This is a genomic window from Mesorhizobium captivum (assembly GCF_033977165.1).
Classification (GTDB): Bacteria; Pseudomonadota; Alphaproteobacteria; order Rhizobiales; family Rhizobiaceae; genus Mesorhizobium; species Mesorhizobium captivum.
This window is the reverse complement of sequence record NZ_JAVIJB010000011.1, coordinates 56,157-111,448: the sequence shown is the minus strand read 5'-3', so window position 1 is coordinate 111,448 and position 55,292 is coordinate 56,157. Positions and strand designations below refer to the sequence as shown.

Here is a 55,292-nt window from a genome sequence, read left to right as displayed (position 1 = left end):
ATGAAGGTGGCTTTCGTTGATGACGGCGAGCCTTTCCGGCGAAAATGCCGCCTTCAGCTTGTTTTCCATCGTCGACTGTATGGACATCGGGCCTTCCCTTCACCACATCTGCGGCACAGCCGCAAAATCTCAATTTTCGACCGCTTTTAAGCCGCGATTCAGCGGTTAGGGCGATCATCGGCGAAATGTCAATTCTTGTTTCGCACTAGCGAACAGCCCATAAATGGGTGAGATGAAAGCGTATCCCAAATATTTCGAGAAAATCCGCATCCGGCCGGAAAAGGACGCGGAACTCAAGTCGCGCGCCCCGATCTGCCAATGGGACGGTTGCAGCGAAGCCGGCACGCATCGCGCGCCGGTCGGACGCCTGAAGGAGGGCGAGTATTTCCGCTTCTGCTTCGAGCATGTGCGCGAATACAACAAGGGTTTCAACTATTTCTCGGGCGTGTCGGACAGCGAGATCGCCCGCTTCCAGAAGGAGGCGCTGACCGGCCATCGGCCGACCTGGCGCATGGGCGCCAATGGCGGCGGGATGCGTTCGGCGCCCGATTTCGCGCAGCAGCGTTCGGGGCGCGCCGGCTACTATAATCGCATGCGCGACCCCTTCAACCTGTTCGGCGGCGGAACGCGGGAGGTGCGCGAGCGCAAGGCAAAGCCGCTTGAGGCCAAGGCGCTGGAAACGCTTGGCCTTGATACAAAGGCGACTGGCAAGGATATCAAGGCGCGCTATAAGGAACTCGTCAAGCGCCACCATCCCGATGCGAATGGCGGCGACAGGGGTTCGGAAGACCGGTTCCGCGATGTGCTGCAGGCCTATCGCGTGCTCAAGCAAGCAGGATTGTGCTGAGCGGCCCTACGGTCCGTGTCGTTTTCCAACTTTCATACGGTTGGAAAAGGCTCTAAGACCGCCCCCGAACAAAATCGATTGCCGGCGAAACGCGGCGTTTCGCCCGTGGAGACGTTGATAGTGATGAACAAGGTCGATCGCGACATCGCCAACCTGCCCGACACGACGGTGTCGGTGAAGGAGAAATTCGGCTTCGATTCCAAGATGGTGGTTCCCGCCTATTCGGTCTCGACCGAGCATGTGCCCGACATCGACCCGGACTACCTCTTCGACAAGGCGACGACATTGGCGATCCTCGCCGGCTTCGCCTACAACCGCCGCGTCATGGTGTCGGGCTATCACGGCACCGGCAAGTCGACGCATATCGAGCAGGTCGCCGCGCGCCTCAACTGGCCCTGCGTGCGCGTCAACCTCGACAGCCATGTCAGCCGCATCGACCTCGTCGGCAAGGATGCCATCGTCGTCAAGGAAGGCCTGCAGATCACCGAATTCCGCGACGGCATCCTGCCCTGGGCCTATCAGCACAATGTGGCGCTCTGCTTCGACGAGTACGATGCCGGCCGCCCGGACGTGATGTTCGTCATCCAGCGCGTGCTGGAATCGTCGGGCCGCCTGACCCTGCTCGACCAGAGCCGGGTCATCCGCCCGCATCCGGCCTTCCGGCTGTTCGCCACCGCCAACACGGTCGGCCTCGGCGACACCACCGGCCTCTATCACGGCACGCAGCAGATCAACCAGGCGCAGATGGACCGCTGGTCGATCGTCACCACGCTCAACTACCTGCCGCATGACAACGAGGTCTCGATCGTGCTGGCCAAGGCCAAGCACTACCGCGACAGCAAGGGCAAGGAGATCGTCAACAAGATGGTGCGCGTCGCCGACATGACGCGCTCGGCCTTCATCAATGGCGACCTGTCTACCGTGATGAGCCCGCGCACCGTCATCACCTGGGCCGAGAACGCCGAGATCTTCGGCGACATCGGCATGGCGTTCCGGCTGACCTTCCTCAATAAATGCGACGAACTGGAGCGGTCTGTAGTCGCCGAATTCTACCAGCGCGCCTTCGGCGAGGATCTGCCGGAGAGCGCCGCCAACGTGGTGCTGGGGTAGCGCGTGCCGGAAGGCTTGGCCTTTCGGACCAAAACGCGCAGGGAATGATCGATGGCAGGTCCGGGCGACAACACGCGCAACAAGCCGAAGAACGGGTCTGAAGCCGACAGCTTCAAGCGCGCCGTCACCGTCTGCATGCGCGCGGTCGCCGGCGACAAGGACCTCGAGGTCGGCTTCGCCAAGGACCGGCCGGCGCTGGCCGGAAACCGCGCCCGCCTGCCCGAACTGCCGAAGAAGGCGTCCCGCTCCGACATCGCGATCACCCGCGGAATCGGCGATTCCATGGCGCTGAAGCGCGCCTGCCACGATCAGCGCATCCACACGAAGCTGGCGCCGGAAGGCAAGCTGGCGCGCGCCATCTACGACGCCGTCGAGCAGGCGCGGGTCGAGGCGATCGGCAGCCGCGCCATGCAAGGCGTGGCCGACAACATCGGCTCGATGCTGGAGGACAAATACGCCAAGGCAAACCTCGTCGACGTCAGGGATAAGGCCGATGCGCCACTCGAGGAGGCGGTGGCGCTGATGGTGCGCGAGAAGCTCACCGGCCGTGCCGTGCCGAGGAGCGGCGAGCGGCTGGTCGATCTGTGGCGCCCCTGGGTCGAGGAGAAGGCGAGCGCCGATCTCGACGGCTTGTCGTCCAAGCTCGATGATCAACAGGCTTTCGCCCGGATCGTGCGCGACATGCTCGTCTCCATGGAAATGGCCGAGGAGCTCGGCGACGACCAGGAGACCGAGGACACGGAAGACAACGAGGAGAACGAGCAGCAGGGCGAGGAGCAGAGCGAGGAGGGCGGCGAGGACGATTCCGGCTCCGAGCAGTCGCAGTCGGAGGATGCCGAGGCCTCCGCCGACGAGGAGGACTCTGCCGAGACGGAGGCGACCGACGCCACATCCGACGACCTCTCCGACGAGGACGATTCCGACGCCGAGACGCCGGGTGAGGCACGCCGCAACGACAATCCGTTCCTCAACCTGCCGAAGGAAATCGACTACAAGGTCTTCACCACCGCCTTCGACGAGACGGTCGGCGCAGAGGACCTTTGCGAGGAAGAGGAGCTCGACCGGCTGCGCGCCTTCCTCGACAAGCAGCTCGCCAATCTCTCGGGCGTCGTCGGCCGGCTCGCCAACCGGCTGCAGCGCCGCCTGATGGCGCAGCAGAACCGCTCCTGGGATTTCGACCTGGAGGAAGGCTATCTCGATCCGGCGCGGCTGGTGCGCGTCGTCATCGATCCGATGCAGCCGCTGTCCTTCAAGCAGGAGCGCGACACCAAGTTCCGCGACACGGTGGTGTCGCTGGTGCTCGACAATTCGGGCTCGATGCGCGGCCGGCCGATCACGGTGGCCGCGACCTGCGCCGACATCCTGGCGCGCACGCTGGAGCGCTGCGGCGTTTCGGTGGAAATCCTCGGCTTCACCACCCGCGCCTGGAAAGGCGGGCAGGCGCGCGAGAAATGGCTGAAGGACGGCAAGCCGCCGAATCCGGGCCGGCTCAACGACCTGCGCCACATCATCTACAAGTCTGCCGACCATCCGTGGCGGCGCGCGCGCCGCAATCTCGGCCTGATGATGCGCGAGGGCCTGCTCAAGGAGAACATCGACGGCGAGGCGCTGCTTTGGGCGCACAACCGGCTGATCGGAAGGCCGGAGCAGCGCAAGATCCTGATGATGATCTCGGACGGCGCGCCGGTCGACGATTCCACTCTGTCGGTCAATCCCGGCAACTACCTGGAGCGCCACCTGCGCGCGGTGATCGATCTCATCGAGACGCGCTCGCCGGTCGAATTGCTCGCCATCGGTATCGGCCACGACGTGACCCGCTACTATCGCCGCGCCGTCACCATCGTCGACGCCGAGGAGCTGGCGGGCGCCATGACCGAGCAATTGGCCTCGCTGTTCGACGAGGAGAGCGCGCGAGACGTGCGGCGCGGCGGCTTGCGGCGCGCCGGATGACCTTTTCGGGGGGCGGGATCCGGCGGACGGTCTTCGCTTGCGTGCTGGCCTGTGCCGTGGCTTCGCCGGCATTCGCCGAGGCGCGCGCCCCGGTCGAGGCGATCGAGGTTTCGGCGCGGCCGATCACTGAGTTTCAAGTCGGTCATGACCAAAAGCTCTTCGGGCCGCTGGAATTCGTCGGCGGGCTGGAGATGACCGCATCCTCCCGCGATTTCGGCGCGCTGTCGGCCTTTCGCTTTCTCAAGCCCGGCGGCGATTTCATCGGCGTCGCCGACACCGGTTTCTGGTTTTTCGGCACCATCACGCACGATGCCGACAAGCGTCCCTCGGGCGTGGCGAATTTCCGCATGCAGCAGATGGTCGACGCTTCGGGCCGGCCGATCAAGGAGAAGTGGGAGGTCGATGCGGAAGGCCTCGCGGTCAAGGACGGCATCGCCACCGTCGGTTTCGAGCGCGAGCAGCGCGTCGTCCAGTTCAAGATCGATTCGGACAATATAAAGGCGCCCTTCAAGACGCTCGACTATCTGGTGCCGGCCCGGGAGCTGCGCCAGAACCGCGGCTTCGAGACGGTCACTCATGCCAATCCCCATGGCCAGCACGAGGGCGGCCTGGTCGTGGTCTCGGAAAAGAGCCTCGACAAGGCTGGCAACATCTATGCCGCCATCATCGAAGGGCCGAGGAAGGGCGTCTTCACCGTCAAGCGCAACGGCGATTTCGACATCACCGACGGCGCCTTCCTGCCGGACGGCGACCTGCTTCTGCTCGAACGCAGCTTCTCGATGGCGCGCGGGGTGAAGATGCGGCTGCGGCGCATCTACGGCGAGAGCATCGAGAAGGGCGCGGTCGCCGACGGTCCGGTGCTGATGGAAGCCGATATGGGCTACCAGATCGACAATATGGAAGGACTGGACGTCTGGACCCGCGACGACGGCGCGCTGATGGTGTCGCTGGTGTCGGACGACAACCACTCGATCCTGCAGCGGAACCTTTATCTGGAATTCATCCTGCATCAGGACTGAGCAGGATATTTGCGATCCTCAGCGGACCTTGTAGATCTCGACCGGCTTGTTCGCCGTCGAGCTCACCAATTCCAGCCAGTCGGGCGCGTCTCGCTTCAGCAACCGCGCGGCCAGGCCTGTGGGAGCTTCGGCGCCGAGCGACATCTCTTCCGAATTGCCGCGGCATATGGCGACCAGCCCGACATGTTCGCGCTCGACGATGGCGCGGGCGGCGTCCGGCGTTCCCATGAAGGCGTCGAGCATGGCGAGGTTGCCGCCGACATTGCGATGGTAGGGGCCGGCCAACGCCCTGTGGCCGGTAAACATCACTATTGCCGAGCCGAGATTGGAAGATGCAAGCACCGTCGTCGCCGAAATGGCGGCCAGCTCGCTGAAGTCTGAGGCCTTGCTGCAGGTCAGCGCATAATCCGCATCGGAATTGATCTCTCCGGGCGCCTTGTGGACCACGGACTGTGCCGCCACCGCCACGCCGGCCCAGGTCGTGTTGAGCGACACCAGCCATGCCGCCGCGATGCGGGAGGAGACGCGCCATGACTGGGCGGCGCTCGCCTGCAGGCGAATCCCGGCGACCCAGGTCGAGAGCGGCAGCACCGCGAAGGCGACCGAGAAGGTCGAGCCGCGCACCTGCCAGAGGCTGACGACGAAAGCGGCGACCAGCAGCACGGCGGCAAGGGCTTCCTCGCGACGCAGGCGGCGGCTGGGCAGCTGAAGACCGATCAACAGGATAGCGATGAAGGGCGTCACATAGCGCGCCGCCATCAACTTCGGCTGATTCACGGCGACGCTGAGGAAGGGCTGCGCCTCGACGACGTCGTTCAGCCAATAGGTGCGAACGCGCTCGTCGATGCCGGCATAGGGCGCTGCCAGGCATTGCGGGAAGAACAGGATCGCGACGGCCGCGACCGCCACGGCCAATGCGGACATCGAGACGAGCCGCGCCTTGGCCGTCGATTGCCCGGGCAGGCCGGCAATCGCCGCCAGGCCCAAGCCGGACAGCGCCGCGATGACGAACTGAAAGGCCGAGAAGGCGTCGCACTGGGCTACGCCCCAGGCCGCCGGCGATATGGTGGCGACAAGGACCAACGAGGCTGTTGCGGCAAATCCGATGCCGAAGCCGCGCGCGGTCAGGCGCTCCTTTTCATCGAGGATGAAAAGCACGGCGGCACAGGCGCCAAGTGCGGCCACATAAGGAGCGGTCTCCATGCCGACGGCCAGCGTGAGGCCCGCGCACAGGCCGGACAGAAGGGCTGCGGGCCGCCAGAAGGGAGCCTCCATCAGAAGCCAGAGACTGGCCGCCGTCAAAAGGAGCTGGACATTGTGATGGTCGAGCGTGCCGGGGCTGAAAACGCCGAGAAAGAACAGCGCCGCGGTCGACAGCACCAGCGACGGCATCGCCACGTCCGCTCCGGCAAAACGCCGCGAGGCGCGCAAGGTGACGAATATGGTGAGCCCACAAAGAGAGAGCGGCCAGATGATCTGCGCGGCTCTTTCAGCGGCGGCGGCGCCGGCGCCCAGCGCGTGGAAGGCCAGGATGATCAGCGCGATCGGCGTGTCGACCAGCCGCGACCAGTGCATGACGAAGCCGCCGGTCAGGCCCATCCTATATTGGTGAAGATCGAACCAGCCCTGGCCAGCCAGCAGGTCGCGAACCTCGACCAGCCTCAGCATGCTGTCGTTGTCGGCGCCAAGGTCCGCGATCGTCGGGAAGCCGGAGACCGCATTGATCGCCAGCACGAGCAGCGTCGCGCAGAGCGCAAGCAGGAGATCATGTTTCCAACCGGTGCCCTGGATGGTCATGTGGTGGCGATATCCTGGATCGTTTTCGCGATCCTGCACCAATGGCCGTAACAAAGCGTAAAGTCGCCACAGTATTTTCAACCAGTTGGACCGTCAGGCGATGGCGGGCTGACCCAGGGGGGCGGTGGGCAGCCTGCAGAGGTCAGCGCCCGTTGGTTGCGATCCAGATGACATGGCGGGCGCCGCGCTTGCCGCGGGCGCGCGTGTTGATTTCCTCGACCACGAAACCTGCCTGTTTCAGGCGCCGCGTGAAGCCGCTGTCCGGTCCCTGTGACCAGACGGCCAACACGCCGCCGGGTTTCAATGCGGCACGCGCGGCTGCGAGGCCGGCCGTGCCGTAGAGCGCGTCATTGCCCTTGTAGACGATGCCTTCCGGGCCATTGTCGACGTCGAGCAGGATGGCGTCCCAAGCGCCCGCTTGCGCCTTTATCAGTTGACCGACATCAGCCTCGCGAATGGTGACTCGGGGGTCGTCGAGGCAACCGCCGAAGATCTCGGCCATCGGGCCGCGCGCCCAGGCGACGACTTCGGGGACCAACTCGGCGACGGTGACGGAAGCGTCTCCATCAAGCGCGGCCAGAGCGGCGCGCAGCGTGAAGCCCATGCCGAGCCCGCCGATCAGGGTTCTCGGCTGCTTGCGGCCAGCGATCCGCTCGCAGGAAAGCCTGGCCAGTGCCTCCTCGGAGCCGCTGAGGCGGCTGTTCATCAGCTCATTGGTGCCCAGCATGATCGAGAATTCAGCGCCGCGCCGCTTTAAGCGAAGTTCCTGAGCGCGGTCGGGCGTGCGGGCTGTATCAAGCTGAGTCCAGGGAATCACGAGCGAACTCTTTGTCTGACCATGATCTTTTCCGCAAACCGGATTCCACTTTGCGGGATCATGGTTTAGACCGCGACTGCCGGCTGGCTCCAGCGGGTGGCAAGCAGCCGGTAGGGGATCAGCGCCACCACCGCGATGATCAGCTTGACCGAGAGATCGCCCAACGCCCAGGACACCCAGCGCATCGTCTCGACAGGCAGCACGCCCATCAGCGGCGCCGTCTCCAGCGCGAAGCTGTCGTTCGGTCCGGCAAAGGCGAAGGCTGCGGAGAAGGCGACGCCGAAGAACACGACGGTGTCGAAGATGGAGCCGACCAGCGTGCCGACGATCGGCGCGCGCCACCAGCTTTGCCGGCGCAGCCGGTTGAACACAGTCACGTCGAGCAGTTGCGCGGTGAGGAAGGCGGCGCCGGAAGCAGCGGCGATGCGCACCAGCCGGTCGGCGGCAGTCTCGAATTCGATCAGGCCGTGGCGGAACAGGAAGGGCGGAACCAGGATCGAGCAGATCACCGCCGTCATGAAGCCGACGAACACCACCTTGCGCGCCACGGCCGGACCGTAGCGGCGATTGGCAAGGTCGGTGACCAGGAAGGAGAAGGGATAGGTGAAGGCGCCCCAAGTGAGCAGGTCGGCCAGCGACAGGCCGCCGATCTGACCCTGCATCGGGAACTGGACGAGGATGTTCGACGCCACGACGACAAGCGCCATGGCGGCCACGAAAGGCAAATACCGCGAAAGGAAGTTCATTTTTTTATCCTGGGTAATGGAACCAGCGGAATGTCATGCCGGATCTGCACGCCACTCCTCGGAAGGCGGTGCGTCCCCGCCTGAAGCGGTCTTAGGCGGCCGGCTGCTCAGCGAGCTTCTTGGCGATCTGCTTCTTGAGCAGGCGGGCGCGCTGCGACAGCTCCTTGGCGTCGGCCTTGGCCAGGAAGGCGTCGAGGCCGCCGCGATGCTCGACCGAACGCAGCGCGTTGGCCGAAATGCGCAGGCGCACGTTCTGGTTCAACACTTCGGAAATCAGCGTCACATTGACCAGGTTCGGCAGGAAGCGGCGCTTGGTCTTGTTGTTGGCATGGCTCACATTGTTGCCGGTCTGGACTGCCTTGGCAGTGAGCTCGCAGGTACGGGACATCTTGTCTAACCTTCAGTTCTAAACCTGCCAAACCATTCTGCCCGCGCCAGGCGGCGCGCGGTCTCGATCAGGCGGCCTTTGGAAAAGTTGGCGTTCCATAGTTGCATTTCGCCACTACGTCAAGCGCCGCCACCTGCGCAACGACCGAGCGCGCTCCATATAAAGGTCGGATTTCGCCCTATAAGCCCTTCGCGAAGGGATCGCCAGGCCGGAACCATTGCGTTCCGGCCCGTATCGAGGATTCGCCACCCGCCATGCTTCGCCCATCCCATGCCCTTGCCACCCTGCTCGCCGTCACTGTCCCGACAACGGGTTTTGCAGCAGCCTCGCCGCAGTCCTTCAAGGGCGAATATACAGTGTCTTTCCTTGGCCTTTCGGTCGCCAAGGCGACGTTTTCGAGCCGATACGAAGGCGATACCTACGCGATCAACGGCACCGTCTCCGCCGCCGGCCTTGCCAAGCTGTTCGACGACACGAAGGGCACGATCTCGTCGAAAGGCACGATTTCCGGCCAGCAGATGCGGCCGCAGGTCTTCCGGGCCGACTACACCTCCGGCAAGAAGGCCTCGACGGTGGACATACGCTTCGCCAATGGCGGCGTCGCCTCGACCGAGGTCGTTCCGGTGCCCAAGAAGCGTGACCCCAAGAGCTGGGTGCCGGTCGGCGACGGCGACTTGAAATCGGTGCTCGATCCGATGGCGGCGACCGTGATCCACGCCGACAGCCTGGACAAGGTCTGCGGGCGGACCGTCAAGTTCTATGATGGCGAGATGCGCGCCAACCTTACCCTGACCTATGCCTCGAAAGGCTCGATCTCGGTGCCCGGCTACAAGGGCGACACCGTCACCTGCAAGATGGGCTTCGAGCCGGTCGCGGGCTATCGCAAGGGGCGCAAGGCGCTTGAATTCCTCAAGAACAAGAGCCGCATGACGGTGACATTTGCGCCGCTTGGCCAATCCGGCGTATATGCGCCGATCCGCGCCACGGTCGGGACACAGATCGGTCCGCTGACCATAAGCGCGAGACGGTTCGAAGCAGTCGAGTAGTTAGGCGCCGCGGCGCGCCGCCGGGGACAGGTATGGGGCGCGCAACACTGATCGGCTTCTCGGCGGTCGCCATGTGGGCGCTGCTCGCACTGCTCACCGACGCCTCGGGGCAGGTGCCGCCATTCCTGCTGTCGGCAATCACCTTCGCCATCGGCACCTGCGTCGGGCTCGCCGCCAGGCTGGTGATGCCTTCTCCCGACAAGAGCCGGAAGGTACCGCCGCAGGTGTGGCTGATCGGAATTGCCGGCCTGTTCGGCTACCATTTCTTCTACTTCACCGCGCTGCGCAACGCGCCGGCCGTCGAGGCAAGCCTGATCGCCTATCTGTGGCCGCTCTTGATCGTGCTCGGCTCGGCGCTGATGCCTGGCGAGCGGCTTGCCTGGAACCATGTCGTCGGCGCGCTGCTCGGGCTCGCCGGCACTTTCCTCATCGTCACCAAGGGCGGTGGGCTCGCCTTCGACGCGCGTTACGCCTTCGGCTATACGATGGCGGTCGTCTGCGCGCTTTTGTGGTCGTCCTATTCGCTCTTGTCGCGGCGCTTCCCGTCGGTGCCGACCTCGATCGTCACATGGTTCTGTGCGGCGACGTCGGTGCTTTCGCTCGCCTGCCACTTGCTGCTCGAAAAAACCGTGCTGCCCGACGGCCCGGGCCAGTGGCTGGCGGTCGTCGGGCTCGGCCTGATGCCGGTGAGGGCCGCCTTCTATGCCTGGGACATCGGCGTCAAGCGCGGCAATATCCAGGTGCTGGGGGCGGCAAGCTATGCCGCGCCGCTGTTGTCGACGCTGGTGCTGATCGCAGCCGGCGTGGCCGAGCCGTCGCCGCGTATCCTCGCGGCCTGCGTGCTCATCACCGGCGGAGCAGCACTCGCGGCCAAGTCGCTGTTGCTGCGCAGGCCCGTGACCGGCGGGGCGGGCGCGTGATGCCGTTTCCAGGCGGCATCGACGCCAACCCGAACGCGACGCTTTTATTTTCGATCGCAGCTGCTGCGATCTACGCCTTTGCGCTCGAATTGTCGCCCCGCATCGCCCGTTCCGCCGCGAAGACGCTGGCCGTCGCCTTGCTGGCGGCGCTCGCCGTCATGCAGGGCGGTCCGCTGCTGCTCGTCGCGGCGCTGGCGCTGAGCGCCGTCGGCGATGCGTTCCTCTCGCAGCACGGCGAGAAGGCCTTCCTCGGCGGGCTGGCGAGCTTTCTTGCCGCGCATATCGCCTATGTCGCCCTGTTCCTCGAGGCAGGCGGCGGGATCGGGCTGCTCGCCGCAGAATCCTGGCGTGGTGCGATGGCGCTGGCGATGGCGGCGTTCGTCATCGTGATGCTCGCCGCGTTGTGGCGCCGCGTCGGCCCGTCCCTGCGTATCCCGATCGCCGTCTATGTCGCGGCGATCCTCGCCATGGGCATCTCGGCGCTCACCACGGGCTATCCCTGGGTTATCGCCGGCGCAGTGCTGTTCATGGCCTCGGACGGGTTGCTGGCAGCGGAGCGTTTCCTGCTAGCGGCGATCTCGCCGCACCGCGTCTGGATGCGCTACGCGGTCTGGGTGCTTTACTACGCTGCCCAACTCGCCACTACGCTCGGTTTCCTGCTGAGTTAAGCGGTTTTCGGCTGCCAGCCCGGCTCTGCCAATTCGAAGGCGGCGAAGTCGAAGCCCGGCGCCACCGTGCAGCCGACCAGCGTCCATTCGCCGAGGCTGCGCGCCGACTGCCACCAGCCGGCGGGAACGGCGATCTGCGGCCGCTCGCCTGCGCCAAGGGCCGCGCCCAGCACCTGTTCGATGACGGTGCCGGAACCTTCCTCATGCATGGCGAGCGCCAGCGGCGCGCCGGCATAGAAGTGCCAGACCTCCGCGGCATCCTTCACCCGGTGCCAGGCCGAAAGCTGGCCCTGCTCCAAAAGGAAATAGATCGCGGTCGAATGGCCGCGCGCGCCTCCCGAGCCGTCGCGAAAAGTCTCGGCATACCAGCCGCCCTCGGGATGGGACTGGAGACCCAGCGTTGCGATGATTTCAGCGGCGCTGGTCATGCAAATAGGCTCAGAAATTGTCCTTGCGTTTGCGGATTTCGGCAAACACCTCGACGTCGCTCGCCCGCTCCATGCCGAGATGCTTGCGAATCGCCGGGTCGTGCCAGCGCAGGAACGGATTGGTCGACAATTCCTCGCCGATCGTCGTCGGCAGGGTCGGCTTGTTGTCGGCGCGCAGCGCCTCGATTATTGCCGCGCGCTCCTTCAAGGCTGAATTCGTGGGATCGACGGTCAGCGCGAAGCGCGCGTTGGCCAAAGTGTATTCGTGGCCGCAATAGATGACGGTCTCGGCCGGAAGGGCGGCAAGCTTCTTCAGCGAGTCGTGCATCACCGGCGGCTTGCATTCGAACAGCCGGCCGCAGCCCAGCGCAAACAGCGTGTCGGCGGTGAAGGCCACTTTCGAGGCCGGCAGATGGTAGGAAACATGGCCGGCGGTGTGGCCGGGCGTCTCGATGACGTCGATCCTTTCCTCGCCGAGGCGGATGACGGAGCCTTGCCTGACCGTCTCGTCGATGCCGGGGATCTTCGCCTTTTCCGCTTCCGGCCCGACGATGGTGAGCTTGAAGCGCTCTTTCAGGGCCAGGTTGGCCTCGACATGGTCGCCATGGTGATGCGTGGTCAGGATCATCGTCGGCGTCCAGCCGGTGCGCTTGATGGCGGCCAGGATCGGGGCTTCCTCCGGTGCGTCGATGATCGCCGTTTGCCCGCTTTCGGGGTCGTGCACCAGCACGCCGAAATTGTCGGTGCGGCACATGAACTGTTCGACTTCGACCGGCATCCCATCGCTCTCCGCTAGAGCGCCGTGCATCCAGGTGGACGCACAAAAGGACGCTCCAATACTTGGTATCTGCCGCATCGTGCTTCCCGAAATCGAAACCGATTGCGGGCCGATGCAGGAGTTGCCGCAGACATAGGGCGGCCGGCGGCCGATGTCATCGGCCTTTGTTGAACTCGGCATTTATCGCGGCTACCGTCGCCCGCATGCATTCGGACATCGTCGACCTCCGCTCCTTCTATTCGACCACGCTCGGCCGTCTGGCCGAGCGCGCGATCACCATGGCGCTCTCATCGATATGGGCAAGCGTTCCCAACGAGCGTCTGGTCGGCCTCGGCTACACGCTGCCCTGGCTGGAGCGCTTCGGCACCGATGCCGAACGCGTCTTCGCCTTCATGCCGGCGACGCAAGGGGCGGTGGTCTGGCCGGCGACGGGACCGACGGCGACGGCGCTCGTCTTCGACGAGGAGCTGCCGCTGGTCGATTCCTGCATCGACCGCATGCTGCTCGTGCACTCGCTCGAACATGTCGAAAATCCGCGCGAGACGCTGAACGAGATCTGGCGCGTGCTGTCGCCGGCGGGCAGAGTCGTCATCGTCGTGCCCAACCGGCGCGGCGTTTGGGCGCGCTTCGAGCATACGCCCTTCGGCAATGGCCGGCCGTTCTCGCGCGGCCAGCTCACCGAATTGCTGCGCGAGGCGAATTTCACGCCCGCCGCATGGTCCGACGCGCTGTTCTTCCCGCCATCGCCGCGGCGTTTCATGATGCAGTTCCACAATGTGCTGGAGCGCGCCGGCCGGCGCTTTTGGCCGATCTTTTCCGGCGTCATCGTCGTCGAGGCGCAGAAGCGGCTCTACCAGGGCGTGCCTGTCGCGCAGCGCGCCTCGCGCCGCGTCTTCGTGCCGGTGTTCTCGCCGCAGGGCGCGACGCGGCTTGGGCGAAAGACGACCGAGGCAATGTCCCGGACCAGGCAGATGACGCGTTCGTGATCGGGATCAAGCCTTGCGTCGCACGGCAATCGTTGCCCTATCTCTGGGACGGGGACACGGCGCGGCATCGGCGTCGATGACCATTCCCGAAAGCAGGGATTTTGCACATGGACTACCAAACGGCTGACAAGCTCGGAGCCGAACAGACTGTCTCGGTCGAGGCCAGCAGCCTGCGTGACCAACTGACGACAATCAGGCAGGCGCTGAAGACGTCTCCGGTTCGCAGGCAGCTTTCGTGGGTATCGATCGGCATTGTCGGCGTCATCGTCGCGACATCGGTCGGGCAGGTCCTGCTCAATCGCTGGAACCAGCCTTTCTACGATGCCCTGGCGCGGCGCGACTTGCCGGGTTTCCTGCACCAGCTGATGGTTTTTGCCGTAATCGCCGGTAGCCTCCTGGTGCTCAACGTCGGCCAGACCTGGCTCAACCAGATGATCCGGCTGAGGCTGCGCGAGACGCTGACGCTGGACCTCATCGATGAATGGATGCGGCCGGCGCGCGCCTTCCGGCTCACCCACGCGGGAGCCATCGGCGTCAACCCCGACCAACGCATGCAGCAGGATGCCGGCCATTTGTCGGATCTGTCGACCGATCTCAGCGTGGGCCTCTTGCAGTCCTTCATCCTTCTTGTGTCCTTTATCGGCGTGCTGTGGGAGCTCTCTTCCGGCTTCGTCTTCCATGTCGGTGGCCATGCCCTGGCCATACCCGGCTACATGGTCTGGGCGGCGATCCTCTATGCCGGCATCGCCTCGTGGCTGAGCTGGCTGGTGGGCCGGCCGCTGATCCGCTTCAACAGCGATCGCTATACGCGGGAGGCGGAACTGCGCTCCTCCATGGTCCGCATCAACGAGAACATCGACGCCATCGCGCTTGCCCATGGCGAGGCCGACGCCAGTCGGCGGCTCGATGTCGACCTCGGCAGCGTGCTTGGCGCCATGCGGCGCATCTACGGCGCCCAGATCAACCTGTCCTGGGTCACCGACGCCTATGGCTGGATCACCGTGGTCGCGCCGATCCTCGTCGCGGCGCCGGTCTATTTCGCCGGCGACATCAGCTTCGGTGGATTGATGATGGCGGTCGGCGCCTTCAACCAGGTGAATTCCTCGCTGCGCTGGTTCATCAACAACATCGGCGCCATCGCCGATTGGCGGGCAACACTGATGCGAGTCGCCGACTTCCGCATTGCACTCGGCGAAACGGACATCCTGCACGCCAAGGAAAAGCGCATCGAGTTCGGCGAGAACGCAAACGGCAGGCTGACATTCGACAAGCTCGAAGTCGCGTCGCCCGACGGCTGCACCAAGCTTGCCGAGACGAGCGTCGACATCCAGGCCGGCGAGCGCGTCATGATCACCGGCGATCCGCGCGCCGGCAAGACGCTGTTCTTCCGCGCCATTGCCGGCCTCTGGCCATGGGGAAGCGGCCGCATCGGCATGCCGGCCGGGGAGACGCCATTCTTCGTGCCGCGTACGCCCTATTTTCCGCTCGGCACGCTGCGCGACGCGCTCAACCATGCCGAAGGCGCCGGGATAGACGACGCCGAGATTTCAGCGGTGCTGAACGAAGTCGGTCTGGAGCGCCTGTCATCCCAACTCGACCGCTCGGCGCGCTGGGAGCATGAGCTGGCCGACGACGAGCAGCGGCTGCTCGCCTTTGCCCGGCTTGCGCTGAGGAAGCCGAAATGGGTGATCATCGACGAAGCGCTGGATACGTTCGACGGCGCCACGTTGCGGCGCGTGCTGGCTATGCTGCAGGCGAGACTGCCGAACGCCGCGATCCTGAATATCGGGCGCGGCCTGCACAACAACCAGTTCTTCCCGCGCGCGCTTACCATCGTCAAGGACAGCGGCGGATCGGCGCTCAAGCCGGCTCGTCTGCGCGCCGGGGCGATCGAACCGCCACCGGCCGCGCCGAGAGCCAAGAAATAGCTTTATTTCGCCGCGATCGCCATTTCGCCGCGATCGCCGGGAAGAATCCCGGCCTAAAGCGCGTCGCGCTGAAACGGATTCAGGCGACGCGCTTTAAGTCTTTGTTTTGATGCATGTCGTTCTCCCAAAACCGCTGCGCACTTTTGGGCGACATGCATCAGTCGGAGCCTGCCATGCTCAAGCTGCTAAGCGTGCTTGCCTGCCTTGCCTGCGCCGAGGCGGCGCCAATGCCTGCAATCGGCGGCGATACGCCCGTCGATGTCGAGCTCGTGCTGGCTGTCGACATCTCGCAGTCGATGGACGAAGGGGAGTTCGCCCTGCAGCGCGCCGGCTATGTCGAGGCGCTGCGCCATCCCGACTTCATCGGCGCGGCGCGCTCGGGCCCGAAGGGCCGCATCGCGCTCGCCTATTTCGAATGGGCGGGCGTCGTGCGCGACGATGGCGTGATCGCCTGGCAGGTCATCGACGGCGCAGACAGCGCCAACGCCTTTGCCGACAAGATCGCGGGCCGTCCGTTCCGGAGCTTTCGCGGCACCTCGATTTCCGGCGCTCTCGGCTTCGGCGCCGGGCTTTTGGAGAAAAATGGCTTTTCGGCGCCGCGCCGGGTCATCGACATATCGGGAGACGGGCCCAACAATGCCGGGCTGCCTGTCGCCCTGACCCGTGACGCCGCCCTGGCCAGTGGCATAATCATCAACGGCTTGCCGATCCTGATCAGCCCTTCGCCGAGCGTCAGCCGTCTCGATCGCTACTATGCCGATTGCGTCACCGGCGGCCCCGGCTCGTTCGTGCTGCCGATCTATGCGGCGTCCGAATTCTCGACCGCGATCCGCCGCAAGCTGATCCAGGAGGTGAGCGGTGTCGGTGATGCCACAAAGATCCGCGTCGATGCGGAGGCACCGACCGACTGCCTGCTCGGCGAGCGGCTGCGGCAGCGGTTTTCCGATCCGTATTTTCCGGAGCTGGATCGGTGAGGCACCACTTGGTGCGCCTTCAGGCCGCCCGGGCGCCATATTTGGCGCGGAATTCGTCATAGCAATCGCGACGCCAGCGGCGGCCGACAACATAGCCGCGCAGCAGTTGCGGCAGCGAATAGCCGAGGGCTTTGGACGACCGGTTGGCCAGATAGCCCGAGAAAGCCTGAGGCAGCCGGCCTTTCAGGGTATCGGCGATGATCTGGCGCGCGATCATATAGGGCGGCACGTCGGGATAACGGTCGGCGATATAAGGGTGCTTGCCGATCAGGTTGGCATAGGCCTCGACATAGCCGTCGCGGCGGCCGGAGATCGAGTTCTCCGAATTGTATTTCTTCCAGTCGATATCCTCGGACAGCAGGGCACCGCCGCGGCGGGCGAAGCGAAGCAGTATCTCGCGATCCTGCATGCGCGTGATGTCGCTGTCATAGCCGCCGATCGCCATCAGCGACTCGTGGCGGGCCGTGATCGCCGAGCCGGCGATGAAGATCGTCTGCGAGACCAGGGCGCGCTGCAGCGTGCTCTTGTCGAGAAAGGCCTGGCGATTGATGCATTTGGTGCTGCGGCTGCCCTTCACCGAGACGAAGGAACTGATCAGCACTTCCAGCGAGGGGTCCTTGCCAAAGTGCGCCAGCGTCCGCTCCAGCCGGTCCGGCAGATAGACATCGTCCGAATCAAGGAAGGTCACGATCGGCGCCCGCGCGCGCTCGATGCCCGCGTTGCGCGCGGCATTGGCGCCGCGCCATTTCGCCCCGACATAGATCAGTCTGGGGTCGCGAATTTCGGCGAGCGCAGCGGCCGTCCCATCGGTCGAGCCATCGTCGACCACGATGTGCTCGAAGCGCGTAAGTGTCTGGGCAAGAACGCTTTCCACGGCGCGCACGACCTGGCTGCGCCGGTTGTGCGTCGGCGTGATCACGGTGATCAGCGGAGCTGTGTCGGAAGCAGCCGGCATCTAACTTTCGTTGTGGAGCGGATACGCGATGATCATATGGATCTCGTACCTGCCCTTCCGTGTCCGCCCCCGGATGAACAAAACGCTACAGAAAAGAAGCGTCTATGTCACCTGAAGCGTCGCGTCAGGATCAAGTTCGGTGCATATTTCTTCAAAGCCATGCGGTTTGAAAGCAACACTTTGCGGGCGACTTGTCCTCAACTGTGGCCCACATAGTCCGGCACGATCTCGATCTCGTCGCGAACGAGACCGGCTGCGAGGCTGAAATGGCCGAAAAATGCCAGCGTGTAGAAGGCCAGGCCGACCGCCAGTGAAAACGGAATCTGCCAGATCGGCATGCCTGTTTGCGGCGCATGACCGATCACGCGTCGTGTCGTGCGCCACGACATCGTCCCCCAGCGTGTGAACGATTTGAGGATACGCTGGGCGCGGGTGGGGGAATGGAGCTCGACGAATTTACGGTCGGCATCCCTGCCGGTCACCAGCGCGCGCCAATAGAAGAACCGCCAGCCGCGCGGCGAGTAGTGATAGACGCGCGCATCGACATTGACGATCTCATGGCCCTCGCGCCAAAGCTGGTGCATCAGCAGCGTGCAGGAAACCTTGAAGCCGTTGTGTGCCGGGAACGGATGGCTGGCGATCCAGTCGCGTTGGAAGGCAATGTTGTTGGCATTGATCGCACGTTTCGAGGCGAACCTTTCGTCCCCCCGGGCCATCGGGAAGAACCAGATCAAAGCAAAGGTTCGCGAGAAAAAATCGTCGTAGGAAAGATAGGTATGCCCGTTTACGCAGAGGGTTTCCGGGTGTTGGAAGGGCTTCAGCAGAGTTGAGAGCCAATCCCGCTCGGGGACTGTGTCGGAATCCAAGAAAACGACGATGTTTCCTTCGGTCAAGGGCACGCCATTGTTCTTGAGGTCGTAATACCGACCGCCGGAGCAGGCCGCGAATGTCAGTTCGGCAACCTGCGTCAATTGAGGTGCTTCAGTTTCGATGCTCGCTTGCAGCAAATCGGCGTCCGAATCGGGTCCGCCATGCGACACGACAACCTTCGGCCTTGCGAAACCAGTTGCGGAAACCGCAGCAATTTCACGCGCCAGGGCCTTCAGGCCCACGCCGATCTCGTCCCAGTCAATGGATTTGGCGTTCTCCATCTCCACGACGATCGAATAGGTTGGATGTTCAGCCATAGAGTTAATCACCACCAGCTTGTCGGGATAGTCGCTATAGCCCTGAGCGTATGCTGTCAAACGATCAAAGGCGCCATTCTATTTGCGAGTTTCCGCTTCGATTGGCGGTTCACCGATCGCTAGTTCTTCAAGAAGCCACGGATATAGTTTTTTCCGTGCCGGAAGCTCGACGAGTCGGTATATTCAGACAGGAAACGCTTTCTCCATTCGTCGTTGATCGCGTCGCGCTGGATTTCGAGGCCCGACTCGAGGTTCGTTCCCCAGACGGGCTCTACACCCACCAGTTGCGCGACCTTCTTGAGGTTTCCAACCGGATCTTGCTGAATTTGCTCATAGGTCAAGGCAAGAAAAGGCAGTCCGTTTTTCGCGAACCAAGCATCCCAAGCCAAATTCTCCATCAAAATCTTCTCAAGCGACTCGGCAATCGCTCCGCTGTTGTAGCGTGGCGGTGCATGGCTGACTTCAGTGGAGCGGAATCTGCGGGTTTGCCGCGCGCGTGCCCATGAGATCGCCTGGCCCAGCAGATCGCTACGCGTCAAGCGCACGTAGCGCGGGTTCGGAAGACTGGCCGGCAGGTTCACCTTCTTGGCCACTTGAGCGAACTGGCTCGCGAAGAGCTTGATCGCGTAGACTCCGGAAGGGGACCGTCCCTCTGTCAACGCACGAAGAAGCTGGGCGCTCGGTTCGCGCGGGTAGCCGGGCAGTTCAAGCAGCCGGCGACCGCCAAACCATTCCAGTGGATTGCCCAACCCGGCCGAAGCCATCAGTCCCGCAAGATGATTGCTGCCGCTGCGCGGCGATGTGCAGACGAGAATTCCCACTCGTATCTCCGACAGAATGTCCGGAGGGATTTTAACCGCCGGCGGCCGCCGACGAAAAAGCTGCATCCCGATCATCGCTTCAGCAAAAACACCGCCTGCTGGCCGAAGAAATTCCAGAACCACCAGGGCATCGACAGGCCGATCTCCTGGCCGTTGGCGTCGAGCGCGGTCGCCTTCTCGACCGTTGCGCCAAGCTCCTCGCACAGATTGACGAAGTCGCGGATGGTGCAGAAGTGGATGTTCGGCGTGTCGTACCAGGAATAGGGCAGATCCTTGGTGACCGGCATCCTGCCCTTGATCAGCAGCGAGAAGCGCACACGCCAGTGGCCGAAATTGGGGAACGATACGATGGCGCGGTTGCCGATCCGAAGCAGCTCGTCGAGCACCAGCTTCGGATTGCGGGTCGCCTGCAAGGTCTGCGACAACACCACGAAATCGAAGCCCTTGTCGGGATAGAATTCGAGGTCCTTGTCGGCATCGCCCTGGATCACGGAAAGGCCGCGCGCCACGCATTCGTTGACGCCGCGCTGCGACAGCTCCATCCCGCGGCCGTCGACCTGTTTTGTCTCCTGGAGAAGCTCCAGCAGCAGGCCGTCGCCCGAGCCGACATCGAGGACACGCGAACGGGCCGGGATGAGATCGTTGATAACCTCGAGATCGACACGTTGGGCACGATTGACGCTCATGGGAACACCTGCGGCCTTAGAGCATTCGAAGCCAAGGCGGAATCGCTCGGCGCCGCAGAAATGCGGCTAAAACGAAGAGATCGCGAGCCGCTCATAGGCTGAGTCCCCTGGCGCGGGCGGCCGAGGCGATGAAGCCGTTGATGGCCGCGAACAGTTCCGGTTCGTCGAGCAGGAAGGCGTCATGGCCGCGATCGGTCTCGATCTCGACGAAGGAGACGGAAGCGCCGGCGGCGTTCAGCGCATGAACGATCGAGCGGCTCTCCTCGGTCGGGAACAGCCAGTCTGATGTGAAGGATACCAGGCAAAACCGCGTCTTGGTGCCGGCGAAGGCATCGGCCAGCCGTCCGCCATGGTCGGCGGCGAGGTCGAAATAGTCCATTGCGCGGGTCAGATAGAGGTAGGAGTTGGCGTCGAAGCGATCGACGAAGGTCATGCCCTGGTGGCGCAGATAGCTTTCGATCTGGAAGTCGGCGTCGAAACCGAAGGTGAGCGCCTCGCGGTCCTGCAGGTTGCGACCGAACTTGCGGTGAAGGGCCGCCTCCGACAGATAGGTTATGTGGGCGGCCATGCGCGCCACGGCCAGCCCTTTTTCCGGACGCCTGCCGAAATCGAGATATTTGCCGCCGTGCCACTCCGGATCGGCCATGACGGCCTGCCGCCCGACCTCATGGAAGGCGATGTTCTGCGAGGAATGGCGGGCTCCGGTGGCGATCGGCAGCACCGAGAAGACGCGCTCCGAATGGCTGGCGGCCCATTCCAGCACCTGCATGCCGCCCATCGAGCCGCCAAGCACGCAAAACAGCTTCTCGATGCCGAAATGGTCGACCAGCATCAGCTGCGCGCGCACCATGTCGCGGATGGTGATGATCGGCAGGTCGAGGCCATAGGGCCGGCCTGTCGCCGGATTGATCGAGGCCGGGCCGGTGGAGCCGAGGCAGCCGCCGACGACGTTGGAGCAGATGACGAAAAAGCGGTTGGTGTCGATGATCTTGCCGGGGCCGATCAGCACCTCCCACCAGCCCGGCTTGCCGGTCACCGGATTGGTGTTGGCGACATGTTGGTCGCCGGTCAGCGCGTGGCAGACGAGGATGGCGTTGGAGCGGGCGTCGTTGAGGATGCCATAGGTCTGGTAAGCGACCTGGAACGGCGACAGCACCGTGCCCGCATCGAGCTTCAGCGGCTTGTCGGGACCGAACTGCAACACCGGGCTCGACGGATGGTCGGCCTCGTTGTTGGTCCTTAGAGCGCGCTGAGTGGCCATCGCATTCCCCATCCAGTCCGCATCGATTTCACTGACGCGGTATCCGGCCGGCAGCGGACAACAAAAAACCGGCCTGCCTTCGCAAAGCCGGTTACAGGTTGCAAACGGCCCTTTAGCGAATTGTTTAACGTGGCTGCAAGCCGACCGGCCAAATCACCACGGGAGTCCGGCTGCTCTTCTAGGACCAGCGCCGCGCTTCGTCAACGGGCAGCATCCTGGGGGCAGCATCCTGGGGGCAGCATCTTGGCGCAAGCACCGACACTCGACATTCGGGGCCACGGCCTGTATTTCCGCTGCGGCCTCGAAGGCCTTCTCGACGGATTTGTGACATGAAGCAGGATCAGCCACGTCCGACGCCCCGCGCGGGCATCATGGACATCGAGGCCTACGTGCCGGGCAAGAGCACGGCGCCGGCCGGCGTGACGAAGGTCTACAAGCTGTCGTCCAACGAGAATCCGCTCGGGCCGTCGCCGAAGGCGATCGAGGCGGCGCGTGAAGTGGCCGCGAAGCTCGACGTCTATCCCGACGGCTCAGCTCGCCGGCTGCGCGAGGCGATCGGCGACGTGCATGGGCTCAATCCGGCAAACATCGTCTGCTCCAACGGCTCCGACGAGATCCTGGGGCTCCTGGCGCAAACCTATCTCGCGCCGGGCGACGAGGCCGTGTTCACCGAACACGCCTTCATGGTCTACAAAATCTACATCCAGGCCGCCGGCGCCAAGCCGGTCGCGGTCAAGGAAACCAACGAGCGCGCCGATATCGACGCGATCCTCGCCGCGGTGACGCCGGCGACCCGCATCGTGTTCCTCGCCAATCCCAACAATCCGACAGGCACTTACGTGCCGTTCCAGGAGGTGCGCCGGCTGCATGCCGGACTGCCGAAGAACGTGCTCCTGGTGCTCGACGCGGCCTATGCCGAATATGTGCGGCGCAACGACTATGAAGCCGGCATAGAGCTGGCGGGCAGCGCCGAGAACGTGGTCATGACCCGCACCTTCTCCAAGCTCGGGCTCGGCGGCGCGCGCGTCGGCTGGATGTACGGGCCGGCGCATGTCGTCGACGCGATCAACCGGGTGCGTGGGCCGTTCAACGTCAATGCGACCGCGATCGAGGCCGGCATCGCGGCCATCCGCGACCGCGCCCATGTCGAGCGCAGCGTGGCGCATAACGAGAAATGGCTGGCTTGGGTCAGCGAACAGGTGACCCTGCTCGGGCTGCGCGTGACGCCGAGCGTCGGCAATTTCGTGCTGATCCACTTTCCCGACGACAAGAGGCATTCGGCGGCGGCCGCGGACGATTATCTCAGCGCAAGGGGCTATATCCTGCGCCGCGTGACCGGTTACGGCTTCCCGAACGCGCTGCGCATGAGCATCGGCACCGAAGAGGCCAATCGCGGCGTCGTCGACGCGCTGACGAGTTTCCTGAAAAGCTAGAGCACCATGGCATCACCGATGTTCGAAAGAATAGCGCTGGTCGGCATCGGCCTGATCGGCTCGTCGCTCGCCCGCGTCATTCGCCGGGAGGGCCTTGCGCGCCATATCGCCATCGCGACGCGCAGCAAAGCGACGCTCAAGCGGGCCGAGGAGCTCGGCCTCGGCGATTCCTACACGACCGATGCGGGGCAAGCGGTGCGCGGCGCGGATCTCGTCATCGTCTCGGTTCCGGTCGGCTCGTCCGGCGAGGTCGCCGCCGAGATCGCGGCGGCGCTCAAGAAAGGCGCCATCCTCACCGATGTCGGCTCGACCAAGGCCTCCGTCATCGCGCAGATTGAGCCGCATGTGCCTGACGGCGTGCATTTCATCCCAGGCCATCCGCTGGCGGGCACGGAAAAATCAGGGCCGGATGCCGGCTTCGCCGACCTCTTCGACAACCGCTGGTGCATCTTCACGCCGCTGCCGGGCACCGATCCGGACGCGCTGGAGACGCTGTCGGAGTTCTGGCGGCGCTGCGGCTCGAACATCGATACGATGGACCCGCAGCATCACGACATGACCTTGGCCATCGTCTCGCATCTGCCGCACATCATCGCCTACAACATCGTCGGCACCGCCGACGACCTGGAATCGGTGACCAAGACGGAAGTCATCAAATATTCCGCTTCCGGTTTTCGCGATTTCACCCGTCTGGCGGCCTCCGACCCGACCATGTGGCGGGATGTTTGCCTGCACAACAAGGACGCGATCCTGGAAATGCTGGCGCGCTTCTCGGAGGATCTGGCCTCGCTGCAGCGGGCGATCCGCTGGGGCGACGGCGAAAAGCTGTTCGACCTCTTCACCCGCACCCGCGCCATCCGCCGCTCGATTATCGAGGCCGGCCAGGACATCGACGTGCCGGATTTTGGCCGCCAGGCGGTCGAGCATCCAGACGCGAAGCCCTAATTTCAGGACTTTTCCTCGACCTGTTCCGACGGCGGCCGGTGCGCCGCCATCATGGCCAATGTCTCGGCCCTGTGCGGAGCGCCGAGCCGGCCGCCGAAGCGCAGGCATTTGAGCGCGGCGGCGGCGCTGGCGAAGCGCAGCGCCCGCTCGGGCGGCATCGCTTCGGCAAGGCCGACGGCAAAGGCGCCGTGGAAGACGTCGCCGGCGGCGAGCGTGTCAATCGCCTTGACCTTCGGCGCCTCGACATGGCGGGCGCGGCCGGCCACCTTGTCGTGCCACCAGGTTCCGGCAGCGCCTGCCGTCACCGCGACGAAGGCGTCGGTGCGCGAGGCGAGATCGGCGCAGGCGCTTTCCGGGTCGAGCGCATGGCCGCAGACGATGCGCGCCGCCGGCTCTGACGCGACGATATGCGAGGCCAACGGCAGCAGCCGCTCCAGCACCTCGATCGGCGCGGTGTCGGCGTCGAGGATCGCCGGACGGCCGGCGTCCCGCGCGGCTGTCAGGGCGAGCGCCGCGGCGCCTGGCCAGCGCACATCCACCAGGACGGCATCGAAGCTGGAAAGGTCGGCAAGCGGCAGAGAGTCGGGATCAGCCTGCGCCTTGCTGTCGTAGTACGGCACGATGACGCGTTCGCCATGGGCATCGACCAGGATCGCGGCCAGCGCCGAGCGCGCGCCGGCGACGCGGCGGACCAGGCTGCAGTCGACGCCTTCGGCTTCGATCTCGGCGATCAGCCGGTCGCCGACCGGGTCGTCTCCCGCGCTCGCCCAGAGCGATACGTTGGCGCCGAGGCGATGCGCGGCGCAGGCGGCGCTCGTTGCCATGCCCGAGGCGATCTGGACGCCGTCGCTGGCGATGAACTTGCCTTGATGCGTGGGAAGCGTCTCGACACGAAGGATCGTGTCGAGGGTGAATGCGCCGACGCTGAGCAGTCTGACCGGTTCCGTCATCGCAGCCCTCAATCGACCGGCTTGATCTTGCCGAGCGGGATGAAGCCGAGCGAGGCCTTGCCCTTGACGATCTTGAGCGGCATCGACGGCTCGTTGCCGAGCATCGCCAGGCCGGCAAAACCCTGCTCGATCTCACCTTTGTGCTCGGGGATGGCGCCGGCGAGGATGGCGGCAACCGCCTTCGGATTCTTGAGCTTGATCGTCAAATTGGCGTCGATCAGCCCGTCCGCGTCGACCGAGACCGGTCCGGACACCGTCACGCGCGCCGTTCCGGACGACAGGTCGAGCTTGGCTATGTCGACCGACTGGCCGCGCAGGCTTTTCGGCGGTGCTGCGATCAGCGTGACGCCGTTCTTCAGCGTCGCCTCACCGCCGCCATCGAGTGCCGGCAGCACGCGGCCGCCGATCGCGTCGGCATTGATTTCAAGATCGCTGAAGCTGCCGGTATAGACGACGTCCTGGTCCTTGGGGGCCAGTTGCCCGGCCGCGTTTGCCGCGTAGAACAATTCGGCTGGATCGGAATCGTCAGCCGGGTCGGTCTGGCCTGACAGGCCTTCAGCCTGCAGCGACACGCGCCTGGGCAGCGGCCAGGACAGTTTGACCGTCGCGTTCAGCTTGTCCCAGTCGATCCAAAGCGGCGGCATGCCCGGCGCCGAGGTTCTGAGCGGGCCCCGCACGTCGGCCACCGGCGACAAAGGCTGCGTGATCCCGGCGACCGCGTTGAAGTTGCCCGTGGAGGCGGCGATGTTTTTGGTATCGTCCTGATAGGCCAGGCTGTCGCAGGAAACGGCAAAGCTCAGCGGATAGCCGCTGACGGTAAGGTTGGCGCAGCCGGCGGCGATGCCCTTGGTGCCGAGTTTGGCCACCGCATGGTCGGCCTCCGTCTTGAGGCGGTCGGCAAGATAGAACCAGCCGGCGCTGTAGAGCGCGAACAGCACGACAATGAATGCGGCAAGCCAGAACAGCCGGCGGCGAGGTTTGCGCGATCGCTCGTCACTTGACGTCATGCTGCGGCTCTCGTTAACCCCTCGTGCGGCGAGCGGGCTGTTAATCTCACGCACGACAAGCGGGGGACAGAAGAAACACCTCACGGTGCGATGTCGTCACTCGAGTGCGATCAGGCTTGGCGATATGGGCGATTTTTGGGTTTTTGGCTATGGGTCGCTGATCTGGCGGCCGGGATTCGCACATGTCGAGACGCGGCGGGCCCGTCTTTACGGCTATCGCCGGTCGCTTTGCGTCTATTCCTTCGTGCATCGCGGCACACGCGAGAGACCGGGCCTGGTGCTGGGTCTCGACCGCGGCGGCTCCTGCATCGGCCTGGCCTTCCGCGTGCCGGGCGATTTGCGGAATGAAGTGCTTTCCTACCTGCGCGAGCGCGAGCTGGTGACCAACGTCTATCTCGAACGCATGCTCGATGTACGGCTCGACGGGAATAGGGCGGGAGGAGACCGAACGGTCGAGGCGGTCGCCTACATCGTCGACCGCGCGCATGAGCAGTATGCCGGCGGACTCGACGCCAGCCATGCCGCGGCAGTCGTTCGCGGCGCCGTCGGCCAGTCGGGCCGGAACGAGGACTATGTGCTCAGCACGCTCGAGCACCTGAAGGCGCTCGGCATCCGCGATCACTGGCTGGAGCAGGTTGGGCGGCAGGTCGCGCCTTCGTGACGGCCTGGCCCGATCAAAAAGCAAAACCATGCCTTTGACCTCGGCGGGACACGACCTAGCTTAACCGCAATCCATCTCGGCAATCCATCCTTGGGCGGCGTCGAGGCCCATCCCAGCATCGGAGATCAATCTTGCAGAAACGCCGTCTCGGTCGCACCGACCTTTCGATCGCGCCGCTGGTTCTGGGGGGCAACGTCTTCGGCTGGACCGCCGACGAGAAGACCTCCTTCGACCTGCTCGACCGCTTTGCCGAGGCCGGCTTCAATGCGGTCGACACGGCGGACGCCTATTCGCGCTGGGTCCCGGGCAACAAGGGCGGCGAATCCGAGACCATCATCGGCAACTGGATGAAGAGCCGCGGCAACCGCGATAAAATAGTCGTCATCACCAAGGTCGGCTCCGACATGGGCCAGGGCAGGCGGAATCTGTCCGCGACCTACATTGAGAAAGCCGTCGATGCGTCGCTCAAACGGCTGCAGACAGACGTCATCGACCTCTATCTGTCGCATTGGCCGGACCCGGCCACGCCTTACGAGGAAACGCTCGGCGCCTATCAGCGCCTGCTCGAGAAGGGCAAGATCCGCTATCCGGGCTGCTCCAATCTCGATGCCGGACAATTGCGCGCGGCCCTCGACGTCGCCAGCCTGCGGAGCCTGCCGCGTTATGAAGTTCTGCAGCCCGAATACAATTTGTACGACCGCTCTTCGCTGGATGGCCCGCTGCTCGATCTCTGCAAGGCGGAGGGTCTCGGCGTCATCACCTATTTCAGCCTCGCCAAGGGTTTCTTGAGCGGCAAATACCGCTCCAAGTCCGATCTCGGCCAGAGCGAGCGCGGCGAAGACGTGGCCGAGTATCTCAACGAGCGCGGCATGCGTATCCTCTCCGCGCTCGATGCCGCGGCCGGGCGCCATTCGGCCAAGCAGACGGAAGTGGCGCTTGCCTGGATCATGGCGCGACCGGGCGTCACCGCACCGATCGCCAGCGCCACAACGCCCGCCCAGATGGACAGCTTGATCCGTGCTGCATCGCTGAAACTTTCCGCGGACGATATCGGAGCGCTCGACCGCGCCAGCGCCTGACATCCCTGAAGGTGGCTGCGCGAAGCCGATCAGGGTCCGCGCACGATCGTCCAAGACCTTTGCGGGAGCCTCGCGATAATTCCTGCCGATCGCGGCAGGAATTGGAGCCGGCATGACCGGAGAGGTTCTGTCTGGAGCGCAGCCCTGGCAGCAGGTGCTGGCGCTGGTGTTGGCGGCCACTGTCGTCATGGGCAGTCCGGGTCCGGCGACGATCAGCGTCACGGCTGTCGGCGCAGCCTTCGGCCTTCGGCCCTCGCTGCGCTATACTTGCGGCGTCGTGCTTGGAACGATCGCCGTGCTTCTGGTGGTGGCCGCCGGCATTGTGAGCGTGCTCACTTCGATGCCGGGACTGGCGCCCATGCTGACGATCGCTTCGGGCGCCTATATCCTCTATCTCGCCTTCAGGATCGCGACGGCGCGGCCGTTGACCGAAGGCGGAAACGAGGCAGCACATCCCACCTTCCTTGGCGGCTTCGTGCTCGCCGTCGCCAATCCGAAGGCCTATGTGGCGATCGGCGCCGTGTTCGCCGGCGCTTCGTCAAAGGTCGATGAGCTGGGGCTTTCGACCAAGCTGCTGGTGCTTGCCGCGATGATCGTCGCCATCCATGTGCTCTGGCTTCTCGCCGGAACGGTTTTCGCGCGCTTGCTGCGCAATCCATCGGCGTCGCGGGTCATCAACCTGGTTTTCGCGGCGACGCTGGTGCTGACGACAGCCCTAGCGGCGCTGCCGTGAGTCAGGCCTTAGTCCGGGATGGCGTTTCGTTGAATCGCCATCCCGATCTAACTCTTTGCTGGAGCATGATCTTTCTCCGAAAACCGGTTCCCACTTTTCGGGATCATGCTCTAGCCTGTGCCGCCGCGCCAAGCTCCGCCAGCCGCTTCACCGCCGTCGGCGGCATGGGCGGCGGGTTCGGCGCGCGCGAGGCTTCGATCAAAAGCTGATCGCAGGCGGCTTCGGTCTCGCCGATCAGCCGCTGCATGAAGTCCTCCTTGTCGAGCCCGGGCGGAATCGGCGGCAGGAAGCGGGCCTTGATGGTGCCGGGATAACGCATGAACTTGCGGCGCGGCCAGTAGAGGCCGGCGACATGGGCGACCGGCACCACGGGAACGCCAAGCTGGGTGTAGAGCTCGACGATGCCGTATTTGTAGGACGGCTCGGCGCCCGGCGGGCGGCGGGTGCCTTCGGGATAGATGATGAGCTGGCGAGGGTTGCGCGCCATTTCGGCCTTCGTGGCGGCAACGACCGCCTTCAGCGCCTTCGAGCGGTTGCCGCGGTCGACCGGGATCATGCGCATCTTCATGATGTACCAGCCGAAGAAGGGGATCCAGGTCAGCTCCCGCTTCAGGATATACAAGGCGTCGTCGAGATAAGGAAAAAAGGCGATCGCGTCCCAGAAGGACTGATGCTTAGGAGCCAGGATGAAGGACCCTTCAGGCAGGTTCTCGGCGCCCGTGATCTCGCTCCTGGTGCCGGCGATCTTATCGTAGAGCCACATCGAGGTGCGCGACCAAAATTTCGGCACGAACCAGGCGCGGCGGCGCGGCGACAGGAAATAGAAGGGTGTCCAGAAGATCATCTGGACGACCAGGCTGAGATAGAAGGCAAGGTTGAACGCCAGCGAGCGGATATAAAGCATGCGGGAAAGGGCCCGGTGTGGAAGTGTGCGTTGGTTACACCAAGCTTGGGCAAAAAGGAAACGGCGCTGTGGTTGAACCCGGCCGAACGCGACATGCGCATCCAGAGCCTTGAACAGGAGATTGCTCGTCTGCGGGGGTGCCGAAACCTAGTTCTTCACCACGGAGGCTTCGGCGATGGTGACGCCCTCGGCGGTCGGGCGAAGCGGAACGACGCCGCGCGCCAGCGCCAGCACATATTTGCTGTATTCGGTGAGCAGCACACGCAGCGCTTCAGGCTTGGTCAGCCAGCTGCCGTTGCCGAGCTTGGTGTTGACCACCGGATAAGGTTCGAGCCGCGCGCCATGCAGCAGCCGGCCCATCTCGAGCAGGCTGCGCGGCATGTGATAATTGTTGGTGACCAAGATGATGCTGCCATAGGCGTGGCTTTCCACCCATTTGGCGCTCTCTTCGGCATTGCCGATCGTGTCGAGCGCAGCGCGGTCGATGTCGACGCAGCAAGAGAACAGCTGCTTGTCGCCGCCCATCGCCACTTGCAGCTGGCGGCGGCTGGCCGAGGGGTGAACGCCGCTGATTAGCAGCCGTTCGCCTTTGCCCGACGCCAGCAGGTCCATCGCGGCGTCGAGCCGCGACTGGCCGCCGGTCAGCACGATGATGGCATCGGCCTTGGCTGGATTGGCCGGCGTCGTCATGTTGCTGACTTTGTCAGCGAACCATCCGAAGCCGCCGGCGAAAAGCGCCAGCAGGGCAAGCACGAAGAAGGAGCAGATACGAAGCGCAAATCTCAGACGCCCGGGCCTTGCAGGCACCGCGCCGCGCGCAAGCGCTGCTGGCATCCGTCCAGCCGTTCCGATCGAATCCCGCGCGTCCATCATCCCCAGGTTAATCCTGAAAACATCCTATGGTTAACTCTGAAATGCGGCCTTTGATAGATAAGGCGGCGCACATTGCGTTACGGCAGCTCCCACTCTGTGATCGTTTTCCTTCCCGAACATAACGGTTCCAGACGGGCTTTCATTTTGTCCCGCGGGGATCGCATGATGGTCAACCCGCCTCCGGCTGGCGGATGTCGATATCGCTGAGATAGGCAACGACCGTGGCATGCGAGGTCGCCGCCGTCAGCGCGCCGATCACCAGCACCATCAGGCCGACGCCGAGATAGCCGGTGGAGCCGATGGCGAAATTGCCGAACAGCGCGGTCGCCTGGTCGGCCTCAGGCGTCGCCATGTTGCGCGACGACCACCAGGAAAAGACGATAAAGACCAAAATGGCCGCCGCGCCGCCGGCGGCAGCACCCTTCATGCCGGTGACCAGGAAATGCCAGCGGAATTCGCGCGCGATGAAGCGGGCTTCGGCGCCGACGAAATGCAGCACTTCGATGATGTGGCCGTTGCCCGCCATGGCGCCGCGCGTGGCGAACACCACCGTCAGCACCGTCGCCGACAATATCAGCGCCAGAACGGCAAAGCCGATCGTCACCGTCGTATGCGCCATGGCGACCAGCCGGTCGACCCAGGTGCGGTGATCGTCGAGCGCAGCGCTCGGCAGCTTGGGCGTGATCGCGGCGCGCAGGGCGGCGAAGTCGGGCGGACTGGCCTCGTCGATGGTGACGACGATGAGGCGCGGCACCGGCAGTTCGTCGATGTTGAGGCCGGTGCCCAGCCACGGCTCCAGGAGCCGCGCCGTCGCCTCGCGGTCGACGATCTTGGTACCTTTCACACCCGGGAACTCGCTGGCGATCTGCGAGGCCTGCGCGAGGGCTGCTTCCATGTCGAGGCCCTCGACCGGCTTGATCTGGATCGTCGCCTCGCGCGAGATCTGGTTCTCCCACACCGACGCGGTGTCGCGCACCAGCGTCACGGCGCCGAAGGTCAGGCAGGACAGGAAGGTCATGATGGCGATGACCAGCACCAGCGCCCGGCCGGCGATGTTCTGCGCCGGCACGATCGGCGCCATCTTGCGCTGGACGCGCCGCACCGTCGGCGTCGTCTCGACGGCTTCGTCATGCAGGTGATCGGCCGGAAGGTCAGTCATAGACGTCCAGCCTTCCGCCGGCGAGAATCATGCGCCGCGCATCGACCTGCTCCATCAGGCCGAGATCGTGGGTGGCGATCACCACGGCGGTGCCGAGCCGATTGAGCTCGATGAAGAGCCTCAGCAGCCGGCGCGCCAGCGGCGGATCGACATTGCCGGTCGGCTCGTCGGCAAGCAGGATCTCCGGCTGCTCGATCAGCGCGCGTGCGATCGCGGCGCGCTGCTTCTCGCCGCCGGACAGAACCGGCGGCAGCACGTGCATGCGGTCGCCGAGGCCAACCCATTTCAGGAGCTCGGCGACGTCGGTGCGATAGCTTGCCTCCTCGCGCCCGCGCACGCGCAAGGGCAGCGCGACGTTCTCATAGGTAGTCATGTGGTCGAGCAGGCGGAAATCCTGGAACACCACGCCGATGCGGCGGCGCAATAGCGGCAGCTCGCCGCGCGAGATGCGCGAGCGGTCCTTGCCGAAAATGGTGATCAGCCCACGCGTCGGCTTCAGCGACATGAAGAGCAGCCGCAGCAAGGTGGTCTTGCCGGCGCCGGAGGGGCCGCTCAGGAACTGAAAGGAGCGCTCCGGAATGTGCAAGGAAATGTCGCGGAGGATCTCCGGACCCATGCCATAGCGGAGGCCGACATTTTCGAAGCGGATCACTTTCGGCGACCTGAAACCTTAGGCGGCGTTCCGCCAGCCTGTTCTGTGCCAAGACCATCGGCCGGCATGGTTAATGATCGGTTAATTTCGGCTCGTTTTCGACGTTTCACTGCGGTTCCGGTGGGGAAGCGTTAACCATTTTCGTTTACCCAAAACAAACGAAGATTGCACTGGGGCCGTAATGGCTGAGGATAGAACCGCGCGCCCTGTTTCCGGCGAAATCATGACCGGCCGGGCGGCGAATGCCGCGCCGGAGCGCGTCGTGCTCGATGTGCCGCCCGACATCGTCGATGCCGACTATGTGGTGCTGCCGCGATTCGCAACTCGTCCGGAACTGATCGCGACGCCGCCGCCAACGTCCTCGACGCCCTCCATCGAAGGCATGGGCATGCTGCGCAAACCGGAGGCCGCGCCCGCGCGCCCGGCCTCGCGCGGCGGTCCCGTCTTCTGGACCGCCGGAGTGGGCGCGGCACTCATCGCTTTCTGGGTCTCGGGCGGGCACGCGCTGGTGCGTCAGAGCCCTTTCTGGGCGGCTGCGCAGCCGGCAAGTGCGCTCAGCATTTCCGGCGTGTCGTCGCGAATCGATGCTTCGGGATTGAAGCCCGTTCTTTTCGTCGACGGCGAGGCCGCCAATGACGGCGCAAGGCCGGAGTCGCTGCCGCCGCTCGAGATACGCGTCACCGACAAAGCCAGCAACGTCATCCGCTACAGGCTGGGGACATCCAACCGCTCGCTGGCGCCCGGCGAAAGATTCGGCTTTTCCAGCCGGCTCGATGTGCCTAGAAACGGCGTAAAAACCGTCTCTGTAATCTTCGCCGGCTAGGCGATCTCTCAAGAAAGGCAATCGATGCCAGTTGTGCGCGGCAAGGACATCGAGGTCCTGTTTTCGGCGTCGGCGATCGCCCGCCGCAATCTCGAGCTCGCCAAGGAGATCGCCGGGCGCGACTATCACGACCTGCTTGTGATCTCGATTCTGAAGGGCTCGTTCGTCTTTGCCGCCGATCTGATCCGCGCCATGCACGATGTCGGCCTGTCGCCCGAGGTCGAGTTCATCTTCATCTCCAGCTACGGCGCCGGCACCACCAGCGGCGAGGTCAAGGTGCTGCGTGACATCGACAATGAGGTTGCCGGCCGCGACGTGCTGCTGATCGACGACATACTGGAATCCGGCAAGACGCTTTCCTTCACCCGCGACCTCATGCTGTCACGCGGCGCCAGGAGTTGCGCCATCGCGGTGCTGCTCGACAAGCGCATGCGCCGCCAGACCACGCTCAACGCCGATTATGTCGGCTTCGACTGTCCCGACTATTTCGTCGTCGGCTACGGCATGGATGTCGCGCACGCGTTCCGGGAACTGCCCTTTGTCGGTGTGGTCAAAGGCGACGCATAGAGGTCGAGCCGAAAAGGCCGCACGGACGTTTCAAATTTTCAGAAAACGTCAACGTTTCCCCGCCATGTATTTCGCCATGGCAAAGCTTCTGATCGTCGAGGACGATGAGTCCGTCCGTACCCTCGCCGCCCGCGCGCTGGAGCGTGATGGGCACAGTGTCACCATAGCCGCCGACGGCGCGCAGGGGCTGGCCCTGATCAGCCAAGCGCACGGCGGCTACGATCTCGTGGTGTCCGACATCCGCATGCCGGAGATGGACGGCATCGAGATGGCGACGGCCGCAGCAAAACGGTTCCCGGCGATGAAGATCATGCTGATGACCGGCTATGCCGACCAGCGCGAGCGCGCCGAGGAACTGAACGGCATCATCCTCGACGTCGTGCAGAAGCCGTTCACGCTGGCCGAAATCCGCGCTCGCGTCGGTCGGGCGCTTAGCTGCTTCGCCTGACCGCTTGATTTTACGCATGTCTTTGCCCCCAAACCGGGTCCCACTTTCGGGAGACATGCTTTAGACAGCATCGCCGGTCGCGGCGACCGCCGGTGCCGCACTGCGCCGGCGCTCACCGTTGAGCGCGACCAGGCCGGCGCCGATGATCAGCGCCGCGCCCAGCACCGTCGTTTCGCGCGGCACTTCGGCGAAGAACAGGAAGCCCCAGAGCGGCGACCACAGGATGCCGGTATATTCGAAGGTGGCGACGCGGTTCGCGGGCGCCATCCGGTAAGCTTGTGACAACAGGATCATGCCGGCGGAGGCGACGAAGCCGCAGGCGGCCATCTTCAGGAAGTCCGGCATGGTGGGCCACACCCATGGCCGCACCAGGAAGTCGAGGCTCGGATGGCCCGCGTGGGTGATGCCGGCAAGATGAAATATCGCGGCGACCGCCACAGCGCCGGTGAGATAGGCACCATTCTGGTAGAAGGCCATGACCGTCGAGGATTCGGTATCGCCGATCCGGCGCGCCATCAGCTGCGAGAAGCCGTAAAGAAACGCCGAGCCCAGCGACAGCAGCGCCGCCCAGTCGAACAATCCGGCGCCGGGACGCAGCATCACGATCACGCCGACCAGGCCGATCAGCACCGTCGTCAGCGTCCGCCAGGAGACGCGCTCACCGAGATAGGGCCCGGCAAGCGCCATGATGAAGAGCGGCGCCATGAAATAAAGCGCTATGGCGTCGGCCAGCGATAGGGCGGCGATCGCCAAATAGTAGACGGTGTAGGACGAGAATTGGATGAAGGCACGCAGCGTCAGCATGCCGGCTCGCTTAGACAGCAATGCTTTCAAGCCGACATCGGCCTGGACGATGACGACCAGGATCGGCAGCGCGACAATGGCGCGGATCGTTATCACTTCCGTCACCGGATAGCCGCCCGAAACCGCCTTCACCAGCGGGTCCTGCAACGAAAAAACGAGAACACCCAGGCAGAGGCTCAGAATGCCAAGCACCATCCGGTTCTGCATCGTCGTTCCAGCGAAAAAGAGCCCGCTACCGTTGCGGGCAGCGGGCACGAGTGAGGACTCTTCGAATTGGTCCGCGGCCCGAATCTCGGAGCCGCATATCCAATGGGTAGAGCAACTATCCTGCGGCGTTTGACATGTTGCAAACGAATTGGAATGATACCAGCAATCAAAATTTCTTATGGCGACTTCGATGAAGCCCACCCTCGACAGCGACCTCCTGCGCACCTTCGTGGCGGTGGCCGAGACGGGCAATTTCACCAAGGCCGCCGAAAAGGCCGGACGCACCCAGTCCGCGGTGTCCATGCAGATGAAGAAGCTGGAGGACATGGTGGGCGACAGCCTGTTCGAGCGCGGCTCGCGCGGGGTGGCGCTGACGCGACGCGGCGGCGAGCTCATCGGCAACGCCCGCCGCATCGTCTCGCTGCTCGACGAGACGGCGGCCTCGCTGGTGGCGCCGCCGCTCGGCGGGCTGGTGCGCATCGGGATACCTGCCGAATATGGTCGTTCGATCCTGTCGCGGGCGCTCGGCGAATTCGCCAAACGCCACCCGCGCGTAGAGGTTACGGTGCGCTACGCCCATTCGGCCTCACAGGTGAGGGCGCTGGCGGCGGGCGAGCTCGACCTCGCCGTGGTGTTCGAGTGGGAAGGCTTTTCCGGCGGCGAGGTGCTGATGCACGATCCGACGGTGTGGGTGACATCGACGCTGCACCACATGCATGAGGAGCGGCCGGTGCCGATCGCGCTCTACAGCCGCGACGGCTGGTGCCGCGACTTCGCGATCAAGTCGCTGCAGCAGCGCGGCCTCGATTACCGCGTTGCCTATACCAGCGACACCAATGGCGGCCTGGCGCTGGCGGTCACTTCCGGTCTCGCGATCGCGCCGATCTCGCGCAGCAACATCCCACCCGATTGCCGCGAGCTGACCGCCGCCGACGGCTTCGGAGACATCGATTCCTCCAATGTGGTGCTGCACCGCAATCCGCAGGCGGCTGGCGAAGCGATCGACGGCATGGAGGAAGCGATCCGCGAGGCTTTCATGCTGACCAGGCAGGCGCAAGCAACGGCCAATCTTTGATTGACTGAAACGGCTCGGTTCGCCCGGAGCTTCGACAAGGTGGCCGGACGGTTATTTCAGCTCGAGCAGCCGTTCGAGATAGCTGCGCTCTATGTCCGGGCTCAGCGCGTTGCCCAAGCGCTTGCGGATCGCTTCGAGGATCTGGCGGGCGCGCTGCACATCGATCTCGTCCGGCACCTTGACCGAGTTGCCGTCGTCGGGACCCTTGGTGGCGCGCGGCCGGCCGAGCGGATCGCGGTCGGCATCCTGCTGACGCCCGCCCTGCTCGCTGCCGCCCTGGTCGCCCTGCATGGCCTGCATCTGCTTCATCATGTCCTTGGCGCCGCGGCGCAGCGCCTCCAGCGCCCGGCCCTGATGGCCGACCGCCTGGTCGCCTTCGCCTTCGCCAAGCGCATGCTCGGCATCGCCCATGGATTTGCCGGCCTCGCCGAAGCCCTCATTGGGCTGCATGCCCATGCCTTCGAGGCCCTTCTTCAGCTTGTCGAGCTCGCTCTGCAACTGGCCCTGGCCCTCCTGCAACTGCTTCAGCGCGTCGGAGAATTCCTGCTGCGTCATCGGCTTCTGCCGGCCAAGCGGGTCGCGGTCGTCGCCGGGGCCTGGCTTCTGCCCCTCCTGCGACTGGCCCTGCTCGCCATCCTCGCCCATCTGCTGGTCGCCGTTTTGGCCGCGCTGGCCACGCTGCATCTGGTCGAGGCGGAAGGTGTCGTTCATCATCTCCTGCTGGCGGCGCATGATCTCGCCCAGCTTGTCCATCTGCTGGCGCATCTCGCTGTCCTGCTCGCCGCCCTGCTGCTGGCGGCCGGCCTGCAGGTTGTTCATCATGTCCTGGAGTTCCGACAGGAGCTGCTGGGCCCGATCGCGGTCACCGGATTTGGCGAGGTTCTCGATCTCGTCCATCATCCGGTTGATGTCGCTCTGGCGCAGTTCCCGGCCGTTCTGCTGCATTTGCGGCGCGTTCGGGTTCTGCTGCGCGCGCTGGGCGAATTCCTGCAGGAACTGGTTCATCGCCTCACGCAGTTCCTTCATCGCCTTCTCGAGCTCTTCGTCACTGGCGCCGTTCTTGATGGCGTCCTGCAGCGCCTGCTGCGCCTGGCGCAAGCGCCGCTCGGCGGCCGACAGATTGCCTTCCTCGATACCGAGCGCGATCTCCCACAGATAGCCCACCTCGTTGCGCAACTGGTCGTCGGTCTCGGAGAGTTTCAGCCGGCTCCTCGCGCTCATGATCGCGAGATAATGCGACATGTTGTCGAAGGTATCTTCGGGACGCAGCGTGATCGCGTCCATCAGGTCGAGCACGCGCGGCTTGGCGTTGGTGTCGAGCGCCAGCAGCCGGCGCTGCTCGATCACGGCGCGAGCCAGCGGATTGGCGAAGGGCCGCTCCGGCATCACCAAAGTCTTGGTTTCGCTGGTGGCGGTGTGGCCGGCATCGTCGGTGGCGATGAGCTTCAGCTTGATGGTGCCGCCGGCCCAGACATGCTCGGTCAGGTCCTTGGTCGTCTTGGCCGTGTTCGCCTTGCCGCCGCGACGCGGCAGGGTCAGGGGCATGTCGGGCGGGCCATAGAGCGGATGCGCATTGGCCGGCGGCGGATCCGACAGCTCGAAGGCAGCCTTGGCGGAGGCCGCGCCATAGTCGTCGTCGATCTGGTAGTTGAGCTCAATGGCGCCGTTGACGGCGCGCTTCGGCTCACCGACGAAACGGATCGTCGGCGGCTTGTCCGGAATGATGGCGAAGGCCCAGCGGCCGAGATCGTCCTCGCCGGACTTGAGCGTCAGCGTGCCATTGGTGCTCAGCTTGCCGGAGAACTGGCGCACCTTGGGTCCAGGCTGGGCGGCGGCTGGGGTGACACCCTTCGGCGCGGCCGGCTCGATGGCGCGGTCATTGCCGTTCGTATCGGCATAGCTCAACGTTTCCTCGCCCGAGCCGCCGGTGACGCGCAGCGAGACGTCGCTACCCTGCGGGACGCTGAAGGTCTGCGCGACCTGATTGACGTCGGCGGTCAAAAACAGCGGCGGCTTGCCGGTATAGGCGGGCGGCGTCACCCAGGCATCGATGCGCGGCGGCACGATATCGCGCGCGGCGCTGGCGACGAAGCCGTCGCCGATCCTGCCGCCGAAAGGACCGAACGAGAAGGCAAGGGCGGTGACGAACAGCAGCCCGACAAGGGCCCGCAGGCCCCAGCGGTCGTAATCCGGCACCCTTGTGCGCGGCCTGTCGGCGCCGAGACTGGAGAGCCGCTCGGCCATGCGCTTCTGGTGCTCGCGCCACAGAGCCTGCGAGAAAAGGCTCTCCGCGCCGCTCGGCCTGTCGGTCTGCACCTGTACGGGGCTGTGCAGCAGCTCGTTCGCGGCCTCGATGCGCCGGTCGACCTCGGCGGTGGAAGGAACGCGGAAGAAGCGCAGCGGATAGAGCGCCGCCAGCGCCGAGATGGAGAATAGGATCACCAGGCCGATCCGCGCCAAATCCGGCAAAAGCTGGAACAGGGCGAACCACGAGACGCTGAGGAACAGGCCGGCGACCACTGCCAGCGGCAGAAGCAACGGCCAGCCACGCTCGAAGATCATCGAGGCCCGCGTCGCCAGCCGGCTCAAGGCAAGTCGCCCGGCCAGGCCGCGTTCGCTGGAAATGGGTCGTTCCGTCATCGGCCCTTCCTGCCCGGGCAGGATAGCCCGAACCTCATGAGCAGAAGAATAACAGCAAACACGGCAAAGGCGAGGCGGGTTCCAAAATCGTGAAGAGGTTCGCCCCGGTTTATGGTCAGAAATTCGCGGGATTTGTGTTGGAACCGCAGACCAGAACGGCCACGCGCTCGCCAGGTGCCGGCGCATAGCGGCCGGAAAGCATCGCGGCAAAGGCGGCGGCCCCGCCGGGCTCGGCGATGATTCGCGCGCGGTCCCAGAGCGCTTTCTGGGCGGCCACGATGTCGTCGTCGCTGACCAGGATCGAGCGCTCGACGAAGGCCTCCGCGATCGGGAACATCATTTCACCGACGCGCTTCGGCGCCAGCGAATCGGCGGCGATGCCTTCCGCCGGCGCATCGACCGGCTTGCCGGCCTCGAAGGCGCGGTAGAGCGTCGGCGCGCCCTCGGGCTCGATGGCGACGATGCGGATGCGGCCAGCGAACCAGGCGGCGATGCCGCCGATCAGGCCGCCGCCGCCGACGGCGACGAGAAGCGTGTCGATCTCAGGCAGGTCCGCCTCGATCTCGAGGCCGAGCGTGCCCTGGCCGATAAGCGTCTCCTCCTGGTTGAAGGCATGGATCTGCAGCGCGCCGGTCCTGGCGGCAAAATCCTCGCTGGCGGCGAGCGCCTCGGCGTAGCGCGCGCCGCCGACGATCAGCTCGGCGCCATAGCCGCGGATGCGTTCGAGCTTGGCCGGCGGGCTGACCTCGGGCACGAAGATTGTCGCCCTGTGCCCGAGCTTCATGGCGGCATAGGCGACGGCGGCGCCATGATTGCCGCCGGAAGCGGCGACGACACCGGCTTCGGGCACCTGCCGCTCGAGCAGGTTGGTGAAGGCGCCGCGCGCCTTGAAGGAGCCGGAATGCTGCAGGCATTCGAGTTTCAGGTCGACCGGAAAGGCCGGCCGGCCGAAGTCAGCCATGTCGACGCGCATCACCGGCGTGCGGCGGACGTATGGGCGGATGCGCGGCTCCAGGGCGGCAATGCGTTCGCGCGTGATCGTCCTGCTGTTCAGCATGCGAGGCTCCCTGGGATTGACATCAATTAGTAACTTAGCAAAATGGCTAAATGCAAGAGGTCGACATCTTCAAGGCGATTGCCAATGAGCGCAGGCTGCAGATCCTCGATTGGCTGAAGGATCCGCGCGCCCATTTCCCGCGCCAGGCCGATGGCGATCTGGTCGAGGACGGCGTCTGCGCGCTGCTGATCGCCGAAAAGCTCGGCATCACCCAGGCAACGCTCAGCGAACATATGCGCGTCTTGACCCAGGCGGGCTTGCTCAGCGCCAAGCGCACCAAGCAATGGATATTCTATCGCCGCGACGAGGACAGGATCGCCGAAGCCAAGGCGCTCATCCAGCAGAAGATTTAGGCGTCACTTCAGCCAATCCGGCAGCGAGTCCAGTCCGATCAGCTCCTCATAGGTCTGGCGCTGCCGCACGACATGGAAGCGGTCGCCGTCGACCAGCACTTCCGGCACCAGAAGCCTGGTGTTGTAGGTGCCGGCCTGCACCGCTCCATAGGCGCCGGCGGTGGCGACGGCGATAAGGTCGCCGGCCTTCAGCCTGGGCAGATCGCGGTCGAGGCCGATGAAGTCGCCGGTCTCGCAGACCGGGCCGACAATATCGACCTTCATGCGCGGCGTGACAGCCGGCGGCTGCACCACCGGCTTGATGTCGTGGAAGGCGTCATAGAGCGTCGGCCGGATCAGGTCGTTCATGGCGGCGTCGACGACGAGGAAGTTCTTGGCGTCGCCTTCCTTCACATAGATCACTTCCGACACCAGGATGCCGGCATTGCCGACGATCAGCCGGCCAGGCTCGAACATCACCTTCAGGCCGAGCTTGTCGACGTGCTTGCGGACGATCTCGGCATAGGCGTCAGGCAGCGGCGGCGGGCTGTTGTCGACGCGGTAGGGGATGCCGAGGCCGCCGCCGAGGTCGACATGCTCGATGGCATGGCCGTCGGCGCGCAGCACGCCGACCAGTTCCACCAGCAGCGCGAAGGCGTCGTCGAAAGGCTGCAGCTCGGTGATCTGGCTGCCGATATGGGTGTCGATGCCGGTCACCTTGATGCCGGGGAGCTCTGCCGCGCGGGCATAGACCTGGCGCGCCCGCTGCCACGGAATGCCGAACTTGTTCTCGGCTTTGCCGGTCGAGATCTTCTTGTGGGTCTTGGCGTCGACATCCGGGTTGATGCGCAGCGAGACAGGCGCCACCTTGCCGAGCGCGGCCGCGCGCGCCGATAGCAGTTCCAGCTCCGGCTCGGATTCGACGTTGAAGCAAAGGATGCCGGCAGCAAGCGCGAAATCCATCTCGCGCGCGGTCTTGCCGACGCCCGAAAACAGGATCCTGCCGGCCGGGATGCCGGCGGCCAAGGCGCGGCGCAATTCGCCTTCCGACACCACGTCGGCGCCTGCGCCTTGTCTTGCAAGCGTCTTCAGCACGGCCTGGTTGGAATTGGCCTTCATGGCGTAACAGACCAGCGCGTCGAGGCCGGCAAAAGCTTGCTTGAAGACGCGGAAATGCCTGGTCAGCGTCGCCGTCGAATAGCAGTAGAACGGCGTGCCGACCTGCTTTGCGATGTCGGGGATCGCGACGTCCTCGGCGTGAAGCACACCGTCGCGGTAATCGAAATGGTTCACGGGAAATGGTCCGAAAGTTGGAGCACGATGAGATCGGGCGATCTCATCGGCTTTAGAGCAAGGGGTCGAGAATAAACTTCTTGTCCTTGACCGGTTTCTCCGGCTCGGGCGGCAGCGGCTGCTTCGCCTTCTCCGCGTCCTTGCGCGCCTGGACGGCAGCCTCGTAGGGCGTATCGAGACCGGCCCTCCGGCCGCAGGCCGTGACGGTGACAGCCGCCGCCAGCAGCGCGAGCGTCACCAAAATCCTGCCTCGGGTCATCGATCCATCCGTTCGAAACTGTTTTGTTGTGCTGCCGCTTTTAGCCGAGTTTTCGGCGCATTGCATCCTGGCATTACGCCTTGGCGAGGCGCTTTTTCCAGTAGCGGATCTGTTTCCGCACTTCCGACGGCGCGGTGCCGCCGAAGCTCACGCGGCTCTTCACCGAATTCTGCACCGCGAGCACCGAGAAGATGTCGCTGGTGATGCCGGAATGGATCGAGCGCAGGTCCTCCAGCGAGAGCTTTTCCAGGCCGACCTTCTTCTCCTCGGCAAGAGCGACGGCGCGGCCGGTGACATGATGGGCTTCGCGGAAGGGAAGGCCGAGGTTGCGCACCAGCCAGTCGGCAAGATCGGTCGCCGTGGCATGACCTGCGCCGGCGGCCTTCTTCATGGCGGCGGCATTGATGGCCATGTCGCGCACCATGCCGGTGGTCGCCGCCAGCATCAGGTCGAGCGTCTCGGCGGCGTCGAAGACCGATTCCTTGTCTTCCTGCATGTCCTTGCCGTAGGTCAGCGGCATGCCCTTCATCACCGTCAGCAGGCCGACGAGGTGGCCGTTGATGCGGCCGGTCTTGCCACGCACCAGCTCGGCCGCGTCCGGATTCTTCTTCTGCGGCATGATCGAGGAGCCGGTGGAGAAGCTATCCGACAGCCGGACGAAACCGAATTGCGGTGTCGACCAGATGATGATCTCCTCGGCGAGCCGCGACAGATGCGTGCCGCAGATCGCGGCGATACCCAGGAATTCGAGCGCGAAGTCGCGATCCGACACGCTGTCGAGGGAATTGCGCATCGGCTCGCGGAAGCCGAGCGCTTTCGCCGTCATGTGGCGGTCGATGCCGAAGCTGGTGCCGGCAAGCGCGGCGGCGCCAAGCGGGCTTTCGTCCATGCGCTCGATGGCGTCACGGACGCGCGACAGATCGCGGCCGAACATCTCGACATAGGCCATGCAATGGTGGCCGAAGGTCACCGGCTGCGCGGCCTGCAGGTGGGTGAAGCCGGGCATGACAGTCGCGGCGTGCTCCTCGGCGCGTTCGAGGAACGCGGCGATCAGGTCCTTCAGCGCCAGGGCGACCCGCTGGCATTCCTCCTTGACCCAGAGTCTCAGGTCGACCGCCACCTGGTCGTTGCGCGAGCGGGCGGTGTGCAGCCGGCCGGCGGCCGGACCGATCAGGTGGGCAAGGCGCGCCTCGACATTCATGTGGATGTCTTCGAGCTTGGTCGAGAATTCGAAGCCGCCTGCCTCGATCTCTTTCAGGATCGTGTTCAGCCCGTGAGCGATCTTTTCTTGATCGGCCGCCGAAATAATGCCCGTTTGCGCCAGCATCTCGCTATGAGCGATCGATCCGCGAATATCCTGCGCGTAGAGTTTGCGGTCGAAGGAGATCGACGCGTTGATCGCTTCCATGATCGCGGCCGGACCCGAGGCAAAACGTCCGCCCCACATCTGGTTGCTGGCCTTCTTGTCGCTCATCGCTATAACCCGTGCTCCGGAGCAGTTTTTAAGAAAATGGCAGACGGCAATAAATTCTTCCCGGCCCCGCGCCTCATCCTCGCCGCCCTGGTGGCGGGCGTGCTGGCCGGCGCGGTCGCGGTATATGTCAGCGAGAGCGGTTCTGGCAACAACGCCCCGGCTCAGGTTGCCGCCGCCGGCAGCAGCAAGGACGACGTCGCGTGCAAGGCCAAGGGCGAGCGGGCCAAGCAGGTCGCCGCAAAGGCCGTGGGCCAGGTCGCGGCGCTGCAGCCGGCCGATCCGCCGCAGTCACTGAAGAGCCTTGCCTTCAACGGTCCCGACGGCAAGTCGATGACGATCGCCGACCATGCCGGCAAGACGGTGCTGCTCAATCTCTGGGCGACATGGTGCGCGCCCTGCCGCGCCGAAATGCCGGCGCTCGACGCGCTGCAGAAGGAAAAGGGCAGCGACGCCTTCGAGGTCGTCGCGGTCAACGTCGACACCGGCGACGACGCCAAGCCGAAGAAATTCCTCAAGGAGATCGGCATCGAGACGCTCGGTTATTATCGGGATCCGACGATAGCTTTGTTCAACGAGGTCAAAACACGCGGGCTGGCGCTCGGCTTGCCGGTGACGATGCTGATCGATGGCGAAGGCTGCCTGATCGCGCATATGAACGGTCCGGCCGAATGGTCGAGCCCCGATGCCAAGCGGCTGGTGGAGGCGGCAGTCAGCCCGTCAGGCTGAGCGCGATGCGGCAGCCGGCTCCAGCATAAGAATGCTGCCGCCGCGCGACCCGACGCGATCGCTGGCCGGCGGCGCCGCCACGCCGGTCAGTTCGCTGAAGGTTTCGATCGGGCCCGGCCTGCCGAGATAATATCCCTGGCCGATCTCGCAGTCCTCGGCATCGAGGAAGCGCAGTTCGTCGAGCGTCTCGACGCCTTCGGCCAGAACCGGCAGGCCGAGGCCGCGCCCCAGCCCCAGCACGGCGCGCACGATGGCCGCGACCTGGCCGTTCCTGTCGACCGATTTGATGAAGGAGCCGTCGATCTTGATCTTATCGAAGGGGAAGGCGCGCAGGTTGGACAGCGACGAATAGCCGGTTCCGAAATCGTCCATCGCGACGCGGACGCCGAGCGCCTTGACCTGCCGCAAGGTCGCGAGCGCCCGCGGCATGTCCTTGATAAGCGCCGTCTCGGTCACCTCGAGCTCCAGCCGGCCGGGTGCAAGGCCGGTGCGGAGGAGGATCTCGTGCACCTTGCGGCTGAAATTCGGGTTGTGGAGCTGCACCGCCGAGACATTGACGGCGATCGTCAGCGGATTTTTCCAGCGCGCGGCTTCCTCGCAAGCCGTCGCCAGCACCCATTCGCCGATCTGGGCAATGCCGCCGCTGTCCTCGGCCACGGGGATGAAAACGGACGGCGGGATATTGCCGCGTTCGGGATGATGCCAGCGGATCAAGGCTTCGAAGCCGATCATCTTGCCGCTGCTGATCTCCTTCTGCGGCTGGTAGACCAGCCGGAACTCGCCGCGTGCCACCGCCTGGCGCAGATCGTGCTCCATGGCGCGCCTGTCGCGCGTCTCCGCGCCCATCGAAGCCTCGAAATAGCGGTAGGTGTCCTTGCCCTCGGCCTTGGCGCGATAGAGCGCGGTGTCGGCGTGGCTAACCAGCGCCGCCTGGTCGTCGGCGTCGAGCGGGAAAAGGGCGATGCCGATACTGGCCGACACCAATTCGCCGCCGGGCGACAATTGGCTCTCCTGACGAAGCTTGGAAAGCACCGCCTCGGCGATCCGGCCGGCTGCCTGCGGGTCGGGAAGGTTCGGGGCGATGATGGCGAACTCGTCGCCGCCAAGGCGGGCCAGCATCTGCCCGTGGCGGAGCACACTCGAAGCGCATTGCGCCACCCTTTGCAGAACGGCGTCGCCGGCCGCATGACCGAAGAGGTCGTTCACTTCCTTGAACCGGTCGAGATCGAGAAGCATGAGCGCGAGCTGCCCACCCTTGCCGCTGCTGTCCGCCGCGGCGATCTCGGCCTCGAGCCGGCCGGTGAAGCTGCGGCGATTGGCAAGCCCGGTCAGCGGATCGAAATGCGCGAGGTGAAGGATCTCCTGCTCGGCCTTCTTGCGCTCGCGTATGTCGCGGACGGCGACGACGTCGTGAGGCTTGCCGCAATAGTCGATGCTGCGGGCGATCAGCTCGACGGGGATCCGTGTTCCGTCCTGACTTCGTAGCTCGGTTTCCTGCGCCTGGCCGTTGCCGCCGGCGATGCTGGAGGCGATCCGCTCGCCGAAAAGGTCGCCGAGCGTCATCGTGTTCAGCGTGCCGGCGGCGATGCCGCTCAGCGCCGCGATGCTGTCGTTGGCGCTGACGATGCGGCTGCCGTCGCAGACGATCAACCCTTCCACGGCTGCGTTGGCCAGGCCATGCATGCGTTCGGCCTCGGCCTGGTGACGGCGGAAGCGCAGATCGATCCTGAGCGCCGCGGCCGAGAGCACGAGGATGACCAGGCTCGCCGCCGCGGCGGCAAAGGCCTGCGACAGCGGCGCGATGGTGAATTGAGAGATTTCTATCGATGAGTCCGGGTAGATCGAGACCGCCGCCATGGCGATGAAATGCAGCGCGCAGATCGCCAGCGTCAGCAGAATGGCGGCGGCGATCGTCGTCAGCGTCGACGGGCGGCGCAGCACGACGAACAGCGACAGCGCGGCTAGCGTGATGCCCGCCACCAGCGAAAGGGCGACGAGCAGCTCATTCCAGACGATCCTGCCCTGGACCTCGAACGCCGCCATGCCGGTGTAGTGCATCACGGCGATGCCGATCCCGAGCACGGCGCCGCCGACAAGCGTATGATCGATGCCGCCGCGCAGCGTGGCGATCCACATCCCCGCCGCCGTCAGGATGACGGAAGCGGCCAGCGACAGCGCGGAAAGCTCCGCGTTGTAGGCGTTGGGTATTCCCGGCGTGAAGGCGACCATGGCGATGAAATGCGTCGCCCAGATGCCGAATCCTGTCGCCGTGGCGGCGATCAGCAGCCAGGCATAGCGGTTTCGACTGGTCGATTGCTGGACATGGCGAAGAAGATTGACAGCGGAATAACAGGAGATTCCGCAGATGAGCGCCGCAAGCGCGACCAATCTCAGATCGTGCTCGTGCACGATGCAATTATAGACGGTCAACATCTTGCTTCACCTGATCTTCCCGCATCAATCAAGTCGGAATTGATTAGGGCTCGACGATTGAAAAATCAGTTATGGCGCGTGCAACTACAGCGTGCTTTGCGGGTTGTAGAGCACTGGACGGTTTGCAATGACAATGGGCAGAGGCCGACCCGGCAGACAATCCCTGCCGGGCCGGGCGACCGGCTGCATGTCGCTGCCGGCGCCGAAAAGCTGCACGGATTCGACGGCGACGGAAAGCGAGTCGGCTGAAGCGGCGTCGCCCGACGATCGAATGCGGCCGGCAAGGGCGTGAGCCCCTGCAGCCCTGTATTGGAGGAAGCCGTGTTCGGTTGCCGAGCGGCCTGGCCCTTCCGCAACGCCTCGAGCCACAGCAGAACTGTCACATACCTTCTCTAAGAGAGCAGGCAAGGACTTGCGCAAGCCCGTTGTCTTCAGCCACTCAAGAGGGAATAATCCATGTCGATCATCAAGCAGGGCCTTGCGGCTTTTGCCGCCGGAACGCTCGGCGTCGCGCTCGCGCTGCCTGCCGCCGCAGCGCCGACTAAATTCGATTTCTGGTTCGGCCTGTCGGGCGATCTCGCCCGCGTCGTCGACACGCTGTGCAAGAACTTCAACGCCTCGCAGTCCGACTATGAGGTGGTCTGCACCAGCCAGGGCAATTACGACGCCACGCTGCAGAACACGATTGCCGCCTTCCGCGCCGGCAAACAGCCCACCGTCGTCCAGGTCTATGACGTCGGCACCGCCACCATGATGCTGTCGGGCGCCTACAAGCCCGCCGACAAGCTGATGGAGGAAAACGGCTACAAGATCGATTACAGCGACTATTTCCCCGGCATCGCCCGCTATTACGCGACGTCGAAGGGCGAGATGCTATCCTTCCCGTTCAACTCGTCGACGGCGCTGATGTACTGGAACAAGGACGCCTTCGCCAAGATCGGCAAGACCGAGGCGCCGAAGACCTGGGAAGACGTCGGTGCGGACCTGAAAGCACTGAAGGACGCCGGCTATGATTGCCCGATGGCGATCAACATCTCCGGCAACGAAAGCTGGCAGCTGATGGAGCAGTTCTCGGCCATCCACAACCAGCCGATCGCCACCAAGAACAACGGCTATGACGGCCTCGACGCCCGATTGGAAATGAACAAGACCAAGTTCGTCCAGTACGTCACCGACTTGAAGAAGTGGTATGACGACGGCCTGATCAAGATCAAGTCGAAGGACCTCGGCCAGGACATGGTTCAGGCCTTCGCCACCGGCACCTGCCAGGTCATCATGACCTCGGTCGGCGACCACGGCACGGTCGGCAAGACCCAGAAGGAAGGCATGAACTGGGATGTCGCCGAGCTGCCGGTCTATGCCGGCACCGAGCGCAAGAATTCGCTGGTCGGCGGCGCGTCGCTGTGGGTGTTGTCCGGCAAGTCGGAGGCGGAGTACAAAGGGGCCGCTGCCTTCCTCAACTTCATCCACGATCCCAAGACCGCGTTGTTCTGGTCGACCAATACCGGCTACATCCCGGTGACAAAGTCGGGCTTCGAATACATGAAGGCAAACGGCTTTTACGACAAGGCGCCTTACAAGGGCCGTGAAGTGGCGATCGAAAGCCTGACCGCTTCGGAGCCGACCGAGATCACCCGCGGCATCCGGCTGGGCAACTTCACCCAGATCCGCGCCGAGTTCGGCACCCAGATGCAGGCGATCTTCGCCAACAAGGAGAGTGTGCAGGACGGCATCGACGCGCTGGTCAAGAACGGCGACGCGATCCTCGACCGTTTCCAGCAGACCTATCCCAACAAGACGCTGCCCTGATTTCAGGCACCTGCCAGGCCGTCCGGCGAGAATCGACGGGCGGCCATTTCACATAGGTTTTTGACCTTACGCATGTCTTGGTCCCGAAACGGGTTCCCACTTTCGGGAGACATGCTCTAGTCTGTTCGCGGAAGGCGGGCTGGCTGTTCAACAGCATCAGCGGATCGATGGAAAAACGCGTCACTTTCGGCAAATGGACGATCGGCATCCTGTTCGCGCTGCCGCAGCTCATCCTGATCTTCACCTTCTTCTATTGGCCTGCCGGTCAGGCGGTCTACTGGTCGCTGACGCTGCAGCAGCCTTGGGGCGGCGGCAACATCTGGGTCGGCCTCGACAATTTCCGCTCGATCCTCGCCAACGCCGACTACTGGAATTCGATCACCGCCAGCCTGACCTTTGCCGCGATCAGTACCGGCCTCGCGATGGTCATCGCGCTGGTGCTCGCCACCTTGACCGACCGCCAGCTTGCCGGCTCACGTCTCTACCGCGTCGTGCTGATCTGGCCTTACGGCATTGCAGCGCCCGCGCTGGCGTTGGCGTTCCGCTTCATCCTGGCGCCGGAAGCCGGTTTCATGGCCGCCGTCAACAAGTTCTGGCCGGGCGTCTGGGACCCCGGCCTCAACGGCGCCGACGCTATGGCCTCCGTCATCATTGCGTTCTCCTGGAAATATGTCGGCTATAATTTCATCTTCTTCCTCGCTGCCCTGCAGGCGATCCCGCGTTCGCTGATCGAAGCAGCCGCGATGGACGGCTCCGGTGTCGTCCGGCGCTTCCGGGACATCCAGTTCCCATTGATCACGCCGACGATCTTCTTCCTCCTGGTCATCAACATCACCGAGAGCTTCCAGGATTCCTTCGGCATCGTCGACATCATGACCGCCGGTGGCCCGGCGAACGCCACCAACCTGATGGTCTATAAGATCTATTCCGACGGCTTCAGGGGTCTCGACTATTCAGGCGCGGCCGCGCAGAGCATCATCCTGATGCTGCTCATCATCCTGCTGACCATCGTCCAGTTCCGCTTCATCGAGCGGCGCGTGCACTATCGCTGAGGCGGCCATGGTCGAGCGCACCCCGATCCTCAACTTCTTCACGCATCTGATCTTGTTTGCCGGCTTCGTTTTCTGCGTGGCGCCCTTCATCATCGTGGCGATCGCCGCCTCGCACAATCTGAAGGAGGTCAATGATGTGCCGATGTCGCTGCTGCCGGGCAGCGACTTCTGGGTCAACGTCAAGACGGCCTGGACGACGGCCGATCTCGGCCCGAAGCTCTTCAACAGCTTCGTCATGGCGGCGGGCGTCGCCGCCGGCAAAGTGATCATCTCGGCGCTAACCGCCTTCTCGATCGTCTATTTCCGCTACCCCGGGCGGATGCTGATCTTCTGGCTGATCTTCGTCACGCTGATGCTGCCGCTGGAAGTGCGCATCGTGCCGACCTATGCGGTGGTCGCCAACGTCTTGTCGCCCTATCAGGCGATCATGGACGTGACCGGGCTTTCCTGGCTGATCGAGAAGGTGTCTGGCGTTCAGGTTTCGCTCAGCCTTGGGCTGCTCAATTCCTACACCGGCCTGATCATGCCGCTGATCGCCACCGCCACCGGCACGTTCCTCTACCGCCAATTCTTCCTGACGGTGCCGGACGAGCTGACGGAGGCCGCGCGCATGGACGGCGCCGGCGCGCTGCGCTTCTTCATCGACATCCTGTTGCCGCTGTCGCGCAACAACATGGCGGCGCTCGGCACCATCATGTTCCTGTGGGCCTGGAACCAGTATCTGTGGCCGCTGCTCATCACCACCGATCGGTCGCACGCGACCGCGGTGACCGAGCTGAAGCAGCTCATTCCCAATGTCGGCGGCGCGCCGGAGTGGCACATCGCCATGGCCGGCACGCTGATCGTCATGCTGCCGCCGCTGATCGTCGTGGTGCTGATGCAGCGCTGGTTCGTGCGCGGCCTGATCGCCACCGAGAAATAAGGAGACGGACAATGGCCTCAATCACCATTCGCGACGTCCGGAAGAGCTACGCCAAGATGCAGGTCGTGCATGGCGTCAATCTCGACATCCAATCGGGCGAATTCGTCGTCATCCTCGGGCCGTCGGGCTGCGGCAAGTCCACGCTGCTCCGCATGATCGCGGGGCTGGAGGAGATCTCCGACGGCACGATCGCCATCGACGGCACGGTGGTCAACAAGCTCGAGCCGCGCGAGCGCGGCTGCGCCATGGTGTTCCAGAACTACGCGCTCTATCCGCATATGAGCGTGGCCCAGAACATCGGCTATTCGCTGAAGGTGGCCGGCGTTCCCGCCGCCGAACGCACGCAGCGCATCCAGGCCGTCGCCCGCGTCCTGGAGCTCGAGCATCTGCTAGACCGCAAGCCGATGGCGCTTTCCGGCGGCCAGCGCCAGCGCGTCGCCATGGGCCGCGCCATGATCCGCGAGCCCAAGGTCTTCCTGTTCGACGAGCCGCTCTCCAACCTCGACGCCAAGCTGCGCGTGCAGATGCGTTCGGAGATCCGCAAGCTGCACCGGCGGCTCAACGCCACCTCGGTCTTCGTGACCCACGACCAGGTCGAGGCGATGACGCTGGCCGACCGGCTGGTGGTGATGAATGGCGGCCGCGTCGAGCAGGTCGGCACGCCGGCGGAGGTCTACAGCCGGCCGGCGAGCCGCTTCGTCGCGACCTTCGTCGGCGCGCCGGCGATGAACATGCTCGAAGGCGCGGTCACGCTCGACGGGCTGTCGCTGCTTGGCGGCAGCCGGCGGCTGGCGGTTTCCCGCGCGGGCCTCGCCGTGGGTTCGAAAGTCGCGGTCGGCATCCGGCCGGAAGCCGTGCGCATGGTGGCGCCGGGAACGCCGGGCGCTCTCGACGCGACGGTCGATCTGGTGGAAGAGCTCGGCGCCGGCCGGGTCGTCTATGTCGATCTCGACGGCGCATCCTTCTCGGTGGTGACCTCCGAGACCGTCCACCCGGAGCCCGGCAGCGCCGTCGGCCTGCAATTCACCGAGAGCGACCTGCATTTCTTCTCTTCGGAGACCGGCAGCCGGCTCGACGTGTTCAAGGCTTCGGTGCCGGAACCGGCGCTGTAAAGATCGAACGAGGATTCACGGAATGAAGATCATCCAGGTTACCGACGTCCATCTCGGCCGTCGGGATGAGGTCCGCTTCGGCGCGGATCTGCATGAGCGGCTCGATCGCTGCATCGACCATATCAATGCCCGCCATGGCGATGCGACGCTCTGCATCTTCACCGGCGACCTGACCGAGTCCGGCGAGACCGAGAGCTATGCCGACCTGAAAGCGGCGCTGAGCCAGCTCACAGTGCCTTACCGGCTGCTGCCCGGAAACCACGACCGGCGCGCCAACCTCATCGCGGCCTTCCCCGAGAATGGAACCGACGGCAACGGCTTCGTGCAGTCGGTCTTCGACACGCCCGAGGGCCGGCTGGTCTTTCTCGACAGCCTGGCCGAAGGCCGCGTCACCGGAGAACTGTGCGACAATCGCCTCGTCTGGCTGGACGCCCGGCTTGCCGAGGCGGCCGGCAGATCGGCCTATCTGTTCCTGCATCATCCGCCGGTCGAGCTTGGCCTGGCCATTCTCGATCCGCTCGGCCTCGAACAGCCGCAGCGGCTGCTCGACGTGCTGACGCGCCACGGCAATGTCCGCTACATCTTCTTCGGCCATGTCCATCGCGACATTGCCGGCACGGTCGCCGGCATTCCGTTTTCGGCGCAGCGCGGCCTGCATGCGCGTTTCATGCTCGACCTGGTCGGCGACGAGGTGGTCGAGCAGGCGCCGCCCGCCTATTCGGTCATACTGATCGACGGCGCACGCGTGGTCATCCACAGCTGCGATTTCCTGGAGAGCTGGCCGCTCTGGTCGCCGGCGACCGGCGAGCGCGTGCGGTAGACTATTGCGTTTCACCGTTTCACGGAAACGGCGAACCGCTCTATCTTTTTGTTTTGACGCAACTCCGGACGGAAGGCTACGGCGAAGTCGCCGAGCCCGACCGCTCACACTCTTCCTGGAATTGCTCTAATCCAATAGATCACCCGAGCAACAGTGTGGGCGTTCCCTGCCCTTCGACCAGCTTTACCGCTTTCCTATCGAAGGACACGAAGGTTTCGCCACCGAGCCACTGACCGTCGAACGCGATCACGCCATCCGCGAAATCTCCACCGGCGTCGAGGACAGCGAGGCCCGCTTCGATCGTCGGTCGGTTGGCTACGACGTTGCGCATGTCGAGGATGCGGCGGATCGAGGCGGATATGTCAGGCCGCGCAACCCGGTAACTTCTATCCAGCACCCAAACAAACTCGCAGAGAGCTTGAACGCTGATCGCGACCAACTCGGCCCCTTCCAGGGTCTCGGCTGCTGTCCGTTGCTGCGCTACGTCATCCCCGACGATAAGGCGCAACAACACGTTCGTGTCGAGGCTGATCTTCACTTGCGCTCGGTTCCGCGCATCCCGCCCGAAGCGCCGGCGTCGGCGATCGCATCGTTGATCTCCTCGATCGAAAGCCGTGCGCCGTTCGTTTTGCCCTTGAGCATCCCGCTCAGGTCTTGCCAGGAGCCCTTGCCCTGGTCGGCCTTCAGCTCCGCTCGCCCACCGGGTAGAAGATCGAGCCTGATCTTGTCGCCGGGCTGGATGCCGAGGTGCTTGAGCACGTCCTTTCGGAACGTGACCTGGCCCCGTGCTGTAACTGTCAATGTCGTCATGACGTGGCCTCCGAATGCTAAAATAATGCAGAACTGCATTATTTTCAAGGCGAAGATTGATTGCGCCTGCCGTCTGCTATTCCCGCAAGGCATGAAACGCTCTAATGCCTGCGGTGCAAAAGTGCGCAGCGGTTTTGCGAAAACGGCATGCATAAAAACAAAGACTTAAAGCGCGTCGCCTAAATCCGTTTCAGCGCGACGCGCTTTAAGCCCGAAACCCTTAAGCAAACACGTGCGCTTTGCCGGAGACGGTGAGGCGCACGATCTCGCCGACTGCGGGCGCGTCCATGCCCGTCTTGCGCAGGATGAGCGGCGTGTTGCCGATCGCGGCCGCATCGGGCGGGTCCGGGCTGTTGAGCAGCCGCACCGCGATGGTGCAGATCGAGCCGGCGAATTCGGAATCCGTCACCTCGCCGAACAGCATGTCCGGCGTTCCGGACATGCCCTCGCGCGACGTTCGCTTGAGCACGACCTGTTCGGGCCTGAGCATGATGCGGGCGACATCGCGCCGTTCGGCGGTGTCCACGGCGATACGGCCAAGCGGCGAGATGGCAAAGCCGTCAGCGATCTTCGCCGGCACAATGATGGCGTCGCCGAGGAACTCGGCAACCATCCTGTCCTTGGGCTGGAAATAGAGCTCGCGCGGGGTGCCGACCTGCGAGAACAGGCCGTCGCGCATGACGGCCACCTGGCTGGCGAAGGACAGCGCCTCGGCCTGGTCGTGAGTGACCAGGATGGTGGTGATGCCTGCTTCCTCCAGAAGTTCGGCCACCGCCTTGCGCATCGAAGCGCGCAGGCCGGTGTCGAGCGCCGAGAACGGCTCGTCGAGCAGCATCAGCCTGGGTTTCATCGCCATGGCGCGAGCGAGCGCGACGCGTTGTTGCTGGCCGCCGGAAAGCTCATGCGGCCGGCGCTTCAGGATGGCCTTGTCCAGCCCGACGATATAGGCGAGCTCTACGATGCGCTCCATGCGCTTTTCCTCGCCGCGCGCCATGCCGAAACCGATATTGTCGGCGATGGTGAGATGCGGGAACAGCGCGCCGTCCTGCGCCACCACGCCGATGCCGCGGCGATGCGCCGGCACGGCGGCGCCGCCATTGGCGAGCACCTTGCCGTCGAGCGCGATGCGGCCACGGTCCGGCGCCTCGAAGCCGGCGATCAGCCTCAGCAAGGTGGTCTTGCCGCAGCCGGACGGTCCGACGATCGCGGTGCGGCTGCCGCTTTCGACTTGCAGGTCGACGCCGGCAAGTGCTGCCACCTTGCCATAGTATTTCGCCACGCCATTGAGTTCGAGGAAGCTCATCGTCCGGCCATCCGCTTCGACTGGACATAGAGCATCAAGGTCATCGGCAGCGAGATCGCGACCATGATCAAGGCGTAGGGCGCCGCGGAGGCATAGTCGATCTCGCCGCTGTAGGACCAGAACGCCATCGCCAGTGTGCGGGTGCCGTTCGGAGCCAGCATCTGGGTGGCGGTCAGTTCATTGGTGATGCCGAGCGCCACCATCGCCATGCCGGCCGCTGCACCCGGCGCCGACAGCCGGATCGTCGTCGCCCACAGCGCCTTGAGCGGCGGGCGGCCGAGGCTTGAGGCGGCGCGTTCGAGCTCCACCGGCGCCTGCGCGATTGAGGCTCTCAGGCTGATCAGCGCGCGCGGCAGGAACATCAGCGCATAGCAGAAAAGGATGGTGAATAGGGTCTGATAGAGCGGCAAGGCGAAGCGCACGGTGATGGTCACCAGCGCCAGCGCGATGACGACACCGGGCAGTGACCCGACGATGTAGTTGCAGCTCTCGAGCAGGCGCTGCAGGCGGCCCGGCGCGCGGATCGAGATCCAGGCCATCGGCATCGCGGCGATTGTCGCAAGCAGCGCGCCGGCGATGGCGAGGAACAGCGTCTGGCCGAGCGCCAGGCTGATCTCGTCCCAACGCCAGATATCGGCGCCGCCGGCAAGCAGCCAGCGGCCGACGGTGACGAAGGGCACACCGAGCGCGAGCAACGCTGTGCCGGCGGGCAGCAGCAGGCAAGGCAGCGTGGTGCGGCCGAGCCGGGTCCGCTGCTGCTGGCGCGCCGCGCCGGAACCGACGCGCGCATAACGCTCCTCGCCACGCACGATCACCTCCACGCCGAGCAGCACGAAACAACAGGCGACCAATACGGCGGCGAGCATGTTGGCCGCCGGGCCGTTGAAGGTCGACTGGAACTGATCGACGATCGCTGTCGTGAAGGTGTCGAAGCGAATGAAGACATAAAGCCCGTATTCGGCAAGCAGGTGCAGGCCGACCAGCAGCGAGCCGCCGCAGATGGCGAGCCTCAATTGCGGCAGCACGACGCGCGCGAAGACACGCCATGGGCCGAGGCCAAGGGCGGCTGCAGCGTCCTCCAGCGCGGGGTCGAGCCGGCGCAGCGCCGCCGCGATCGGCAGATAGAGGAAGGGAAAATAGGCGATGACGGAGACCAGCACGCCGGCCCAGAGCCCGTGCAGGCCAGGCACAAGGCTGATCCAGGCATAGCTGTGGACGAAAGCAGGAATGGCGAGCGGCGCGACCGACAGCCACGACCACAGCCGATTGCCGGGCAGATCGCTGCGCTCGGTCAGCCAGGCGAGCGCCACCGACAGCACGATGGCGATCGGGACGGTGACCACGACGAGCAGGATGGTGTCGACCAGGAGCTCGCCGACGCGCTGGCGGAAGATCAGCGCGATCACGGTTTCCCAGCCAGTCTGGATCGCTGTCCAAATGATGAAGGCGAGCGGCAGCAGCGCGATCAGCGAGATCAGTGCGGCGGCAAGTGTGATCCACGACGTGGACCTTCGGCGCTGCCTTGCGGCAGCCGGCAAGCCTGCAGGCGTGAGGTCGATTGCGGATGCCATCAGAGGGTGTGCATCGCCAGGTTCGACGAACGAAGGCGATTCGATGA

At 64.5% G+C, this 55,292-nt stretch carries 55 protein-coding genes and 1 riboswitch (1 of these 56 only partly in view); of the genes, 26 read left to right on the top strand and 29 right to left on the bottom strand.

The genetic code is table 11. From position 1 onward, the window contains the following. Positions 1-87, bottom strand: partial view of a BolA family protein gene (locus RFM40_RS12235; protein ID WP_320224556.1) — the start only. It extends 216 nt beyond the left edge of the window; only the first 87 of its 303 coding nucleotides appear in the window; the start codon lies at positions 85-87; the stop codon falls past the left edge of the window. Between the two features lie 136 nt (positions 88-223). On the opposite strand from RFM40_RS12235, the gene RFM40_RS12230 reads away from it, so the two are divergent. From RFM40_RS12230 to RFM40_RS12215, 4 genes are all read left to right on the top strand, one after another. After that, entirely contained in the window at positions 224-847 is a 624-nt protein-coding gene (locus RFM40_RS12230; protein ID WP_320220966.1) for a J domain-containing protein, read from the top strand. A gap of 123 nt (positions 848-970) precedes the next feature. Beyond that, a complete protein-coding gene (gene cobS / locus RFM40_RS12225; RefSeq protein WP_278073629.1) occupies positions 971-1,957 on the top strand; it encodes a cobaltochelatase subunit CobS in 987 nt (328 codons plus the stop codon). Between the two features lie 51 nt (positions 1,958-2,008). Further along, positions 2,009-3,907, top strand: coding sequence for a cobaltochelatase subunit CobT (cobT, locus tag RFM40_RS12220; protein WP_320224555.1), 1,899 nt, complete (start codon positions 2,009-2,011; stop codon positions 3,905-3,907). Continuing rightward, complete coding sequence (locus RFM40_RS12215) at positions 3,904-4,926, top strand: esterase-like activity of phytase family protein (RefSeq protein WP_320224554.1); 1,023 nt, start codon at positions 3,904-3,906, stop codon at positions 4,924-4,926. Before cobT ends, RFM40_RS12215 begins: the two co-directional genes overlap by 4 nt. 18 nt (positions 4,927-4,944) lie before the next feature. On the opposite strand, the gene RFM40_RS12210 is transcribed toward RFM40_RS12215, so the two are convergent. The 4 genes from RFM40_RS12210 to rpmB form a co-directional block, all read right to left on the bottom strand. Beyond that, positions 4,945-6,723 (bottom strand): GtrA family protein, encoded by a 1,779-nt coding sequence (locus RFM40_RS12210; protein WP_320224553.1) that lies wholly within the window; start codon positions 6,721-6,723, stop codon positions 4,945-4,947. 142 nt (positions 6,724-6,865) lie between these two features. Further along, positions 6,866-7,540: a spermidine synthase family protein gene (locus RFM40_RS12205; protein ID WP_320224552.1), complete on the bottom strand. Its 675-nt coding sequence runs from the start codon at positions 7,538-7,540 to the stop codon at positions 6,866-6,868. 65 nt (positions 7,541-7,605) lie between these two features. Next, positions 7,606-8,286, bottom strand: a complete 681-nt coding sequence (locus RFM40_RS12200) for a queuosine precursor transporter (RefSeq protein ID WP_320224551.1) — start codon at positions 8,284-8,286, stop codon at positions 7,606-7,608. A gap of 91 nt (positions 8,287-8,377) precedes the next feature. Further along, positions 8,378-8,674: a 50S ribosomal protein L28 gene (gene rpmB / locus RFM40_RS12195; protein ID WP_095804527.1), complete on the bottom strand. Its 297-nt coding sequence runs from the start codon at positions 8,672-8,674 to the stop codon at positions 8,378-8,380. 254 nt (positions 8,675-8,928) lie between these two features. Here rpmB and RFM40_RS12190 point away from each other — a divergent pair, with 254 nt between their 5' ends. Genes RFM40_RS12190 through RFM40_RS12180 form a run of 3 tightly spaced genes read left to right on the top strand, consistent with a single transcriptional unit; the run spans position 8,929 to position 11,308 of the window. Then, on the top strand, positions 8,929-9,720 hold the full coding sequence (locus tag RFM40_RS12190) for a DUF3108 domain-containing protein (protein WP_320224550.1): 792 nt from the start codon (positions 8,929-8,931) through the stop codon (positions 9,718-9,720). A gap of 32 nt (positions 9,721-9,752) precedes the next feature. Next, a complete protein-coding gene (gene yddG, locus RFM40_RS12185) occupies positions 9,753-10,640 on the top strand; it encodes an aromatic amino acid exporter YddG (RefSeq protein ID WP_320277575.1) in 888 nt (295 codons plus the stop codon). After that, complete coding sequence (locus tag RFM40_RS12180) at positions 10,640-11,308, top strand: lysoplasmalogenase (RefSeq protein WP_320224548.1); 669 nt, start codon at positions 10,640-10,642, stop codon at positions 11,306-11,308. Before yddG ends, RFM40_RS12180 begins: the two co-directional genes overlap by 1 nt. Here RFM40_RS12180 and RFM40_RS12175 read toward each other — a convergent pair. Then, a complete protein-coding gene (locus tag RFM40_RS12175) occupies positions 11,305-11,736 on the bottom strand; it encodes a cupin domain-containing protein (protein WP_320224547.1) in 432 nt (143 codons plus the stop codon). The two genes, RFM40_RS12180 and RFM40_RS12175, sit on opposite strands and share 4 nt — an antisense overlap. A 10-nt stretch (positions 11,737-11,746) precedes the next feature. Further along, positions 11,747-12,514: a hydroxyacylglutathione hydrolase gene (gene gloB / locus RFM40_RS12170; protein WP_320224546.1), complete on the bottom strand. Its 768-nt coding sequence runs from the start codon at positions 12,512-12,514 to the stop codon at positions 11,747-11,749. A gap of 203 nt (positions 12,515-12,717) precedes the next feature. Here gloB and RFM40_RS12165 point away from each other — a divergent pair, with 203 nt between their 5' ends. The 3 genes from RFM40_RS12165 (at position 12,718) to RFM40_RS12155 (ending at position 16,402) form a co-directional block, all read left to right on the top strand. After that, the gene (locus RFM40_RS12165; RefSeq protein WP_320224545.1) at positions 12,718-13,500 is read left to right on the top strand and encodes a class I SAM-dependent methyltransferase; all 783 of its coding nucleotides are present in this window, start codon (positions 12,718-12,720) and stop codon (positions 13,498-13,500) included. A gap of 107 nt (positions 13,501-13,607) precedes the next feature. After that, positions 13,608-15,428 carry an ABC transporter ATP-binding protein/permease gene (locus RFM40_RS12160; protein WP_320224544.1) on the top strand — a complete coding sequence of 607 codons (1,821 nt, stop codon included), beginning with the start codon at positions 13,608-13,610 and terminating at the stop codon, positions 15,426-15,428. 173 nt (positions 15,429-15,601) lie between these two features. After that, the gene (locus RFM40_RS12155) at positions 15,602-16,402 is read left to right on the top strand and encodes a DUF1194 domain-containing protein (protein WP_320224543.1); all 801 of its coding nucleotides are present in this window, start codon (positions 15,602-15,604) and stop codon (positions 16,400-16,402) included. Between the two features lie 19 nt (positions 16,403-16,421). On the opposite strand, the gene RFM40_RS12150 is transcribed toward RFM40_RS12155, so the two are convergent. From RFM40_RS12150 to metX, 5 genes are all read right to left on the bottom strand, one after another. Beyond that, the gene (locus RFM40_RS12150; RefSeq protein ID WP_320224542.1) at positions 16,422-17,357 is read right to left on the bottom strand and encodes a glycosyltransferase family 2 protein; all 936 of its coding nucleotides are present in this window, start codon (positions 17,355-17,357) and stop codon (positions 16,422-16,424) included. A 197-nt stretch (positions 17,358-17,554) separates the two neighbouring features. Continuing rightward, positions 17,555-18,544: a glycosyltransferase family 2 protein gene (locus RFM40_RS12145; protein WP_320277574.1), complete on the bottom strand. Its 990-nt coding sequence runs from the start codon at positions 18,542-18,544 to the stop codon at positions 17,555-17,557. A gap of 119 nt (positions 18,545-18,663) precedes the next feature. Further along, entirely contained in the window at positions 18,664-19,488 is an 825-nt protein-coding gene (locus RFM40_RS12140; RefSeq protein WP_320224540.1) for a Stf0 family sulfotransferase, read from the bottom strand. Then, positions 19,437-20,051 (bottom strand): methionine biosynthesis protein MetW, encoded by a 615-nt coding sequence (gene metW / locus RFM40_RS12135; protein ID WP_292340848.1) that lies wholly within the window; start codon positions 20,049-20,051, stop codon positions 19,437-19,439. Before metW ends, RFM40_RS12140 begins: the two co-directional genes overlap by 52 nt. 91 nt (positions 20,052-20,142) lie before the next feature. Further along, positions 20,143-21,312, bottom strand: coding sequence for a homoserine O-acetyltransferase MetX (metX, locus tag RFM40_RS12130; protein ID WP_320224539.1), 1,170 nt, complete (start codon positions 21,310-21,312; stop codon positions 20,143-20,145). Positions 21,313-21,404: 92 nt separating this feature from the next. Then, positions 21,405-21,482: riboswitch (SAM riboswitch) on the bottom strand. Positions 21,483-21,641: 159 nt separating this feature from the next. On the opposite strand from metX, the gene hisC reads away from it, so the two are divergent. After that, positions 21,642-22,745 carry a histidinol-phosphate transaminase gene (gene hisC / locus RFM40_RS12125; RefSeq protein ID WP_320224538.1) on the top strand — a complete coding sequence of 368 codons (1,104 nt, stop codon included), beginning with the start codon at positions 21,642-21,644 and terminating at the stop codon, positions 22,743-22,745. A gap of 6 nt (positions 22,746-22,751) precedes the next feature. Then, positions 22,752-23,690, top strand: a complete 939-nt coding sequence (locus tag RFM40_RS12120; protein ID WP_320224537.1) for a prephenate/arogenate dehydrogenase family protein — start codon at positions 22,752-22,754, stop codon at positions 23,688-23,690. A gap of 2 nt (positions 23,691-23,692) precedes the next feature. Here the strand turns inward: RFM40_RS12120 and RFM40_RS12115 are convergent, their stop codons facing one another. Continuing rightward, complete coding sequence (locus tag RFM40_RS12115; RefSeq protein ID WP_320224536.1) at positions 23,693-24,640, bottom strand: sugar kinase; 948 nt, start codon at positions 24,638-24,640, stop codon at positions 23,693-23,695. Positions 24,641-24,648: 8 nt separating this feature from the next. Then, entirely contained in the window at positions 24,649-25,647 is a 999-nt protein-coding gene (locus RFM40_RS12110) for a DUF2125 domain-containing protein (protein ID WP_320224535.1), read from the bottom strand. A 124-nt stretch (positions 25,648-25,771) separates the two neighbouring features. Between RFM40_RS12110 and RFM40_RS12105 the strand changes: the two genes are divergently transcribed. From RFM40_RS12105 to RFM40_RS12095, 3 genes are all read left to right on the top strand, one after another. Further along, positions 25,772-26,308 carry a gamma-glutamylcyclotransferase gene (locus tag RFM40_RS12105; protein ID WP_126097665.1) on the top strand — a complete coding sequence of 179 codons (537 nt, stop codon included), beginning with the start codon at positions 25,772-25,774 and terminating at the stop codon, positions 26,306-26,308. 131 nt (positions 26,309-26,439) lie between these two features. Continuing rightward, positions 26,440-27,387: an aldo/keto reductase gene (locus RFM40_RS12100; RefSeq protein WP_320224534.1), complete on the top strand. Its 948-nt coding sequence runs from the start codon at positions 26,440-26,442 to the stop codon at positions 27,385-27,387. A gap of 112 nt (positions 27,388-27,499) precedes the next feature. Next, positions 27,500-28,120, top strand: coding sequence for a LysE family translocator (locus RFM40_RS12095; protein WP_320277573.1), 621 nt, complete (start codon positions 27,500-27,502; stop codon positions 28,118-28,120). Positions 28,121-28,223: 103 nt separating this feature from the next. Here RFM40_RS12095 and RFM40_RS12090 read toward each other — a convergent pair whose 3' ends face one another. The 4 genes from RFM40_RS12090 to ftsE form a co-directional block, all read right to left on the bottom strand. After that, on the bottom strand, positions 28,224-29,024 hold the full coding sequence (locus RFM40_RS12090; RefSeq protein WP_320224532.1) for a lysophospholipid acyltransferase family protein: 801 nt from the start codon (positions 29,022-29,024) through the stop codon (positions 28,224-28,226). A 147-nt stretch (positions 29,025-29,171) separates the two neighbouring features. Further along, positions 29,172-29,858, bottom strand: coding sequence for a YdcF family protein (locus RFM40_RS12085; protein WP_320224531.1), 687 nt, complete (start codon positions 29,856-29,858; stop codon positions 29,172-29,174). Positions 29,859-30,066: 208 nt separating this feature from the next. Next, complete coding sequence (locus RFM40_RS12080; RefSeq protein ID WP_320224530.1) at positions 30,067-31,056, bottom strand: cell division protein FtsX; 990 nt, start codon at positions 31,054-31,056, stop codon at positions 30,067-30,069. Next, positions 31,049-31,708 (bottom strand): cell division ATP-binding protein FtsE, encoded by a 660-nt coding sequence (gene ftsE / locus RFM40_RS12075; protein ID WP_320224529.1) that lies wholly within the window; start codon positions 31,706-31,708, stop codon positions 31,049-31,051. Before ftsE ends, RFM40_RS12080 begins: the two co-directional genes overlap by 8 nt. Before the next feature lie 181 nt (positions 31,709-31,889). Here ftsE and RFM40_RS12070 point away from each other — a divergent pair, with 181 nt between their 5' ends. From RFM40_RS12070 to RFM40_RS12060, 3 genes are all read left to right on the top strand, one after another. Beyond that, positions 31,890-32,531, top strand: coding sequence for a hypothetical protein (locus tag RFM40_RS12070; RefSeq protein ID WP_320224528.1), 642 nt, complete (start codon positions 31,890-31,892; stop codon positions 32,529-32,531). A gap of 24 nt (positions 32,532-32,555) precedes the next feature. Beyond that, on the top strand, positions 32,556-33,098 hold the full coding sequence (gene hpt, locus RFM40_RS12065) for a hypoxanthine phosphoribosyltransferase (protein ID WP_059187960.1): 543 nt from the start codon (positions 32,556-32,558) through the stop codon (positions 33,096-33,098). A 76-nt stretch (positions 33,099-33,174) separates the two neighbouring features. Then, positions 33,175-33,546: a response regulator gene (locus RFM40_RS12060; protein WP_320224527.1), complete on the top strand. Its 372-nt coding sequence runs from the start codon at positions 33,175-33,177 to the stop codon at positions 33,544-33,546. A gap of 60 nt (positions 33,547-33,606) precedes the next feature. Here RFM40_RS12060 and RFM40_RS12055 read toward each other — a convergent pair whose 3' ends face one another. Then, positions 33,607-34,557 (bottom strand): DMT family transporter, encoded by a 951-nt coding sequence (locus tag RFM40_RS12055; RefSeq protein ID WP_320224526.1) that lies wholly within the window; start codon positions 34,555-34,557, stop codon positions 33,607-33,609. A gap of 190 nt (positions 34,558-34,747) precedes the next feature. On the opposite strand from RFM40_RS12055, the gene RFM40_RS12050 reads away from it, so the two are divergent. After that, positions 34,748-35,632, top strand: a complete 885-nt coding sequence (locus RFM40_RS12050; protein WP_320224525.1) for a LysR substrate-binding domain-containing protein — start codon at positions 34,748-34,750, stop codon at positions 35,630-35,632. A 51-nt stretch (positions 35,633-35,683) separates the two neighbouring features. Here RFM40_RS12050 and RFM40_RS12045 read toward each other — a convergent pair whose 3' ends face one another. Both RFM40_RS12045 and RFM40_RS12040 read right to left on the bottom strand, forming a co-directional pair. Continuing rightward, positions 35,684-38,272, bottom strand: a complete 2,589-nt coding sequence (locus RFM40_RS12045; RefSeq protein WP_320224524.1) for a TIGR02302 family protein — start codon at positions 38,270-38,272, stop codon at positions 35,684-35,686. Between the two features lie 115 nt (positions 38,273-38,387). After that, complete coding sequence (locus RFM40_RS12040; RefSeq protein WP_320224523.1) at positions 38,388-39,329, bottom strand: threonine/serine dehydratase; 942 nt, start codon at positions 39,327-39,329, stop codon at positions 38,388-38,390. 50 nt (positions 39,330-39,379) lie between these two features. Here RFM40_RS12040 and RFM40_RS12035 point away from each other — a divergent pair, with 50 nt between their 5' ends. After that, positions 39,380-39,682 (top strand): ArsR/SmtB family transcription factor, encoded by a 303-nt coding sequence (locus RFM40_RS12035; RefSeq protein ID WP_320224522.1) that lies wholly within the window; start codon positions 39,380-39,382, stop codon positions 39,680-39,682. 3 nt (positions 39,683-39,685) lie between these two features. On the opposite strand, the gene lysA is transcribed toward RFM40_RS12035, so the two are convergent. The 3 genes from lysA to argH all read right to left on the bottom strand — a co-directional run bounded on the left by lysA (position 39,686) and on the right by argH (position 42,687). Next, positions 39,686-40,954 carry a diaminopimelate decarboxylase gene (lysA, locus tag RFM40_RS12030; protein ID WP_320224521.1) on the bottom strand — a complete coding sequence of 423 codons (1,269 nt, stop codon included), beginning with the start codon at positions 40,952-40,954 and terminating at the stop codon, positions 39,686-39,688. Between the two features lie 52 nt (positions 40,955-41,006). Beyond that, a complete protein-coding gene (locus RFM40_RS12025) occupies positions 41,007-41,213 on the bottom strand; it encodes a hypothetical protein (RefSeq protein ID WP_320224520.1) in 207 nt (68 codons plus the stop codon). 73 nt (positions 41,214-41,286) lie between these two features. Then, positions 41,287-42,687, bottom strand: coding sequence for an argininosuccinate lyase (argH, locus tag RFM40_RS12020; protein ID WP_320224519.1), 1,401 nt, complete (start codon positions 42,685-42,687; stop codon positions 41,287-41,289). A gap of 36 nt (positions 42,688-42,723) precedes the next feature. On the opposite strand from argH, the gene tlpA reads away from it, so the two are divergent. Further along, complete coding sequence (gene tlpA / locus RFM40_RS12015; protein WP_320224518.1) at positions 42,724-43,413, top strand: thiol:disulfide interchange protein TlpA; 690 nt, start codon at positions 42,724-42,726, stop codon at positions 43,411-43,413. Here the strand turns inward: tlpA and RFM40_RS12010 are convergent. After that, entirely contained in the window at positions 43,405-45,846 is a 2,442-nt protein-coding gene (locus tag RFM40_RS12010) for an EAL domain-containing protein (RefSeq protein ID WP_320224517.1), read from the bottom strand. The genes tlpA and RFM40_RS12010 overlap by 9 nt on opposite strands. A 456-nt stretch (positions 45,847-46,302) precedes the next feature. Between RFM40_RS12010 and RFM40_RS12005 the strand changes: the two genes are divergently transcribed. The 5 genes from RFM40_RS12005 to RFM40_RS11985 all read left to right on the top strand — a co-directional run bounded on the left by RFM40_RS12005 (position 46,303) and on the right by RFM40_RS11985 (position 51,561). Further along, a complete protein-coding gene (locus RFM40_RS12005; RefSeq protein ID WP_320224516.1) occupies positions 46,303-47,655 on the top strand; it encodes an extracellular solute-binding protein in 1,353 nt (450 codons plus the stop codon). A 167-nt stretch (positions 47,656-47,822) separates the two neighbouring features. Continuing rightward, complete coding sequence (locus RFM40_RS12000; RefSeq protein WP_320224515.1) at positions 47,823-48,707, top strand: ABC transporter permease subunit; 885 nt, start codon at positions 47,823-47,825, stop codon at positions 48,705-48,707. Between the two features lie 7 nt (positions 48,708-48,714). Further along, positions 48,715-49,629, top strand: coding sequence for an ABC transporter permease subunit (locus tag RFM40_RS11995; RefSeq protein WP_320224514.1), 915 nt, complete (start codon positions 48,715-48,717; stop codon positions 49,627-49,629). A gap of 11 nt (positions 49,630-49,640) precedes the next feature. After that, complete coding sequence (gene ugpC / locus RFM40_RS11990; RefSeq protein WP_320224513.1) at positions 49,641-50,741, top strand: sn-glycerol-3-phosphate ABC transporter ATP-binding protein UgpC; 1,101 nt, start codon at positions 49,641-49,643, stop codon at positions 50,739-50,741. A gap of 22 nt (positions 50,742-50,763) precedes the next feature. Continuing rightward, positions 50,764-51,561 (top strand): phosphodiesterase, encoded by a 798-nt coding sequence (locus tag RFM40_RS11985; RefSeq protein ID WP_320224512.1) that lies wholly within the window; start codon positions 50,764-50,766, stop codon positions 51,559-51,561. A gap of 139 nt (positions 51,562-51,700) precedes the next feature. On the opposite strand, the gene RFM40_RS11980 is transcribed toward RFM40_RS11985, so the two are convergent. From RFM40_RS11980 to RFM40_RS11965, 4 genes are all read right to left on the bottom strand, one after another. Then, positions 51,701-52,099, bottom strand: a complete 399-nt coding sequence (locus tag RFM40_RS11980; protein ID WP_320224511.1) for a type II toxin-antitoxin system VapC family toxin — start codon at positions 52,097-52,099, stop codon at positions 51,701-51,703. Beyond that, the gene (locus RFM40_RS11975; protein WP_320224510.1) at positions 52,096-52,371 is read right to left on the bottom strand and encodes an AbrB/MazE/SpoVT family DNA-binding domain-containing protein; all 276 of its coding nucleotides are present in this window, start codon (positions 52,369-52,371) and stop codon (positions 52,096-52,098) included. Before RFM40_RS11975 ends, RFM40_RS11980 begins: the two co-directional genes overlap by 4 nt. A gap of 220 nt (positions 52,372-52,591) precedes the next feature. After that, positions 52,592-53,674, bottom strand: a complete 1,083-nt coding sequence (locus tag RFM40_RS11970; protein ID WP_320224509.1) for an ABC transporter ATP-binding protein — start codon at positions 53,672-53,674, stop codon at positions 52,592-52,594. Next, positions 53,671-55,245: an ABC transporter permease gene (locus RFM40_RS11965; protein ID WP_320224508.1), complete on the bottom strand. Its 1,575-nt coding sequence runs from the start codon at positions 55,243-55,245 to the stop codon at positions 53,671-53,673. Before RFM40_RS11965 ends, RFM40_RS11970 begins: the two co-directional genes overlap by 4 nt. Between the last annotated feature and the right edge of the window lie 47 nt (positions 55,246-55,292).

Coding starts and splice junctions, on each gene's coding strand:
- RFM40_RS12230 (WP_320220966.1), top strand. CDS start 224: ATGGGTGAGATGAAAGCGTATCCCAAATATTTCGAGAAAATCCGCATC.
- cobS (WP_278073629.1), top strand. CDS start 971: ATGAACAAGGTCGATCGCGACATCGCCAACCTGCCCGACACGACGGTG.
- cobT (WP_320224555.1), top strand. CDS start 2,009: ATGGCAGGTCCGGGCGACAACACGCGCAACAAGCCGAAGAACGGGTCT.
- RFM40_RS12215 (WP_320224554.1), top strand. CDS start 3,904: ATGACCTTTTCGGGGGGCGGGATCCGGCGGACGGTCTTCGCTTGCGTG.
- RFM40_RS12210 (WP_320224553.1), bottom strand. CDS start 6,723: ATGACCATCCAGGGCACCGGTTGGAAACATGATCTCCTGCTTGCGCTC.
- RFM40_RS12200 (WP_320224551.1), bottom strand. CDS start 8,286: ATGAACTTCCTTTCGCGGTATTTGCCTTTCGTGGCCGCCATGGCGCTT.
- rpmB (WP_095804527.1), bottom strand. CDS start 8,674: ATGTCCCGTACCTGCGAGCTCACTGCCAAGGCAGTCCAGACCGGCAAC.
- RFM40_RS12190 (WP_320224550.1), top strand. CDS start 8,929: ATGCTTCGCCCATCCCATGCCCTTGCCACCCTGCTCGCCGTCACTGTC.
- yddG (WP_320277575.1), top strand. CDS start 9,753: ATGGGGCGCGCAACACTGATCGGCTTCTCGGCGGTCGCCATGTGGGCG.
- RFM40_RS12180 (WP_320224548.1), top strand. CDS start 10,640: ATGCCGTTTCCAGGCGGCATCGACGCCAACCCGAACGCGACGCTTTTA.
- RFM40_RS12175 (WP_320224547.1), bottom strand. CDS start 11,736: ATGACCAGCGCCGCTGAAATCATCGCAACGCTGGGTCTCCAGTCCCAT.
- gloB (WP_320224546.1), bottom strand. CDS start 12,514: ATGCCGGTCGAAGTCGAACAGTTCATGTGCCGCACCGACAATTTCGGC.
- RFM40_RS12165 (WP_320224545.1), top strand. CDS start 12,718: ATGCATTCGGACATCGTCGACCTCCGCTCCTTCTATTCGACCACGCTC.
- RFM40_RS12160 (WP_320224544.1), top strand. CDS start 13,608: ATGGACTACCAAACGGCTGACAAGCTCGGAGCCGAACAGACTGTCTCG.
- RFM40_RS12155 (WP_320224543.1), top strand. CDS start 15,602: ATGCTCAAGCTGCTAAGCGTGCTTGCCTGCCTTGCCTGCGCCGAGGCG.
- RFM40_RS12150 (WP_320224542.1), bottom strand. CDS start 17,357: ATGCCGGCTGCTTCCGACACAGCTCCGCTGATCACCGTGATCACGCCG.
- RFM40_RS12145 (WP_320277574.1), bottom strand. CDS start 18,544: ATGGCTGAACATCCAACCTATTCGATCGTCGTGGAGATGGAGAACGCC.
- metW (WP_292340848.1), bottom strand. CDS start 20,051: ATGAGCGTCAATCGTGCCCAACGTGTCGATCTCGAGGTTATCAACGAT.
- metX (WP_320224539.1), bottom strand. CDS start 21,312: ATGGCCACTCAGCGCGCTCTAAGGACCAACAACGAGGCCGACCATCCG.
- hisC (WP_320224538.1), top strand. CDS start 21,642: ATGAAGCAGGATCAGCCACGTCCGACGCCCCGCGCGGGCATCATGGAC.
- RFM40_RS12120 (WP_320224537.1), top strand. CDS start 22,752: ATGGCATCACCGATGTTCGAAAGAATAGCGCTGGTCGGCATCGGCCTG.
- RFM40_RS12115 (WP_320224536.1), bottom strand. CDS start 24,640: ATGACGGAACCGGTCAGACTGCTCAGCGTCGGCGCATTCACCCTCGAC.
- RFM40_RS12110 (WP_320224535.1), bottom strand. CDS start 25,647: ATGACGTCAAGTGACGAGCGATCGCGCAAACCTCGCCGCCGGCTGTTC.
- RFM40_RS12105 (WP_126097665.1), top strand. CDS start 25,772: ATGGGCGATTTTTGGGTTTTTGGCTATGGGTCGCTGATCTGGCGGCCG.
- RFM40_RS12095 (WP_320277573.1), top strand. CDS start 27,500: ATGACCGGAGAGGTTCTGTCTGGAGCGCAGCCCTGGCAGCAGGTGCTG.
- RFM40_RS12090 (WP_320224532.1), bottom strand. CDS start 29,024: ATGCTTTATATCCGCTCGCTGGCGTTCAACCTTGCCTTCTATCTCAGC.
- RFM40_RS12085 (WP_320224531.1), bottom strand. CDS start 29,858: ATGCCAGCAGCGCTTGCGCGCGGCGCGGTGCCTGCAAGGCCCGGGCGT.
- RFM40_RS12080 (WP_320224530.1), bottom strand. CDS start 31,056: ATGACTGACCTTCCGGCCGATCACCTGCATGACGAAGCCGTCGAGACG.
- RFM40_RS12070 (WP_320224528.1), top strand. CDS start 31,890: ATGGCTGAGGATAGAACCGCGCGCCCTGTTTCCGGCGAAATCATGACC.
- hpt (WP_059187960.1), top strand. CDS start 32,556: ATGCCAGTTGTGCGCGGCAAGGACATCGAGGTCCTGTTTTCGGCGTCG.
- RFM40_RS12060 (WP_320224527.1), top strand. CDS start 33,175: ATGGCAAAGCTTCTGATCGTCGAGGACGATGAGTCCGTCCGTACCCTC.
- RFM40_RS12055 (WP_320224526.1), bottom strand. CDS start 34,557: ATGCAGAACCGGATGGTGCTTGGCATTCTGAGCCTCTGCCTGGGTGTT.
- RFM40_RS12050 (WP_320224525.1), top strand. CDS start 34,748: ATGAAGCCCACCCTCGACAGCGACCTCCTGCGCACCTTCGTGGCGGTG.
- RFM40_RS12045 (WP_320224524.1), bottom strand. CDS start 38,272: ATGACGGAACGACCCATTTCCAGCGAACGCGGCCTGGCCGGGCGACTT.
- RFM40_RS12040 (WP_320224523.1), bottom strand. CDS start 39,329: ATGCTGAACAGCAGGACGATCACGCGCGAACGCATTGCCGCCCTGGAG.
- RFM40_RS12035 (WP_320224522.1), top strand. CDS start 39,380: ATGCAAGAGGTCGACATCTTCAAGGCGATTGCCAATGAGCGCAGGCTG.
- RFM40_RS12025 (WP_320224520.1), bottom strand. CDS start 41,213: ATGACCCGAGGCAGGATTTTGGTGACGCTCGCGCTGCTGGCGGCGGCT.
- argH (WP_320224519.1), bottom strand. CDS start 42,687: ATGAGCGACAAGAAGGCCAGCAACCAGATGTGGGGCGGACGTTTTGCC.
- tlpA (WP_320224518.1), top strand. CDS start 42,724: ATGGCAGACGGCAATAAATTCTTCCCGGCCCCGCGCCTCATCCTCGCC.
- RFM40_RS12010 (WP_320224517.1), bottom strand. CDS start 45,846: ATGTTGACCGTCTATAATTGCATCGTGCACGAGCACGATCTGAGATTG.
- RFM40_RS12005 (WP_320224516.1), top strand. CDS start 46,303: ATGTCGATCATCAAGCAGGGCCTTGCGGCTTTTGCCGCCGGAACGCTC.
- RFM40_RS12000 (WP_320224515.1), top strand. CDS start 47,823: ATGGAAAAACGCGTCACTTTCGGCAAATGGACGATCGGCATCCTGTTC.
- RFM40_RS11995 (WP_320224514.1), top strand. CDS start 48,715: ATGGTCGAGCGCACCCCGATCCTCAACTTCTTCACGCATCTGATCTTG.
- ugpC (WP_320224513.1), top strand. CDS start 49,641: ATGGCCTCAATCACCATTCGCGACGTCCGGAAGAGCTACGCCAAGATG.
- RFM40_RS11985 (WP_320224512.1), top strand. CDS start 50,764: ATGAAGATCATCCAGGTTACCGACGTCCATCTCGGCCGTCGGGATGAG.
- RFM40_RS11975 (WP_320224510.1), bottom strand. CDS start 52,371: ATGACGACATTGACAGTTACAGCACGGGGCCAGGTCACGTTCCGAAAG.
- RFM40_RS11970 (WP_320224509.1), bottom strand. CDS start 53,674: ATGAGCTTCCTCGAACTCAATGGCGTGGCGAAATACTATGGCAAGGTG.
- RFM40_RS11965 (WP_320224508.1), bottom strand. CDS start 55,245: ATGGCATCCGCAATCGACCTCACGCCTGCAGGCTTGCCGGCTGCCGCA.